General features: G+C 72.7%; 50 protein-coding genes and 2 tRNA genes (2 of these 52 running past the window's edge). 24 read left to right on the top strand and 28 right to left on the bottom strand.

Features of this window, described 5'->3' with window-relative positions:
- A protein-coding gene (locus M4486_RS09105) for a patatin-like phospholipase family protein (protein ID WP_249480838.1) crosses the window boundary here: on the top strand, window positions 1-382 show its end. 401 nt of this gene lie to the left of the window's left edge; the window shows 382 of its 783 coding nt (coding positions 402-783); its start codon lies beyond the left edge, outside the window; the stop codon is at window positions 380-382.
- A 10-nt stretch (window positions 383-392) separates the two neighbouring features.
- Here the strand turns inward: M4486_RS09105 and M4486_RS09100 are convergent, their stop codons facing one another.
- Window positions 393-899 carry a hypothetical protein gene (locus M4486_RS09100; RefSeq protein ID WP_249480837.1) on the bottom strand — a complete coding sequence of 169 codons (507 nt, stop codon included), beginning with the start codon at window positions 897-899 and terminating at the stop codon, window positions 393-395.
- A gap of 199 nt (window positions 900-1,098) precedes the next feature.
- On the opposite strand from M4486_RS09100, the gene M4486_RS09095 reads away from it, so the two are divergent.
- The 3 genes from M4486_RS09095 (at window position 1,099) to M4486_RS09085 (ending at window position 3,111) form a co-directional block, all read left to right on the top strand.
- Window positions 1,099-1,524 (top strand): cupin domain-containing protein, encoded by a 426-nt coding sequence (locus tag M4486_RS09095; protein ID WP_249480836.1) that lies wholly within the window; start codon window positions 1,099-1,101, stop codon window positions 1,522-1,524.
- Window positions 1,521-1,970, top strand: coding sequence for a hypothetical protein (locus M4486_RS09090; RefSeq protein WP_249480835.1), 450 nt, complete (start codon window positions 1,521-1,523; stop codon window positions 1,968-1,970). Before M4486_RS09095 ends, M4486_RS09090 begins: the two co-directional genes overlap by 4 nt.
- A 373-nt stretch (window positions 1,971-2,343) precedes the next feature.
- Complete coding sequence (locus M4486_RS09085) at window positions 2,344-3,111, top strand: SPFH domain-containing protein (RefSeq protein WP_249480834.1); 768 nt, start codon at window positions 2,344-2,346, stop codon at window positions 3,109-3,111.
- A gap of 119 nt (window positions 3,112-3,230) precedes the next feature.
- Here M4486_RS09085 and M4486_RS09080 read toward each other — a convergent pair whose 3' ends face one another.
- The 5 genes from M4486_RS09080 to M4486_RS09060 form a co-directional block, all read right to left on the bottom strand.
- Window positions 3,231-3,746, bottom strand: coding sequence for a ferritin (locus tag M4486_RS09080; protein ID WP_249480833.1), 516 nt, complete (start codon window positions 3,744-3,746; stop codon window positions 3,231-3,233).
- A 304-nt stretch (window positions 3,747-4,050) separates the two neighbouring features.
- Window positions 4,051-5,544, bottom strand: coding sequence for a Dyp-type peroxidase (locus tag M4486_RS09075; RefSeq protein WP_249480832.1), 1,494 nt, complete (start codon window positions 5,542-5,544; stop codon window positions 4,051-4,053).
- A gap of 46 nt (window positions 5,545-5,590) precedes the next feature.
- Window positions 5,591-6,946, bottom strand: a complete 1,356-nt coding sequence (gene efeO / locus M4486_RS09070) for an iron uptake system protein EfeO (RefSeq protein ID WP_249480831.1) — start codon at window positions 6,944-6,946, stop codon at window positions 5,591-5,593.
- An 81-nt stretch (window positions 6,947-7,027) separates the two neighbouring features.
- Entirely contained in the window at window positions 7,028-7,897 is an 870-nt protein-coding gene (gene efeU / locus M4486_RS09065; protein ID WP_249480830.1) for an iron uptake transporter permease EfeU, read from the bottom strand.
- A gap of 190 nt (window positions 7,898-8,087) precedes the next feature.
- A complete protein-coding gene (locus M4486_RS09060; protein WP_249480829.1) occupies window positions 8,088-8,858 on the bottom strand; it encodes an ABC transporter permease in 771 nt (256 codons plus the stop codon).
- A gap of 312 nt (window positions 8,859-9,170) precedes the next feature.
- On the opposite strand from M4486_RS09060, the gene M4486_RS19870 reads away from it, so the two are divergent.
- Window positions 9,171-10,277 carry a GNAT family N-acetyltransferase gene (locus M4486_RS19870; protein WP_346731778.1) on the top strand — a complete coding sequence of 369 codons (1,107 nt, stop codon included), beginning with the start codon at window positions 9,171-9,173 and terminating at the stop codon, window positions 10,275-10,277.
- 31 nt (window positions 10,278-10,308) lie between these two features.
- On the top strand, window positions 10,309-10,848 hold the full coding sequence (locus M4486_RS09045; protein WP_249480828.1) for a MarR family winged helix-turn-helix transcriptional regulator: 540 nt from the start codon (window positions 10,309-10,311) through the stop codon (window positions 10,846-10,848).
- Window positions 10,849-10,876: 28 nt separating this feature from the next.
- Here M4486_RS09045 and M4486_RS09040 read toward each other — a convergent pair whose 3' ends face one another.
- Both M4486_RS09040 and M4486_RS09035 read right to left on the bottom strand, forming a co-directional pair.
- A complete protein-coding gene (locus M4486_RS09040; RefSeq protein ID WP_249480827.1) occupies window positions 10,877-11,983 on the bottom strand; it encodes a PLP-dependent cysteine synthase family protein in 1,107 nt (368 codons plus the stop codon).
- Between the two features lie 2 nt (window positions 11,984-11,985).
- Window positions 11,986-14,433 (bottom strand): ATP-binding cassette domain-containing protein, encoded by a 2,448-nt coding sequence (locus tag M4486_RS09035; protein WP_249480826.1) that lies wholly within the window; start codon window positions 14,431-14,433, stop codon window positions 11,986-11,988.
- A 72-nt stretch (window positions 14,434-14,505) separates the two neighbouring features.
- On the opposite strand from M4486_RS09035, the gene M4486_RS09030 reads away from it, so the two are divergent.
- Entirely contained in the window at window positions 14,506-15,942 is a 1,437-nt protein-coding gene (locus M4486_RS09030) for a mycothione reductase (protein WP_249480825.1), read from the top strand.
- 105 nt (window positions 15,943-16,047) lie between these two features.
- Here the strand turns inward: M4486_RS09030 and M4486_RS09025 are convergent, their stop codons facing one another.
- Entirely contained in the window at window positions 16,048-18,411 is a 2,364-nt protein-coding gene (locus M4486_RS09025) for an LCP family protein (protein WP_249480824.1), read from the bottom strand.
- Window positions 18,412-19,109: 698 nt separating this feature from the next.
- Here M4486_RS09025 and M4486_RS09020 point away from each other — a divergent pair.
- Entirely contained in the window at window positions 19,110-20,570 is a 1,461-nt protein-coding gene (locus tag M4486_RS09020; RefSeq protein WP_249480823.1) for a GuaB1 family IMP dehydrogenase-related protein, read from the top strand.
- A gap of 54 nt (window positions 20,571-20,624) precedes the next feature.
- Complete coding sequence (gene galE, locus M4486_RS09015; RefSeq protein ID WP_249480822.1) at window positions 20,625-21,626, top strand: UDP-glucose 4-epimerase GalE; 1,002 nt, start codon at window positions 20,625-20,627, stop codon at window positions 21,624-21,626.
- Window positions 21,627-21,762: 136 nt separating this feature from the next.
- On the opposite strand, the gene ilvA is transcribed toward galE, so the two are convergent.
- From ilvA to M4486_RS09000, 3 genes are all read right to left on the bottom strand, one after another.
- Window positions 21,763-23,109: a threonine ammonia-lyase IlvA gene (ilvA, locus tag M4486_RS09010; protein ID WP_249480821.1), complete on the bottom strand. Its 1,347-nt coding sequence runs from the start codon at window positions 23,107-23,109 to the stop codon at window positions 21,763-21,765.
- 182 nt (window positions 23,110-23,291) lie between these two features.
- On the bottom strand, window positions 23,292-23,654 hold the full coding sequence (locus M4486_RS09005; RefSeq protein ID WP_249480820.1) for a PTS sugar transporter subunit IIB: 363 nt from the start codon (window positions 23,652-23,654) through the stop codon (window positions 23,292-23,294).
- 287 nt (window positions 23,655-23,941) lie between these two features.
- On the bottom strand, window positions 23,942-24,424 hold the full coding sequence (locus tag M4486_RS09000) for a CarD family transcriptional regulator (RefSeq protein WP_152352076.1): 483 nt from the start codon (window positions 24,422-24,424) through the stop codon (window positions 23,942-23,944).
- Between the two features lie 298 nt (window positions 24,425-24,722).
- Here M4486_RS09000 and M4486_RS08995 point away from each other — a divergent pair, with 298 nt between their 5' ends.
- On the top strand, window positions 24,723-25,331 hold the full coding sequence (locus tag M4486_RS08995) for a hypothetical protein (RefSeq protein WP_249480819.1): 609 nt from the start codon (window positions 24,723-24,725) through the stop codon (window positions 25,329-25,331).
- 107 nt (window positions 25,332-25,438) lie between these two features.
- On the opposite strand, the gene M4486_RS08990 is transcribed toward M4486_RS08995, so the two are convergent.
- Window positions 25,439-26,131, bottom strand: coding sequence for a response regulator transcription factor (locus M4486_RS08990; RefSeq protein WP_200503201.1), 693 nt, complete (start codon window positions 26,129-26,131; stop codon window positions 25,439-25,441).
- Window positions 26,132-26,228: 97 nt separating this feature from the next.
- Complete coding sequence (locus M4486_RS08985) at window positions 26,229-27,419, bottom strand: sensor histidine kinase (protein WP_249480818.1); 1,191 nt, start codon at window positions 27,417-27,419, stop codon at window positions 26,229-26,231.
- A 226-nt stretch (window positions 27,420-27,645) separates the two neighbouring features.
- Between M4486_RS08985 and phoU the strand changes: the two genes are divergently transcribed.
- On the top strand, window positions 27,646-28,320 hold the full coding sequence (phoU, locus tag M4486_RS08980; protein ID WP_249480817.1) for a phosphate signaling complex protein PhoU: 675 nt from the start codon (window positions 27,646-27,648) through the stop codon (window positions 28,318-28,320).
- A gap of 132 nt (window positions 28,321-28,452) precedes the next feature.
- Here the strand turns inward: phoU and M4486_RS08975 are convergent, their stop codons facing one another.
- From M4486_RS08975 to M4486_RS08940, 8 genes are all read right to left on the bottom strand, one after another.
- Window positions 28,453-28,818 (bottom strand): DUF4235 domain-containing protein, encoded by a 366-nt coding sequence (locus M4486_RS08975; protein WP_152352072.1) that lies wholly within the window; start codon window positions 28,816-28,818, stop codon window positions 28,453-28,455.
- Between the two features lie 103 nt (window positions 28,819-28,921).
- Window positions 28,922-29,962, bottom strand: a complete 1,041-nt coding sequence (locus M4486_RS08970; RefSeq protein ID WP_249480816.1) for an LCP family protein — start codon at window positions 29,960-29,962, stop codon at window positions 28,922-28,924.
- Between the two features lie 123 nt (window positions 29,963-30,085).
- Window positions 30,086-30,940, bottom strand: coding sequence for a tRNA (guanosine(46)-N7)-methyltransferase TrmB (trmB, locus tag M4486_RS08965; RefSeq protein ID WP_249480815.1), 855 nt, complete (start codon window positions 30,938-30,940; stop codon window positions 30,086-30,088).
- Window positions 30,941-30,945: 5 nt separating this feature from the next.
- Window positions 30,946-31,383: a QcrA and Rieske domain-containing protein gene (locus M4486_RS08960; protein ID WP_249480814.1), complete on the bottom strand. Its 438-nt coding sequence runs from the start codon at window positions 31,381-31,383 to the stop codon at window positions 30,946-30,948.
- A gap of 39 nt (window positions 31,384-31,422) precedes the next feature.
- A complete protein-coding gene (gene def / locus M4486_RS08955; protein ID WP_249480813.1) occupies window positions 31,423-31,989 on the bottom strand; it encodes a peptide deformylase in 567 nt (188 codons plus the stop codon).
- Window positions 31,986-33,221, bottom strand: a complete 1,236-nt coding sequence (locus M4486_RS08950) for a YihY/virulence factor BrkB family protein (protein WP_249480812.1) — start codon at window positions 33,219-33,221, stop codon at window positions 31,986-31,988. The genes def and M4486_RS08950 overlap by 4 nt, the downstream gene beginning before the upstream one ends.
- Window positions 33,222-33,327: 106 nt before the next feature.
- Window positions 33,328-35,880, bottom strand: coding sequence for a glycoside hydrolase family 65 protein (locus M4486_RS08945; RefSeq protein WP_249480811.1), 2,553 nt, complete (start codon window positions 35,878-35,880; stop codon window positions 33,328-33,330).
- The gene (locus tag M4486_RS08940; protein WP_283257971.1) at window positions 35,877-36,665 is read right to left on the bottom strand and encodes an HAD family hydrolase; all 789 of its coding nucleotides are present in this window, start codon (window positions 36,663-36,665) and stop codon (window positions 35,877-35,879) included. Before M4486_RS08940 ends, M4486_RS08945 begins: the two co-directional genes overlap by 4 nt.
- Window positions 36,666-36,860: 195 nt before the next feature.
- Between M4486_RS08940 and M4486_RS08935 the strand changes: the two genes are divergently transcribed.
- Window positions 36,861-37,520 carry an SRPBCC domain-containing protein gene (locus tag M4486_RS08935; RefSeq protein WP_249480810.1) on the top strand — a complete coding sequence of 220 codons (660 nt, stop codon included), beginning with the start codon at window positions 36,861-36,863 and terminating at the stop codon, window positions 37,518-37,520.
- A 45-nt stretch (window positions 37,521-37,565) separates the two neighbouring features.
- Here the strand turns inward: M4486_RS08935 and M4486_RS08930 are convergent, their stop codons facing one another.
- Window positions 37,566-38,309: an NAD(P)-dependent oxidoreductase gene (locus M4486_RS08930; protein WP_249480809.1), complete on the bottom strand. Its 744-nt coding sequence runs from the start codon at window positions 38,307-38,309 to the stop codon at window positions 37,566-37,568.
- Window positions 38,310-38,443: 134 nt separating this feature from the next.
- Between M4486_RS08930 and M4486_RS08925 the strand changes: the two genes are divergently transcribed.
- The 3 genes from M4486_RS08925 to M4486_RS08915 are packed head-to-tail and all read left to right on the top strand — an operon-like array spanning window position 38,444 to window position 42,224.
- Window positions 38,444-39,805 (top strand): MFS transporter, encoded by a 1,362-nt coding sequence (locus M4486_RS08925; RefSeq protein WP_249480808.1) that lies wholly within the window; start codon window positions 38,444-38,446, stop codon window positions 39,803-39,805.
- 56 nt (window positions 39,806-39,861) lie between these two features.
- On the top strand, window positions 39,862-40,584 hold the full coding sequence (locus M4486_RS08920) for an ABC transporter ATP-binding protein (RefSeq protein ID WP_249480807.1): 723 nt from the start codon (window positions 39,862-39,864) through the stop codon (window positions 40,582-40,584).
- A complete protein-coding gene (locus M4486_RS08915; protein ID WP_249480806.1) occupies window positions 40,584-42,224 on the top strand; it encodes a hypothetical protein in 1,641 nt (546 codons plus the stop codon). Before M4486_RS08920 ends, M4486_RS08915 begins: the two co-directional genes overlap by 1 nt.
- Here M4486_RS08915 and M4486_RS08910 read toward each other — a convergent pair.
- Genes M4486_RS08910 through M4486_RS08900 form a run of 3 tightly spaced genes read right to left on the bottom strand, consistent with a single transcriptional unit; the run spans window position 42,205 to window position 45,655 of the window.
- Window positions 42,205-43,419, bottom strand: a complete 1,215-nt coding sequence (locus M4486_RS08910) for an aminotransferase-like domain-containing protein (protein ID WP_249480805.1) — start codon at window positions 43,417-43,419, stop codon at window positions 42,205-42,207. The two genes, M4486_RS08915 and M4486_RS08910, sit on opposite strands and share 20 nt — an antisense overlap.
- Before the next feature lie 56 nt (window positions 43,420-43,475).
- Window positions 43,476-44,021: a methylated-DNA--[protein]-cysteine S-methyltransferase gene (locus M4486_RS08905; protein WP_249480804.1), complete on the bottom strand. Its 546-nt coding sequence runs from the start codon at window positions 44,019-44,021 to the stop codon at window positions 43,476-43,478.
- Window positions 44,018-45,655 (bottom strand): DNA-3-methyladenine glycosylase 2, encoded by a 1,638-nt coding sequence (locus tag M4486_RS08900; protein ID WP_249480803.1) that lies wholly within the window; start codon window positions 45,653-45,655, stop codon window positions 44,018-44,020. Before M4486_RS08900 ends, M4486_RS08905 begins: the two co-directional genes overlap by 4 nt.
- Before the next feature lie 175 nt (window positions 45,656-45,830).
- Here M4486_RS08900 and M4486_RS08895 point away from each other — a divergent pair, with 175 nt between their 5' ends.
- Together M4486_RS08895 and M4486_RS08890 are read left to right on the top strand one after the other, a co-directional pair.
- Complete coding sequence (locus M4486_RS08895) at window positions 45,831-47,015, top strand: Dyp-type peroxidase (RefSeq protein ID WP_249480802.1); 1,185 nt, start codon at window positions 45,831-45,833, stop codon at window positions 47,013-47,015.
- Window positions 47,012-47,815, top strand: coding sequence for a family 1 encapsulin nanocompartment shell protein (locus tag M4486_RS08890; protein ID WP_249480801.1), 804 nt, complete (start codon window positions 47,012-47,014; stop codon window positions 47,813-47,815). Before M4486_RS08895 ends, M4486_RS08890 begins: the two co-directional genes overlap by 4 nt.
- Before the next feature lie 188 nt (window positions 47,816-48,003).
- On the opposite strand, the gene M4486_RS08885 is transcribed toward M4486_RS08890, so the two are convergent.
- A tRNA-Gly gene (locus M4486_RS08885) sits at window positions 48,004-48,077 on the bottom strand.
- A gap of 240 nt (window positions 48,078-48,317) precedes the next feature.
- On the opposite strand from M4486_RS08885, the gene M4486_RS08880 reads away from it, so the two are divergent.
- Both M4486_RS08880 and tig read left to right on the top strand, forming a co-directional pair.
- Window positions 48,318-48,391: transfer RNA gene (locus M4486_RS08880), tRNA-Pro, on the top strand.
- 89 nt (window positions 48,392-48,480) lie between these two features.
- Window positions 48,481-50,196, top strand: a complete 1,716-nt coding sequence (gene tig / locus M4486_RS08875) for a trigger factor (RefSeq protein ID WP_249480800.1) — start codon at window positions 48,481-48,483, stop codon at window positions 50,194-50,196.
- 635 nt (window positions 50,197-50,831) lie between these two features.
- Here tig and M4486_RS08870 read toward each other — a convergent pair.
- Window positions 50,832-51,650: a C40 family peptidase gene (locus M4486_RS08870; RefSeq protein ID WP_249480799.1), complete on the bottom strand. Its 819-nt coding sequence runs from the start codon at window positions 51,648-51,650 to the stop codon at window positions 50,832-50,834.
- Window positions 51,651-52,144: 494 nt separating this feature from the next.
- Between M4486_RS08870 and M4486_RS08865 the strand changes: the two genes are divergently transcribed.
- The 5 genes from M4486_RS08865 to fdh all read left to right on the top strand — a co-directional run.
- Window positions 52,145-52,759, top strand: coding sequence for an ATP-dependent Clp protease proteolytic subunit (locus tag M4486_RS08865; RefSeq protein ID WP_249480798.1), 615 nt, complete (start codon window positions 52,145-52,147; stop codon window positions 52,757-52,759).
- 106 nt (window positions 52,760-52,865) lie between these two features.
- Complete coding sequence (locus tag M4486_RS08860) at window positions 52,866-53,516, top strand: ATP-dependent Clp protease proteolytic subunit (protein ID WP_152352586.1); 651 nt, start codon at window positions 52,866-52,868, stop codon at window positions 53,514-53,516.
- 193 nt (window positions 53,517-53,709) lie between these two features.
- Window positions 53,710-55,107, top strand: a complete 1,398-nt coding sequence (clpX, locus tag M4486_RS08855) for an ATP-dependent Clp protease ATP-binding subunit ClpX (protein ID WP_249480797.1) — start codon at window positions 53,710-53,712, stop codon at window positions 55,105-55,107.
- Between the two features lie 72 nt (window positions 55,108-55,179).
- Window positions 55,180-55,545, top strand: a complete 366-nt coding sequence (locus tag M4486_RS08850) for a chorismate mutase (RefSeq protein ID WP_283257978.1) — start codon at window positions 55,180-55,182, stop codon at window positions 55,543-55,545.
- A gap of 125 nt (window positions 55,546-55,670) precedes the next feature.
- Window positions 55,671-56,620: the 5' end (the start) of a formate dehydrogenase gene (gene fdh, locus M4486_RS08845; protein ID WP_249480796.1), read on the top strand. 2,470 nt of this gene lie beyond the right edge of the window; only the first 950 of its 3,420 coding nucleotides appear in the window; it begins with the start codon at window positions 55,671-55,673; the stop codon falls past the right edge of the window.

Here is a 56,620-nt window from a genome sequence, read left to right as displayed (position 1 = left end):
CGGTGTGCCTGCCCTGCTCCCTCCCGTGGAGATCGACGGCCGGTTGCTCGCGGACGGCACGCTGGTCCAGCCCCTGCCCGTGCCCGAGCAGTCCGATCCTCGGGCGCAGCGGGTGCTCGCCGTGAGCGTGCTGGGCCCGCCGTCCTCGGACCCCTGGGCCGCAGGCGTCCCGCGTCGGCGCACGGCGCGCTACGTGATGGACTCCCTGAGCATCGCCCAGCACGGCATCGAGCAGGCCGTGCTGGCGGCTCACCCCGAGGTGGCGCTGCTGCAGCTGCCGACGGGGGACGGCGCCTCGGCGCTGTCGTTCCATCGGGCGGGACGGATCGCCGCACGCGGCCATCTGATCGCCCGCGAGCAGCTTCCCGCCCTCGGGCTCTGAGGGCCCCGGCTCAGAGGCGGCGGCCGGTGTCCGGCGCCGCCACCACCGTCGGACGATGCAGGTGGAGGCGCGGGACCGTCCGGCACAGGCGCTCGCACACGGCGTCGACGGCGGGGACGCCGACCATCCCCACCCAGAGAGCGCGATCGCCCACGGCGGGGTCCTCGGGCACGAGCCACTCGTCGGCGAAGGCGCTCAATGCCGCGGCCGCGCGCTCGCCGCGCGGCAGGGCGGGACCTGGCCGGGGCTGCGACGCCTCGGGGAGGCCCAGGGAACGGGCGGCCGAGGGGTGCGCGTCGCGCGCTCCCCACAGCGACTCGGCCGAGAAGGGCACGAGGCGCGGCAGCACCGTGAGCATCATGCGACCGGGAAGATCGAGCGGAGGTCGCCGGGCGCGCGAGAGTTCGAGGACCACCGCGCCGCCGACATCGTCGTTCAGATGCTGGCACATCGTGAAGATGAGCCCCAGATCATGCTCGTCGCCGAGGATCAGGCAGCGGTCCGGCAGGTGCTCCACGTCAGTCCTTGCACTCGTGCTCCCCGGCGGCGATGACGGCCCGCCGGGCTGTTGGGCAGGGCATGCGCCCTGCGGTGACGACACCGTAGCCACGTCGCCAGCAATTTCGCAAAGATGGACTTGCGGAAATGGACACGTCTCCGCGCTGACGGGACGTCGGTCCCGGTCACGGGTGGGCCCCGCGCGGTAGCGTCGAGCCGTGAACGCCTCCGATCCCGCCCCCGCACCCTCTCCCGTCACCTCCCTCGAACTCCTCGCGGACGAGCTGCTCGACGCCGCGGCCTCGGCGCACAGCGGCCGCGCCGGCCGACCTTTCCACGGCATCGATGCGCATGCCGATGGCGGGACAGCGCACGGAACCGGACGCCCGGGCGTGCTCACGCAGATCGTCCTCGCCCTCACCGAGGGGTCGCGGCTCTCGGATCATGAGAACCCCGGGGAGGCGACCCTGCAGACCCTCAGGGGACGGGTGCGGATGCGGGCAGGGGAGCGCACGTTCGAGCTCTCGGCCGGGGAGCTGCTGGTGATCCCGCAGGAGCGCCACGATCTCGTGGCCCTCGAGGACGCCGTGGTGATCCTGACGATCGCCCGTCGCGCCGAGGCCGGGCAGGAGAAGCGGGCATGAGCGCGCTCGCCGTGGTCCTCGCCCTGACCTTCGTGTGGATCGGGCTGATCGTCGGACTCTCCTTCATCGAGGCGCCCGTGAAGTTCCAGGCGCCGGGGATCACCCTCGCCCTGGGCCTCGGGATCGGCCGGCTCGTCTTCCGGGTCCTGCACGCCGTGCAGGTCGCGATCGTCGTGGTCGTCGCGGTCTGCCTGGCGCTCGGGGCCGGTGCAGGCATCCCGGTGCCCGCCGTGGCGGGGCTCGTGCTCGCGATCCTCATGCTCATCGGCCAGCTGGCCCTGGTCCAGCCTCGTCTGACCCGCCGCTCGAACGCCGTGCTCGCGGGCGAGGACGCCCCGCGATCACGCGCCCATCATGCCTACGTCGCACTCGAGCTCCTGAAGCTCGTGGGGCTCCTGGTCGGCGGCATCGCACTGCTCGCGCACCTGGTCGCGCTGGCCGACTGAACCGAGCGATCGGCCTCCGCCCGGACGGCACCGCGACGGAAAAGCGCTCGCGCTCATCGCGGTGATGCCCGCAGACTGGCAGCGAGCATCGGGCACGGAGCGGCATCGAGGTCTTCCGCAGATGTCCCGCGTCTTGACCGGTCCGCTCTGCTCGGGCATCAGCCCTTCGGGGCTCGGGGTTCGACTCCCCACACACAAGGTCGTCGCCGGCTGCGGGTCTGCCGCGGAGCGGACCAGCGGCCCGGGTCCGATCCCGTTCTCGCCGGTGCCCCGGCCTCGGCGGGGGACGCCCCGGTGCCCCGTCCCTCCGCGTCCGCGCCCGGCGACGACCACTCATCCTCAGCCTCAGCATGCACTCCAGGAGGGACGCGACATGATCCTCAGCCGACGCCGCAGCGCCTCGGCGGCCTTCGCCTTCGCGGACGAGGGCTCCGCCACGTGGGAGCGGGCTGCGCTGCTCTCGCCCGTCGCCGTGCCCGGCAGCGCCGTGGTGCGCGCCCGCGGGGAGCGGCTCGAGAAGATCTCGCGCCGCGAGGCCGCCCGCCCCTCGGACCGGTTCCGCCAGGTCGACCTGCGCCGGCGCCAGCTCGTGCTGAGCCCGCAGTCGATCCCCGCCGCCGAGGGCATCGACGTGCACGTGACGGCCGTCGTCACCGTGCGGGTGGACGATCCCGTCGCCTTCGCCGCGGCGGCCGAGGACCCCGATGCCGAGGTCTACCTCGCGGTGCAGATCGCGCTGCGCGACGCCGTCGCCGCAGCCCCTCTGGACGACGTCCTGCAGCGCCGCGTGGACCTCGACGGCGTGCGCCGCGCCGCGCGGGAGGCCGCCGCGGGCGTGGGGATCGAGCTGGTCGCGGTGGTCCTCAAGGACGCCTCGGCCCCGCGCCAGGTCGCGCTCGCGCGCGAGGAGGAGCTGGTCGTCCAGATCACCTCCCGCACCGCGATGGAGCGTGCCCGAGCCGAGGTCAAGGCCACCCGCGCACGCCTCGCGGCCGCCCAGATGCTCGAGCGGAGCCCGGTCCTGGCCGGCGTGCGCCTGCTCGAGGCCCTTCCTGCCGGCGCGACCCTCAAGGTCGACGCCGGGGCGCTGCCGGGTCTGAGCGGCACGGTGAGCGGGACGGACACGAGCGACGGCGCCTGAGGCGCGCCCCTCGGGCGCTGGACATGACGACGGCCCGGACACCATGGTGTCCGGGCCGTCGGCCGTCCTGCTCGCGGCCGCTCAGGCGGCGAGGGGATCAGGCGTCGATCGCGGAGCGATCACTCCTCGTCGGAGACCGCCGGGGTGCGCGCGCCGAGCTCGGCGTCCAGGCGCAGGATGCCCGAGCCGTCGCCGCCCACGCGCTTCACGCGGCCGATGATCTCGGAGACGGTCGACTCCTCCTCGATCTGCTCGTCGATGAACCACTGCAGCAGCGGCACCGAGTCGAGGTCGCCCTCCTTGTCGGCCGAGCGGTAGAGCTCGCGGATCGACTCGGAGACCTTCTCCTCGTGGGCGAGGGCGGCCTCGAAGATCGCGAGCACCGAGAGGCCCGGAGCGACCTCGGGGGCGGCGATGGTGCCGATCTGGGCGTGGTTGCCGCGGTCGGAGACGTGGGCGATGAACTTGTTGGCGTGGACCAGCTCCTCCTCGGCCTGGGCCTGGAGCCAGGCGGCGATGCCGGGGAGGTCCTGCTCGTCCGCCTCGACGGCGAGCTGACGGTAGGTGGCGAATGCGGCGAGCTCCAGGGTGATCTGGGCCTGGAACTTCTTCTCGAGATCAGTGCTCATCTTCATGGAGCTGACACTAGCCGCCCGATCCGTCGTTGTCAGCCATGAGAAGGCTCGGCTTCGTCGCCGAGCAGTATGCCTTGGGCGGGCGCACCAGCGCCCCTTGCCGGAGTCGTCCGGGCGGGTATCGGTGCAGGTGGCGGAGTGATCCTGGGGTCCATCGGGTCGCGATGGCGACTCGGGGCCGCGGGCCGGGGGGTGCGCGGGCCTCCGACAGCCGGATCGGGTGTGACCAGGACGACTCGCGTGCCGCACGCGCTCCTCGGCCGTCGGCCCTCGGAGGTCCGTCGACGGACTCGAACACAGGACCTCAGCCGCCGGACGGACCGCCGTCGGACACCTCGCCGCCGCCGGACGCACCACCGTCGGACACCTCGCCGTCACCGCCGAACAGGGCCTGGCCGAACATCGTCTCGCCCTCGGCGACCCCCGGCAGGATCGCGAACAGCCCGCTCGCGACGTGCTGGAGGTACTCGGTGAGGGCGTCGTGCTTGGTCATCCGCTCCAGGACCGGGTAGAAGCCCGTGCGGGGATCGCGCACGAACGCCTCGAAGAACAGCCCCGCGTTGATGCGGCCCAGCGAGTCGCTGCCCTCGGTGTAGTTGTAGCCGCGGCGCAGCATGCGCGCCCCGCCGTTCTGCTCGGGGGAGACCATGCGGATGTGGGCGTCGGTCGGGATCAGCGGTGAGGCGGAGCCTCCGGCCGTGAGGTCCGGCGCCGTGAACTCCTGCGAGGCCGACGTCGGGTCGGGGACCGACAGCGGCGCGCCGAAGCGCTTGTCGCGGCCGATGATCTCCTCCTGCTCGAGCAGGCGCAGACGGTCCCAGACCTCGAGCTCCATGCGGATCTTGCGGATCATCAGATAGGTGCCGCCGCGCAGCCAGTCTGCGCCGTCGTCGTCCGCTCCCACCCAGAGGTGCTCGGACAGCGCCTCGGCGCCGTCCTCCGCCTTCATGTTCGAGGTGCCGTCCTTGAAGCCGAAGAGGTTGCGGGGCGTCTCCTGCTCGGTGGAGGTCGAGGAGGTGCGGCCGTAGCCGATCTGGGTCCAGCGCAGCGCGGCCGACCCGAAGGCCAGGCGGGTGAGGTTGCGGATCGCGTGCATCGCGACCTGGGCGTCGTCCGCGCAGGCCTGCACCACGAGGTCCCCGTCGGACTGGGCCTCGCGCAGGGTCTCGTTGGCGAAGCGCGGCACGCCCTGGGTGAGCACCTCGGTCGCGCGCGAGGCGAGGCCGAAGCGGTCCCTGCCGTCCTCGTCGCGGAACAGCGAGGGGCCCACGCCCACGGTGATCGTGAGCGAGCTGGGCGGATATCCCCAGGCCTCGCCGGTGTCGCGCGGGGCGGCCTGACGGTTCGCGAGCGGCTGCCCGCCCACGAGCTCGCCCGCGCACATCTGCTCGCTCGCCGTGCACCAGGTGCCCATGAGCTCGCGCAGACCGGCCAGGGTCGACGCGGTGATGTCGTAGGCGGCGGTGAACAGGTAGTCCTGCGCGGGCGTGACGATGCCCTGCTGGTGCTCGCCGCGGAAGGGGTGGGAGGTCTCCAGCGGGTCGGGCGTCGACGCGGGCGGGGGAGCCGCGGCCCTCCCGCCCGTGTAGCCCAGCAGGCCGCCCGCGACCAGTCCCGCCCCGGCCGCCCCGAACAGGCCCCGTCGGCCGACGCCTCCGCGGCTGGTCCCGTCGGCGGCAGAGGCGGCGGGACCGGCGCTCTCCGGATCGCTCGACGCAGGATCGGCCGACGCAGGAGCGGTCGGCGCGGGGTCGGCATTCTGCAGGGCGTCGGGGTCGGGGCTGTCGTGGCTGGGCATGAGCCTCTTCGAGGGGTGCGGGAGCGGCGGGGCGGGCCGGTGCGGATCAGTGCAGGATCGTACCGGCGACCTTCGAGAGCTCCTCGGCGAGCGCGTTGATGACGTCGGAGATCGCGCGCTGCTCCTTCGTAAAGTCGTTGTCGCCGGGGGCCTCGCCGGCGTCCTCCTGGACGGCGGCGATCGTCGAGTAGTCCACGTACTTCGGCGCGCCGTCGGGGGTCTTCCCGTCGACGTGCTTGTCGAGCTCCTTCTGGACGGCGTCGAACTTCTCGCCGAGCGAGGTGTCCAGTTCCGCGTCCTTGGCCTTCACGAGGTCCTGGACGTTGCCGTAGGCGACCTTCGCGCCGTCGAGGTTCGCCTGGAAGTCGTCGAGGTCGGTGTGGGAGAAGGTGTCCTCCTCGCCGACGATCTTGCTGGTCGCGACCTCCTCCATGAGGCCCTGCGCGCCCTGGACGACGTCCTCGAGGGTGACGGCGAAGGTCGCTCCGCCCAGACCCTTCTCCTTGCCGTAGACCAGGTCGTAGAGGGTCTGGATGTTGGCGGTGAGGTCGTCGGCCGCCTTCTTGCGCTCGGCGTCGGAGGCGAAGGAGAAGGGGGAGCCCTCGTCGGTGAACAGATCCGCCTCGATGCGGTGCCAGCCGGTCCAGGACTTCAGCACGGAGGGGTCGGTGACCTTCTTGCCGGCGTCGGCCGCGAGGTCCTGGACGCGCACGTCCATGGCGACGTCGAGGTCACCGGCCTCCTTGATGCCGAAGGCCTCCGCGGTGGGCTCGATGCGCTCGTAGAAGCGGCGGCCCTGGGGGAACAGCGCCTTGGCCTTCTCCGCGTCCCCGGAGGTGTAGGCGTCGGTGAACAGCTTCGCGTTGCTCACGAGCGCGCCCACCTGGTCCTTGATGTAGGCCGTGTAGTCGGTGACGGCCTTCTCCTCGAGCTTCTTCGTGTCCTCGTCGACATCGACGTCCTCGCCCTGGGTGACGGTGAACTCGGCCGCGCCCACGAGGTCGCCCACCATGTTCGGCTTGCTCGCCGTGAAGTACGTGCCCTCCTTGAGGGCCGTGGTGAGCTCGACGCTCGTGCCGGGGCCGATGTTCTCCTTCTCCGAGACGATGCGCAGCTTGTCCTGGGCGAGGATCTCGAACTCGTTGGGCACGCTGCCGGTGTTCTTCACCGAGAACGTGACCTGGCCCGAGGGGATCGTCGCGGCCGACAGCGTGCACGCGTCGTCCGTGATGGTCACCGTGATCGTGCGCGAGTCGCCGCCGTCGGCGTCCTCGGAGGCCGCGGGGTTGTCGGTGCACGCGGCGAGTCCGAGGCCCAGGGTGGCCAGCGGCGCGAGCCCCAGCAGGGTGCGGCGCGGGAGCGGACGGCGATCGGCGCGGATCGTGGGAGAGGTCGTGGTCATGGGAGCTCCTGGTCGAGGGATGCGGGATCGGGATCTGATCGGGATGGGTGGGAGCGGGGCGAACGACGGGCGGCCCGTGCCTCAGGCGTGGGCGTCGTGGAGCTCGGCGGCGGCGCGCGTGCGGCGCGGCGAGGCGGTGCGGACGAGGAACAGCGCTGCGACCGGGACGATGTAGACGAACCAGGCGACCACCTGCAGGACCGTGGGGTTCAGGTTGACCTGGAACATGGCGTTGAGCACCACGTACAGCCAGTAGACCGGTGAGCCGGTGTCGGGCAGCAGGGAGGAGAGGTTCCAGGCGCGCGCGGTGATCCCCGGCAGCACTCCGGCCTCCTGCAGGTCGCCGATGCCGTAGGCGGTGATCCCCGCGGCGACGAGGATCAGGAAGGCGCCGGTCCAGGTGAAGAACTTCCCGAGGTCCAGGTGCACCGCGCCGCGGTAGATCAGCACGCCCAGCGCGATCGCGATCGCGAAGCCGAGCACGATGCCGATGGTCGTCGAGTACACCGAGCTCTCGAGGGAGGACTTCACGGTCGCCCAGAGGATCAGCGCGGTCTCCACGCCCTCGCGGCCCACGGCCAGGGCGGCGATCACGACCACGCCCCAGCCGCCGCCGCGGCGCAGCGCGCGCTCCATCTCGCTCTCGAGGTTGCGCTTCATCGATCGCGCGTTCTTGGACATCCAGAAGATCATCCCGGTGGTCAGCGCGACCGCGACCAGGCTGAGGGACCCGCCCAGGATCTCCTGCGCCTGGAAGGTGAGGGTCTTGGGGCCCCAGGTGAGCACGGCGCCGACGGCCAGGGGGATCAGCGCCGCGATCACGACGCCGGCCCAGAGCTTCGGGAGCACGTCCCGTCGCCCCGACTTCACGAGATAGGCGACGAGGATGCCGACGACCAGCGAGGCCTCGAGGCCCTCGCGCAGCGAGATCAGCAGGTTCGGCAGGAGCATGTGGCCTCCGGGCCCGTCGGCCGCGGTCTCCCGCAGGTGGCCGAGGGGCCGAGCGGGGCGGGCGCGGGAGACGACCACTGGGATAGAACGGACATCTGTTCCCTCAAGGTAAGCCTTGCCTTCATGCGCGTCCACTGCGGCGGATGGGGCGTGGGTCACGCCTCGTCGGGCGATGGGGCGCGTCTCGCGCCTATGCGGCTTCGCGGCGCCGCGGGGAGTCCGCGCTGCACAGGCGCGGCGCGAGGCCGAAGGCGACCACGGTGCTCGTGATCGCCGCGGTCGCCATGATCCCCGCGAGCACGACGATCTGGAATCGCCCGGCCTCGAGCGGTGAGATGCCGCCGAAGATCGCGCCGACGAAGGAGCCCGGCATGGTGACGAGTCCCGTGGTGCGGGTCTGGTCGGTGGAGGGGATCAGGGCCTCGTGGACCGCGTGGCGCGCGATCGGGGCCGTGGCCTGCCGAGGTGTCGCTCCGAGCCCCAGCCAGCCCTCGATCTCCTCCCAGCGGTCGTCGGCCGCCTGCAGGAGGCGCCTGCCGGCGAGGGTCGCCGTCGACATCGCGCTGCCGATGATGATCCCGCCGATCGCGAGGGCGTAGCGGGCGGAGAGCTCGATCGCACCGGTCGCGAACACGACCACGATGGTCGCGAGGATGCCGGCACCCATCCCGGCGAGCACGAGAGGCAGGTGCGCGCGCAGGTCCCCGAGCCGGTGCGTGCTGGTGAGCACGGCCGCGACGAACATGACCACGAGGCCGAGCGCCACGAGCCGGGCGTCGGTGATCACGCCGGTGAGGATCACGCTCAGCGCGGCCAGCTGCAGCATGCCGCGCAGCACCGCGAGCGCGGAGGCCCAGCCGTGCGGGACCCCCGCCGCGCGCAGCACGAGCGTGATGAGGGCGATGAGCACCAGCACCGCGAGCACGGTCCTCGCGATCTCCTCGCCGGTCACCGACTGCACGAGCCACACTCCTGGGGTCGATCCGTAGGGGCCGGAGGGATCCGTCGCCGCATCGTGCCGGACGGATCGTCCGACGGGCGGAGGCGAGGCGCAGGGTCCCGGGCCCGCGGCCGGGGACAGCGTATCCGGCGGCGAGGACGCGTCCCGGTCCGTCCGACGGGGCTCGCGGTGGGGTCTTCCTGCCCGCCGTCCGCCCTCCGACGCTCCGACCGGGAGAGCACTGCTCGGCGCAGGCGCCGATCTCCCTCCACGAGTGCGGGCACAATGGGAGCGCCGGTGCAGAGTGCCACGGGCGGGCGGGGGAGACGGGCCATGACGGAGCGGACGGGCGGGAACACCCCGCGAGAGCGGGAGGCGCGGCGCCAGGACCCCTCCCGCGTCCCGGCGACCCAGGTGAGGCTGCGGCCGCTGCGCCTGGACGACGCCGCCGACCTCGCGCGGCTCGAGCACCGCAACCGCAGGCATCTGCTCAGCGGCGCTCCGCGGCGCGGCGACGACTGGGCGACCCCGCCCGGGCAGCGCGCCGCGATCGCCCGCATGCTCGCGCAGTACGACGCCGGCACCTGCGCACCTTTCGTGATCCTCCTCGACGACGATCCGGACGCCCCGGGCCGGCTCGTCGGCCGCATCACCCTCCAGCAGATCGTGCGCGGCCCCGCCCAGTGCGCGAGCGTCGGCTACTGGATCGACGAGGCCGAGTCAGGCAGGGGAGTGGTCACCCACGCCCTGCGCCAGCTCGTCGCTGTCGCCTTCGAGGGGCTCGGCCTGCACCGGCTCGAGGCGAGCACGGCGGTCGGCAACGAGGCCTCGGCCGCGGTGCTGCGCGCGAGCGGCTTCCAGGAGATCGGCTTCGCGCCGAGCATGCTGCGCCTCGGGATAGCGGGCGAGGGCTGGGCCGACTGCCGCCTGTTCCAGCTCGTCGACTCCCGGACGGGCCACGGTACGGGTGGGTCGGCCGGTGCGACAAACATGTCGGACGACGGGACGAGCAGCACGGACGCCGACGGGCCGCGGATCCGCGCCGAGGTGCCCGGGCTCGCCGAGGCCCTCGCGCTGTACCGGGCAGTCGGCTGGAGCGCCTACACCGAGGACCCGCAGACCCTGGGCCGCGCGCTCGCCGGCAGCACGCGCGTGGTCACCGCGCGAGAGCGGGGGCGCCTGATGGGCCTCGCGCGCGTGATCAGCGACGGGGCGAGCATCGCTTATCTGCAGGACATCCTCGTGGATCCAGGCCACCGGCGCGCGGGCATCGGCAGGGAGCTCGTGCGGGAGGCCTTCGCACCCTTCGCCGCGGTGCGCCAGCACGTGCTGCTCACCGAAGCCGACCCTGGCCAGCGGGCCTTCTACGAGGCGCTGGGCCTCACCGAGGCGCACGACGTCCGGCCGCCGCTGCACGCCTTCCTGCGCCTGCGGCCCTGAGCGGTTCCATGCCGCGGGCTAGGATCCCCGTGTGAGCCCGGCCGCAGCAGACCCCGAGGACGCCGGCGCATCGCATCCCGCGTCGGCCGATGGTGCCGCGGCGAGCGGCGCCGGTGCCGAGCTGCGCCTGGACGGCGAGGAGGCGATGCTGTTCGATCTCGCCGACGCGATCGTGGGGCTCGCCCGGCGCATCCAGGCCGCCGACGTCCAGACCGCGGGGGTCGCCTCGCTGACCGGCACCGAGATCGCGGTGCTGCGCTGGGTGCACCGCCACCCCGGCACGACCTCCGGCGAGACCGCCCGCGCCACCGGCCTGCACCGCAGCAACATGAGCGCGGCGCTGCGGGGCCTGGTGAGCAAGGGCCTCGTGCTGCGCGAGGGGGACCCCGGGGACTCGCGGCTCGTGCACCTGCGCCTCACCGAGCTCGCCGAGCAGGACAGCCGGCGCATCCGACTGCACTGGGCCGAGGCCCTGCGCGAGAGCCTCCCGACCCTCGGTGCGGAGGACCGCGCGGCGCTCGAGCGCTGCGTCGACCTGCTCACCTCCTGGGAGGGGATCGGGCCGCGCTGATCAGCGCGCGCCGCCCGGACCGCGCCGCTCAGCCCTCGCCGAGCGGCAGGGCACGGGAGAGCTCCTGCACCCAGGGAGCGAGGTCCCATCCCTGGTCCGCGACCCAGTCGTCGTCGAAATAGGTGCGCGCGTAGCGCTCCCCGCCGTCGCACAGCAGCGTCACCACGCTGCCGCTCTCGCCGCGCTCGCGCATCCCGGCGATGATCCGGGAGGCGGCCACGAGGTTGGTGCCGGTCGAAGGGCCGATGCGCCGGCCCAGCCGCTCGGCGGCGAAGCGGGTCGCGGCGACCGAGGCGGCGTCGGGCACGCGGATCATGCGGTCGACCACCCCGGGCACGAAGCTCGGCTCCATCCGCGGGCGGCCGATGCCCTCGATGCGCGAGCCGCCGCCCTGCGCGCTCGCCGGATCCCCGCTCTCCCATCCCGTGAAGAACGCCGAGTCCTCCACGTCGGCGACAGCGAGGGAGGTGGGCAGGCGGTGGTAGCGCACGTACCGGCCCAGGGTCGCGCTCGTGCCGCCGGTGCCCGCGCCCACCACGAGCCAGCGCGGCACCGGGTGCGGCTCCTCGGCGAGCTGCTCGAAGATCGAGCGGGCGATCGAGTTGTGCCCGCGCCAGTCCGTCGCGCGCTCGGCGAAGGTGAACTGGTCCATGAACAGGCCTCCGCACGAGGCGGCGAGGGCGCGGGCGGCGCCGTCCATCTCGCCCGGCCGCTCGACCATGTGGCAGCGCCCGCCCTCCGCCTCGATGAGGGCGATCTTGCGGGCGCTCGTCGCCCTCGGGATCACCGCGACGAAGGGCACGCCGAGCATCCGCGCCACGTGCGCCTCGCTCACGGCGGTCGACCCGGAGGAGGCCTCGATGACCGTCATGCCCGGACGCAGCCACCCGTTGACCAGCGCATACATGAACAGGGAACGGGCCAGGCGGTGCTTGAGGCTGCCCGTGGGATGTGTGCTCTCGTCCTTGAGATAGAGGTCGATGCCCCAGTCGGCGGGAAGGTCGGGCTTGAGCAGGTGGGTGTCGGCGCTGCGGCGGTCGTCGGCCTCCAGGCGCCGCACCCGTTCGGCGACCCAGTCGCGCAGGTCCGGGTCGGAGCGGTCGACGTCCTCGAGCGCACCCAGCAGGTCGTCCATGGTCACATCGTCCCCTTCGCGGTCGTCGCGTCCGTCCCTGCTGCGTCTGCCCCGCCTGGCGCCGACGATTCCTTCCCGCCCGCATCGGCCCCGGACACGTACGCCGCGAGGGCCTCCCCGGTGAGGGTCGAGGCGTCGGTGACCAGCCGGGCGGGCGTGCCCTCGAAGACGATGCGTCCGCCGTCCTGGCCGGCGCCGGGACCCAGATCGATGATCCAGTCGGCGCGGGCCATCACCGCCTGGTGGTGCTCGATGACGATCACGGACTTCCCGGAGTCCACGAGGCGGTCGAGCAGCTCGAGCATCTGGGCGACGTCCGCCATGTGCAGGCCCGTCGTCGGCTCGTCGAGGATCAGGATCCCGCCCGTCTCGCCCATGCGGGTGGCGAGCTTGAGGCGCTGACGCTCGCCGCCGGAGAGGGTCGTGAGGTTCTGCCCGATCGTGAGGTACCCGAGCCCCACCTCCTGCAGATGGCGCAGGATCTTCGCGGCCGCGGGAACCTTCGCCTCCGCGCCCGTGAACAGCTCGAGCGCCTCGTCGACGCTCATCTCGAGGACGTCGGCGATGGACTTCCCGCCCAGGCGGTACTCGAGCACCGAGGCCTGGAAGCGCCGGCCCTCGCACTCCTCGCACACCGACTCGACGGTCTCGAAGAAGCCGAGCTCGGTGAAGACCACGCCGGCGCCCGAGCACACCGGGCAGGCGCCCTCGGAGTTCGCGGAGAACAGGGCGGGCTTCACGCCGTTCTGCTTCGCGAAGGCCTTGCGGATCGGCTCGAGCAGGCCGGTGTAGGTCGCGGGGTTCGAGCGCCGCGAGCCGCGGATCGCCTGCTGATCCACCACGATCGCCTCGGTGCCGCGGGGGAGGGAGTCGTGGATGAGGGAGCTCTTGCCCGAGCCCGCGACGCCCGTCACCACGGTGAGCACTCCGAGCGGGATATCGACGTCCACGTCGCGCAGGTTGTGGGTGCTCGCCCCGCGGATCTCGAGCGTGCCCGAGGCCTCGCGCACGTCCTCCTTCAGCGGCGTGCGGGCGGACAGGTGCCTGCCGGTGAGGGTGTCGGAGGCGCGCAGCCCGTCGACGTCGCCCTCATAGGTGATGGTGCCGCCGTCGCGGCCCGCGCCCGGACCCAGGTCGACCACGTGGTCGGCGATCGCGATGGTCTCGGGCTTGTGCTCGACGACCAGCACGGTGTTGCCCTTGTCCCGCAGGGTGCGCAGCAGGTCGTTCATGCGGGAGATGTCATGGGGGTGCAGCCCGATCGTGGGCTCGTCGAAGACGTAGGTGATGTCGGTGAGGGAGGAGCCGATGTGCTGGACGAGCTTCGTGCGCTGCGCCTCGCCGCCGGAGAGGGTGCCGGAGGGCCGGTCGAGGGAGAGGTATCCCAGGCCGATGCCGACGAAGGCGTCCAGCAGCGCCTGGAGGGACTCCAGCAGCGGCTCGATGCCCCGGGGGGCCAGGCCGGCGACCCAGTCGCGCAGCTCGGTGACGGGCAGGGCGCTCACGTCGCCGATCGAGCGGCCGCCGATGAGCGAGGTGCGGGCGTGCTCCGCGAGCCGGGTGCCCTCGCAGTCGGGGCAGGTGATGAAGGTGACCGCGCGATCCACGAAGGCGCGGATGTGCGGCTGCATCTGCTCGCGGTCCTTGGAGAGCATGGACTTGCGGATCTTCGGGATCAGGCCCTCGTAGGTGAGGTTGACGCCCTCGATCTTCACCTTCACCGGGTCCTTGAACAGGAAGTCCTCGCGCTGGCGCTTCGTGAAGTCCTGGATGGGCACGTCGTCGGGGAAGAAGCCGGAGCCGCGGATCACGCGCACGGTCCAGCCGTCGCCCGTGTACCCGGGGATCGTGAAGGGATCCTCCGACAGCGACTTGGAGGCGTCGAACAGCTCGGTGAGGTCGAGGTCGCTGATCGACCCCATCCCCTCGCAGCGCGGGCACATCCCTCCCACGCGGGAGAACGTGGTCTTCTCCGCGAGGGTCCTCCCGCCCTTCTGCACCGTCATCGCGCCGGCTGCGCTCACGCTGGGCACGTTGAAGGAGTAAGCGCCGGGGCCGCCCGCATGCGGCTGGGCGCGCTTGGAGAAGAGGGTGCGCAGGTGCGCCGCGGCGTCGGTGATGGTGCCGACGGTCGAACGCGGCCCGCCGCCGAGCCGCTCCTGGCCCACGGTGATGGCCGAGGTCAGCCCGTCCAGCACGTCGACGTCGGGCCGGGAGGTCTGGGGCATGAAGCCCTGCACGAAGGCGCTGTAGGTCTCGTCGATCATGCGCCGGGACTCGGCGGCGAGGGTGCCGAAGACGAGCGAGCTCTTGCCCGATCCGGAGACCCCCGTGAACACCGTGAGCCGGCGCTTGGGCAGGGTCACCTCGACGTCGCGCAGGTTGTTCTCCCGCGCGCCGACGATGCGGATCCGGTCGTGGGTGTCGGCGGGGTGCGGGGATGCGCTCATCAGGTCTCCTTCTGCGGGACGCGGCGGGATCGAGTATGCCGTGCCGCAGGCGCTCCCGCGTAGTCTGCGTCGGTGACCCATTACGACATCGCACTCATCGGCTCCGGCTCCGGCAACTCCTTCCCGGGACCCGAGTTCGCCGGACGCTCCATCGCCTACATCGACAAGGGCGTCGGCCCCGACCAGGTCTTCGGCGGCACCTGCCTCAACGTCGGCTGCATCCCCACCAAGATGTTCGTGCACACCGCCGACCTCGCCGCGACCCCCGCGGAGTCCGGCCGCTTCGGCGTCTCCGAGACCCTGGACGGCGTGGACTGGCCCGCGATCCGCGACCGCATCTTCGGCCGCATCGACCCCATCGTCGAGGGCGGCGAGGCCTACCGCCGCGACCACGAGGACAACGCGAACCTCACCCTGCTGCGCGGCACCGCCCGCTTCACCGGGCCCAAGGCCCTGCACGTGGACCTGCGCGACGGCGGCAGCGAGGAGATCACTGCGGACACGATCGTGCTGGGCGCCGGCTCGCGCCCCACGATCCCCCCGATCGACGGACTGGCGGACGCGCGCCCGCAGACCTCCGACACCATCATGCGGATCGACGCGCTGCCCGCCTCGCTCGTGATCCTCGGCTCGGGCGTGATCGCTCTCGAGATGGCGCACATCTTCTCCGGCCTCGGGGTGCGCGTCAGCCTCGTCGCGCGCTCGGGCCGCCTGCTGCGCGCGGCCGACGACGACGTCTCCGCCCGCATCACCGAGCTCGCCCGCGAGCAGTGGGACGTGCACACGGACGTCACCACCACCGCGGTCCGCCGTGAGGGCGACGGCAGCGTGGTCCTGCAGGGGACGGCGACGGGGGCCGGCGGCGAGGAGGACGTCGAGATCCGGGCCGACGAGATCCTCGTGGCCGTCGGGCGCCGGCCGAACTCCGACCTGCTCGACGTCACCGCGGGCGGTATCGCCACGGCCGACGACGGCTGCGTGCGCGTGGACCCGTACCAGCGCGCCCTCGGCGAGGACGGGAAGGTGCTCGAGGGCGTCTGGGCCTTCGGCGACCTCTCCGACCCCGTGCAGCTCAAGCACGTGGCGAACCATCAGCTGCGCGTGGTGCGCCACAACGTCCTGCACCCTCAGGACCTCGAGCGCTCGGACACGATGCCGGTCCCCGCCGGGGTGTTCACGCATCCGCAGATCGCGATGGTGGGCCTCACCGAGCGAGAGGCCCGCGCGCAGGGGATCGACGTGCGCGTCGCCGTGCAGGACTACTCCTCGATCGCCTACGGCTGGGCGCTCGAGGACACGACCGGCTTCGCGAAGATCCTCGCCGAGGCGGGCACCGGCAGGATCCTCGGCGCGCACATCATCGGCCCCGAGTCGACGATCCTCATCCAGCTGATCATCCAGGCGATGAGCACCGGGCAGACGGTCTCCGAGCTCGCCCGCACCCAGTACTGGATCCACCCCGCGATGCCCGAGCTCATCGAGAACGCGCTGCTGCAGCTGACCGACTGAGGGCGGGACCTCACCGCTCGACCCGGCCGACGCAGCACATGACGACGGCGCCGCCCCCGGACGGGGACGGCGCCGTCGTCATGCGATGGACGCTGCGGGAGCGGCTCAGTCGCCGGCCTGGGCGTCCGGGTCCTGGGTGCCGGGCATGCAGGCCGCCAGCGGGTCGGCGTCCGCCTGCTTCTCGGCCTCCTTCGAGGCGTCGCCGGAGGAGGCCTCCGAGGACTCGGCCTCGGTGGTCGGCGCCTCCGTCGTCGTCTCGGGCGCCGTGGACTTCTTCGAGTCCTCGTCCTTCGAGGAGCCCTTGTCCCCGCCGGAGACGGACGTCGTCTCCGACGCCATCGAGTCCTCGATCGACTCCTTCACCCACTTGTGCAGGTAGTCCCAATCGGGGTGGCCGCCCTCGAAGTAGCTGTCGTGGCGCCGGTCCGGCAGGTCCACGCCGGGCACGATCGGGTACGAGGAGAACCCGGAGTCCTTGACCCTCCAGCCGAGGTCCACGAAGGCATCGAGGTCGTCGCTGGGGACGTCGGTCTCGATGTTCGAGCCGGCGACGCCCACGAGCTTCGTGAAGTTCAGGGCGAGCTTGGTGGGGTTCGCCTGCTCGGACACGGCGCGGACCATGCGCTGCTGGCGGCAGACGCGGTTGAAGTCCGTCGAGCCCTCGCGGGACCTCGCGTACCAGAGCGCCTTGTCCCCGTCGAGCTTCTGCTGGCCCGGGTCGATGTACCCGGTGATCGGGTACTTGCCACCGGTGGCCTGGTTGGTGCCGCCGCCGATCGGGATCTTCCGCTCGACGTTCAGGTCCACGCCGCCGATGGCATCGACGAGGTCGGAGAAGCCCTGGAGGTTGACCATCGCGTAGTAGTCGATGTCCAGGCCCAGCGTCTCCTGCACGGCCCACTCGGTCGCGGTGAGGCCGGGGTCGTCGTCGTTCGGGAACAGGTCCTTGTTGTCGTTGGCCCAGGTCCAGACCGCGTTGATGAGGTTCTGGCCCTTGCCGAACGCGTCGAAGCCCTCGGGGAACTTCTTCTGCGCCACGGTCCCCTCGGGGAAGCGCACGTACTGCAGGTTGCGGGGGATCGAGAAGAGCGCCGTGCGACCGGTCTTGGTGTCGATCGAGGCGACCATGATCGTGTCCGGGCGGGTGCCGGTGCGATCGGCCCCGGCGTCCTGGCCGAGCAGCATGATGTTCACGCGCTCGGTGTCCTTCCAGGGATCGCTCGAGCTGAGCTTGCCCGAGCCCCCTCCCGAGCGGAACACGCTCTGGTTGCCCAGCAGACCCTGCGCGGCGTACACGTACTGCTCGGCGCGGGCGAAGGGGATCGCGACGCCGATGACCATGACGAGGGCGACGATCAGGGAGACCGCGCGGCGGCGGCCGTGCAGGCGCTCTCGGGTGTTGTGCGCGAGATTCGAGAGGACCACCTGGAGGATCCACACCAGGGCCACGACGCCGATCGCGATCATCAGGCCGATGAGCACCTTGCGGCTGCTCAGCAGCTTGAGCAGGGTGAGCAGAGGATCGCCGGTCGCGGCCCAGACGCCCGCGACGACCGCCGCGAGCACGACGATCCCCAGCAGCACCCAGCCCAGCCTGCGCAGCGGGGTCGCGAGCAGTCCGGTGCCGGGGATGAACGAGGTCAGCACCGTCCAGCCGGCCGCGCGGGGGAGCGAGCCGTTGCGGCGATCGCTGGCGCGCGGGCCCTGCCCGTCGCCCGAACCGCTGTCGCGGCCGTCGTCGGGCAGATCGGGGCCGTCCGACGGCGGAGTGCCCGAGCCGGAGCCTCCGCCGGAACCGGCACCTCCGCCGGCACCGGTGCTCCCGTGCGCGGAGTCGCTCGAGGGCACGCGGGAACCGGCGTCGCCGCGGGTGCGCGCCGCGGCCACGCCCGTCGCGGCGGCGGCCGCGCCGACGGCGGCACCGGAGGCGGCGCGGGAACCGCCGCGCGCGTCGTCGTGTTCGTCCTGGCCCGCCGCGCTCGGGGACTCCGCGGAGGAGGCGCTGACGGGGCTCTGCGGAGCCGGGCTCTGTCGGGCCGGGCTCTGCCGGGCAGCCGGGCTCGCGGCGGAGGCGACGGGACTCGACGCGGAGCCGACGGGGCTCGATGCGGAGCCGGCGTCGTCCGCCTGCTCGGCGCGGTCCGCGGGGACCGGCGCGGCCGACTCCTCCTCGGCGTCACGCGGTCCGAGCGCGGTGACCGACGAGCTCGCTCCCAGTCGCACCGAGGTGCGCGGCGGCTCCATGGGCTCGAGGACGGTGGTGGGAGGCTCCTCGGAGCCCCCGCGCGAACGATCTCGGGACTGCGCCGACTCCGCGGACTCAGCGGACTCAGCGGGGTGCTCGCGGCGCGAGACCACATGGCTGTCCGCCGCCGACCACGCGTCCATGTCCTCGTCCGACTCGCGCCGGGCGCGGCGCGCGCGAGGACGCGTGGAGGCGTCGACCGGCGCGGAGGAGGCGGCCGCCATCTCGGTGCGCTCGTCCCGCGGGGGACCGGCGCGGCGACCGCGGGGGCGGGGCGCGGATTCGTCGGCCGAGGCGGCGCTCACCGGGGTGGGCGCGGCCCCGGGCGACGGGACAGGGGCAGAGGGGGAGGATGCACGCGACGGGGAGGGCGCAGGGGCAGGGCCGGTGTTCGCCGAGGCTGCGGACGCTGCGGATCCGGCGGATCCCGCAGAGGCAGCAGATCCCGCGGATCCCGCCGAGGCGGCCGATCCGGCGGAGGAGGGGCCGATCCAGCGGCGTGCTGTGCTCGCGTCGAAGCCGCCGGAGCGCTCACGATCCCGGCCCGCGCCCGAGGTCTGGGCGGGGCCGCTGTCGGTCTGCTCGTCAGCGCGCCGACCCACATGAGGGCGACGCGAACGGCGACCAGGTGTCTGGTCCGTCATGGCGCACATCCTACGGATGTCCCCTCCGGGCTTGTTCCTCCGCCCGTGCCGGGCGTGTGAAGAAAGGGCGCAGGTGCTGCGTCGGGGCCCAGGGACCCCCGCGAGCCCGCCGAGAAACGGGAGAAATCGGATCATATCCCCCTCGTGGGGGCACCGGAGCGGCGTGTCCGAGGGGATCCGTGCGTGCCCGTCGGGAGGGTCCGCGGGCGTGCGCCTCGGCGTGGCAGGTCTCACCTCGCAGGCCCTCCCGCCGTGCGCACGGTCCGTATCCTGGCGTCATGCGCCTCATCCACACCCCGCAGACCGACCTCACCTACGACGACTGCTTCTTCCTGCCCTCCCTCTCGTCGATCGGGTCGAGGTTCGAGGTGGATCTGGGGTCGGACGACGGCACGGGCACGACCATCCCGCTGGTCGCCGCGAACATGACCGCCGTCTCGGGACGCCGCATGGCCGAGACGATGGCGCGTCGCGGCGGGCTCGCCGTGCTCCCGCAGGATCTGCCCGCCGAGCGCGTCGAGGACATCGTGCGCAGCGTGAAGCGCCGCGATCCTCTCGTCGACCACGCGCTCACCCTCGAGGCGCACGGGACCATCGGCCAGGCGCGCGCCCTCATGCCCAAGCGCGCCCACGGCATCGTCGTGGTCGTGGGGGCCGACGGCCTCCCGCTCGGCGTCGTCTCCGCCGAGGAGCTCTCCGGCCGCGACGCCTTCACCGCCGTGGGCGACGTGGTCAGCACCGACGTGCTGCGCCTGAGCGCCCAGGAGGCCGCCGGCGAGCCCGCGCCCCTGCATGCGCGCATCGCCGCGACCCACCACGAGGCCGCCCTCGTGCTCGAGGACGACGGCTCCCTGCGCGGCGTGCTCACCGCGCGCGGTGTGCTGCGCTCGACCATCTACACGCCCGCCCTCGATGCCGAGGGGCGCCTGCGGATCGCCGTCGCGATCGGCATCAACGCCGACGTCGCCGCCCGCGCCCGCGCGCTCGTCGACGCCGGAGCCGACGTGCTCGTCCTGGACACGGCGCACGGCCACCAGGACCGCATGCTCGAGGCGCTGCGCGCCGCCCGCGAGGCCGTCGGCCCGCGCGGGTCGACGAGCGTGCGCATCGTCGCCGGCAACGTCGTCACCGCCGAGGCCACGCGGGACCTGATCGAGGCCGGCGCCGACATCGTCAAGGTGGGCGTCGGTCCGGGCGCCATGTGCACGACCCGGATGATGACGGGCGTCGGCCGCCCACAGTTCTCCGCGGTCCTCGAGTGCGCGAGCGCCGCCCGCGAGCTCGGCGCGCGGATCTGGGCCGACGGCGGGGTGCGCCACCCGCGCGACGTCGCCCTCGCGCTCGCCGCGGGCGCGTCCAACGTGATGGTCGGTTCGTGGTTCGCCGGCACCTTCGAATCGCCCGGCGATCTCCACGTCGACGAGCGGGGCCGCGCGTACAAGGAGAGCTTCGGCATGGCCTCCAAGCGCGCCGTCAGCTCGCGCACGGCGGCCGAGGACGCCTTCGCACGCGCCCGGAAGTCCCTGTTCGAGGAGGGCATCTCCTCCTCCCGCATGTACCTGGCCGACGGTGCGGGCAGCGTCGAGGACCTGCTCGACGAGATCACCGCGGGCGTGCGCTCCTCGTGCACCTACGCGGGCGCGGGCGACCTCGAGGCGTTCCGCGAGCGGGCCGTCGTCGGCCTGCAGAGCGCGAGCGGCTACGCCGAGGGCAAGCCGCTCGCCCAGTCCTGGAGCTGACCTCGGCGCGCGCCGCCGTCGTCCGTGCGCAGGACCACCGGTTACGCTCGGGGCATGACGACTCTCGTGATCGGTGGTGCCGGGTACATCGGGTCGCACGTGGTGCGACTCCTGCTGGAGAAGGGCGAGCAGGTGGTCGTGGTCGACGACCTCTCCACGGGCTTCCGCTCGCGCACGGAGGGCGCCGACCTCGTCGAGCTCGACGTGACGAGCAAGGATGCCGTGGACCGCCTCGCCTTCCACCTCACCAGCTCCGGCGCGGACTCCGTGATCCACTTCGCCGCCCACAAGCAGGTCGGCGAGTCCGTCGCGAACCCGGAGATGTACTGGCACGACAACGTGGGCGGGCTCGCCAACGTGCTCGCCGCCTGCGCGAAGGCCAAGGTGCGCGACGTCGTGTTCTCCTCCTCCGCGGCCGTCTACGGCATGCCCGACGTGTACTCCGTGACCGAGGATCTCGAGCCGCGGCCCATCAACCCCTACGGCGCCACGAAGTACGTGGGGGAGTGGATGCTGGCCGACGCCGAGCGCGCCCACGACATGCGCACCGTCGCACTGCGCTACTTCAACGTCGCGGGTGCCGGCTGGCCCGAGCTCGCCGACACCCTGGTGATGAACCTGGTGCCGATCATCCTGGACGCTCTGGACCGCGGGGACGTGCCGACGGTGTTCGGCGACGACTACGACACCCCCGACGGCACCTGCATCCGCGACTACGTGCACGTCCTGGACCTCGCCGAGGCGCACGTCGCCGCGCTCGACTACCTCCGCGGCGACGACCGTCCGCACCACGTGTTCAACGTCGGCACCGGCACGGGCTCGAGCGTCCTCGAGGTGATCGACGCGATCGCGAAGGTCAAGGGCATCGAGATCGAGCCGCGCCTCGGCGAGCGCCGCCCCGGCGATCCGGCGCGCCTCATCTGCTCGACCGACCGCATCCGCGAGACGCTCAGCTGGAAGAGCGAGAAGTCGCTCGAGGACATCGTGCGCTCGGCCGTCGAGGCCCGCGACGCCGCGAACGGCGCGGACGCCGCCGGGTCCTCCTCGGAGGGCTGAGCCCGGGAGAGCTGAGCTCGGCAGGACCGGGCCGGCGCTCACGCAGACGAACGAGGCCGCATTCCCGCTCGGGGGATGCGGCCTCCGTCGTGCGCGGCCGGTCGCGCCTCAGGTGCCGCCCCTCAGGCGCCGCGCCTCAGGTGAGGTAGCGGTAGATCGGGTCGTCGGGGTCGATGCGCTCGATCTGCATGTTCGAGGCGGCCATCCGCGAGAGCAGGGGCTCGAAGTTCTCCTTCGCGCCGAGCTCGATCCCGACGAGCGCGGGCCCCTCCTCCCGGTTGTTGCGCTTGATGTAGTCGAACAGGACGATGTCGTCGTCCTGCCCGAGCACCTGGTCCAGGAAGCGCCGCAGCGCTCCCGGCTCCTGCGCGAAGGTGACCAGGAAGTAGTGCTTGAGGCCCTCGTGGACGAGGGAGCGCTCGACGACCTCGTTGTAGCGCGAGACGTCGTTGTTCCCTCCGGAGACGACGACCAGGATGCCGTCGCCCGAGTCGCCCTGCGCGCTCGGGGCGTCGTGCGCCTCGGTGCCGATCGCCTCGGCCTCGTCGGCGCCGTCGGGCCGCACGAGACCCGTCGCCACGGCCGCCGCGGCCAGCGCGCCCGCGGGCTCGGCGATGATCCCATCGGTCTGGTAGAGCGCGAGCATCTCGGTGCACACGGCGCCCTCGTCCACCGCGACGAGGTCCGGCCCGATGGCCTGGGCCGCGCGCAGGGTCTCCGCGCCCACGCGGCGCACGGCCGCGCCGTCCACGAAGCGGTCCAGATCGTGCAGGGTCACGGGACCGCCATGGCGCAGGGCCGCCGCCATCGAGACCGCGCCCGCGGGCTCGACCGCGACCACGCGCACCGAGGGCTCGCGCTCCCGCAGCCAGGTGCCGCACCCGCCCAGCAGCCCGCCGCCGCCCACGGGCAGCACGACGGTGGAGATGTCCTGGCCGTGGTTCTCGCGGATGTCGATGAGCGCCTCGAGGGCGACGGTGCCCTGGCCCGCCATGATCTGGGGGTGGTCGAAGGGCGGGACCATGGTGGCGCCCGTGCGCCGGGCGTCGTCGGCCGCGGCCTCGGCGGCGTCGTCGAAGGTGTCGCCGATGAGGATCAGCTCGACCCGGTCGCCTCCGAGCGTCGTGATGCGATCGCGCTTCTGGCGGGGCGTGGTGCCGGGGACGTAGATGCGGCCGTCGATGCCGAGGGCCTGGCACGCGTAGGCGACGCCCTGGGCGTGGTTGCCGGCGCTCGCGGCGACCACGCCCGCGGTGCGGGACGGACCGTCCAGGGAGTCCATGAACAGGTAGGCGCCGCGCAGCTTGTAGGAGCGCACCACCTGGAGGTCCTCCCGCTTGAGCCAGACCGGTACGCCCGCGATCGCGCTCAGCCGCTCGCTCAGGTGCACGGGGGTGCGGCGCACGATGCCGTCCAGGCGCGCGGCGGCGGACTCGACGTCCTCGGCGGCGAGGACGGGCTGGGGCGTGTCAGTGGCGGACATGGGGTCTCCGGAAGGGGTCGACGACGGACGGGCGGGAGGGGCCGGAGTCGTCGTGCTGCCGCCCGCACGGGGCGCGCGGGGTGCGGCGCGCCGGCGGATCGGGCTCGGGACGACGAGGATCCTTGCCCCTGCACGGACAGTACGCAGATCTGCGCGAGGGTGCACTCCCGGTCGTCAGGCGGTCACGGGGTGCGGCGCTGGGGAGCCCCGGGGCGACCGGGCACAGGGCGCCCCGGCGGGCGATGGCGGGCCGGGCGCACGGGGGAGGGGCGCGCGAGCAGGCGCTCGACGTCGTCGAAGACCACCTGGGGGTCCGTCTCCAGCAGCAGTGGCATCCCGGAGACCACGGGGATGCGCAGGCTCTGCGGGATCTCGACGGTCGCGATGATGAGGTCGGCGTGGAAGTCCTGGGAGAGCATGTCCATCACCGTGGTGGGCAGGACGTGCGCCTGGATGCCCCGGTGCGCGAGGTGCTCGCGGACCTGGCGGGCCAGATGTGCGGAGGCGGTGACGCCGGAACCGCTGACGACTGCGATGGTGCGCACGGACGCTCCCTTCCTTCGAACCCGGGCCCGCGGTCCGGGCGGCGCCGGACCCCGCGCCGTGTGGCGCAGGTCACCATCCTGGCACGCGCGAGGCCCGACGACCAGAGGGTCCGAGGGGTGGACCCGCCCGTCGTCCCGGATCCCTCGTCCTGGCACGGGCTCGGGACGGGGCCGGGCCCGGACCTCGCGGACGCAGGACGCGCCGCGGCCCCGGACGGGATCCGTCCGGGGCCGCGGCGATGACCTCCCGCCCCGCAGGGCGCGACGGTCGGTCGATCAACGATCGATCAGGAGGCGAGGACCTCGTCGAGGATTGATTCGGCCTTGGTCTCGTCGGTCTTCTCCGCGAGCGCGAGCTCGGAGACCAGGATCTGCCGCGCCTTGGCGAGCATCCGCTTCTCCCCGGCCGAGAGGCCGCGGTCCTGATCGCGACGCCAGAGGTCGCGCACGACCTCGGCGACCTTCTTGACATCCCCCGAGGCGAGCTTCTCGACGTTCGCCTTGTAGCGGCGGGACCAGTTGGTGGGCTCCTCCGTGTACGGCTGGCGCAGCACGTCGAAGACCTCCTCGAGTCCCTCCTTGTCCACCACGTCGCGGACGCCGACCAGGTCGACGTTGTCGGCCGGCACCTCGATGGTGAGATCCCCCTGGGCCACCTTCAGCTTGAGATAGGTGCGCTCCTCGCCCTTGATGGTGCGGCTCTTGACCTCCTCGATCAGCGCTGCTCCGTGGTGCGGGTAGACGACGGTCTCGCCGACGGCAAAGTTCATGTGTATGGCCCCTTTCCTGCCTATGAGTCTATCACGGGAGCGTCTGATACAATTCGCCGCCGCTCGACGGAAGCGCAGGTCGGAGCGGGTGCGAGTCGCAGGCCGACACGTCGGCCGAGCCCGCGGACCGGGGTGCCTCCCGCATGCCCGGGATCACGCGCCCGCGGGGCTCGTCGTGCCCGGTGACAGGCCCGAGGTGCGCTACCCTGGACCGGTACGGCGTCGCCCTCCGGCGCGGCGTCCCCGATCCCTTTTCCCGTCCGGTCGCCCCTCCGGACGGACATGAACAGGAGTCCCCGTGAAGTCCCTGCGTCGCACCCGCCTCGCCCTCACCGTCGCCGCCGTGGCGCTGTCCGTCGGCGCGACCGGCTGCAGCTACATGAACCCGGTGCAGACGCACGACTTCTACCAGGCGGCCGACGGCACCAACGTCAGCCTCCAGGACTCCTCGAAGAACTTCACCTTCGGCGTGCGCAACGCGATCGTCATCGTGGACGACTCCCAGCGCGGCGAGCTCCTCGCCTCGGTCGTCAACTACACCGACGAGGACGCGACCGTGACGCTCGAGGGCACCTACGAGGGCGCGGTCGTCTTCTCGCAGCGCGTGAAGGTCGCCGCGAACACCACGGTCCAGATCGAGCCCAAGAGCCTCCAGAAGGATCAGGACCCCGAGGAGTCCTCGCCCGCAGAGGTGGGCGTGGACGACTTCCCCGTCGCCGCGGGCAAGACCATGGAGCTGACGATGAGCGTCGACGGCCAGAAGCGCACCGAGACGATGCCGGTCACCGACACGAGCCTCGCGTACTACAAGAGCTCCGGCAGCTCGGCGTCCGACGGCGGCGCCTCGGACGGCGGCTCGTCCGACGGAGGCTCCTCGGACGGCGGCTCGGGCTCCGGCGAGGGCTGACCCGGCCCGCGCGCCGCGCCACCCAGCAGACAGACGGATCGGGGCGCCCACCTCCTGGTGGGCGCCCCGATCCATGTGCGGGGGAGGCTCGCTGAGCGCTCCGGGGCTCAGCGCTCGAGGGCCTCGAACTTGTAGCCCAGGCCCCTTACCGTCACCAGGTGCACGGGGTTCTTCGGGTCGGGCTCGATCTTCGCGCGCAGGCGCTTGACGTGGACATCGAGGGTCTTCGTGTCGCCCACGTAGTTCGCGCCCCACACCCGGTCGATGAGCTGTCCGCGGGTGAGCACGCGGTCCACGTTGCGCAGCAGCAGCTCGAGCAGCTCGAACTCCTTGAGGGGCAGCGAGACGTCCTCGCCGCGCACCGTCACCACATGGCGCTCGACATCCATCTCGATGCCGCCCGCGCGCAGGGTCACGTCCTCCTCGTCCTCGCCGGTGTCCTGACCGCGGCGCAGCACGGCCTTGATGCGGGCCAGCAGCTCGCGCGAGGAGTAGGGCTTGGTGACGTAGTCGTCGGCCCCGAGCTCGAGCCCGAGGACCTTGTCGAACTCGTCGTCCTTGGCCGTGAGCATGATGACCGGGACGCTCGAGGTGCGGCGGATCTCGCGGCACACCTCGGTGCCGCCGATGCCGGGGAGCATGAGGTCCAGCAGGACGAGGTCCGCGCCGTGGGTCGAGAAGATCCGCAGCGCCTCGTTGCCGGTGCCGGCGACGGCGACCTCGTACCCCTCCTTGCGCAGGGAGTAGGCGAGGGGGTCGGAGAACGACTCCTCGTCCTCGACGATCAGGATCCGCGTCATCGGCGTCCTCTCTCTCGTGCGGCGGCGCCGCGCTGGATGGATGATACAGAGGCTGACGCGTCGGCGGGGCCGACGACGTCCGGAGCGGCGTGGAGGATCAGGTCTCCTCCGCCGCAGGTCTGCCGCCCTGGCCCACCGTGACCGCGTCGGTGCGTCCCATCTCGGGGATGCGCAGCACGAACGTGGATCCCTGGCCCTCCATCGACCAGGCGGTGACCTCGCCCCCGTGGTCGGTGGCGATGTGTTTGACGATCGCGAGGCCCAGGCCCGTGCCGCCCGTGGAGCGGGAGCGGGCGCGGTCCACGCGGAAGAAGCGCTCGAAGACCCTCTCGAGGTCCTCCTTGGAGATGCCGATGCCCTGGTCCTTCACGGCGATCTCGACCATGCCGCTGTCGCGGCGCACCGAGACGCCCACACGGGTCCCCTCGGGCGAGTAGGCGATCGCGTTGGAGATCAGGTTCGACAGCGCCGTGGTGAGCATCGTCGTGGAGCCGTAGACCTGCAGGCCGGAGGACGCGCCGCCGCTGAGCTCGATGTCGGAGCCGAGGGCGAGGTTGCGGTTGGCGCTGAGCGCCTCCTCGACCACGTCGTCCACGTCCACGGCGCTCGCGTCGGGCAGCGCGGAGGCGCCCTGGACGCGCGAGAGCTCGATGATCTCCTGCACGAGGTGGGAGAGGCGCTGGGACTCGGTCTGCATGCGCTGGGCGAAGCGGCGCACGGCCTCGGGGTCGTCGGCGGCGTCCTCCATCGTCTCCGCCAGCAGCGTGATCGCGCCGACGGGCGTCTTCAGCTCGTGGGAGACGTTGGCGACGAAGTCGCGGCGGGTCTCCTCGACGCGCACCGCGCGGGTGCGGTCCTCGGCGAGCAGCAGCACGCCGTGGGAGCCGAGGGTCCCCAGCCGCACGTCGATCACGGACTCGGAGTCCTCCGGGCCCTGCCGACGGATCGTGAGGCGCTCGTCGCGGTAGCCGCCGTTGCGGGCCACGTCCGCCGCGAGCTCGACGAGCTCCTGGTTCGCCAGGCGCGGGTAGTCGCCGCTGCTCGCGCGCACGATCCCGTACGAGTAGGCCAGCGGCGAGACCCGCAGCACGTCGCCGCCCGCATCGAGCACCACGTATGCCGTGGAGAGGATCGCGAGGACCTCGGAGGCGGACTGGGGGACGACCGCCGCCCCCGTGGGCGAGGGGGTCTGCGAGGGCCGGTCCTGGCGCACGAGCGACAGCGTCGCCGCACAGCCGATCACGAGGCCGATGGCCCCGGCGAGGACGAGGAGGACGGACGCAGGCACGCCCCCATCGTAGAGGCAGGTGAACGGCGCCGAATCACCGCGGCAGGAGTCGGGGCGGGCGGGTCGGCAGGAGTTCACGAAGCCGTGCCCTCGCGTTCACATAGGGTTGCGACCATCGGACGTCAGCACGCACGCGTCCCGGCGGCACGACCGCCGGGACGGCCGCGACGGCCGGACGGCCACGACGGGGATACGGCCACCACGGCCATGAGGAGAAGAGGGGCACATGCGCGAGGCCTACAGGAGCGACCTGCGACACCTGGTCGAGGATCTGGTCGACATGCTCGACCTGGTCCGGTCGGGGCTCGCGGACGCCTCGACGGCGCTGCTCGAGGGGGATCTCGCCCTGGCGGAGAGGGTGATCGCCGCCGATTCGCACATCGACGACGATCAGATGCAGATCGACGAGAAGATGATCGAGCTGCTCGCACGGCAGGGACCCGTCGCGAGCGACCTGCGCCTGCTGGTCGCCGGACTCCGGATGAGCTCGACCATCGAGCGGATGGGCGACCTCTCCGCGCACATCGCGATCGTCGCCCGCCGCAGCCACCCGCAGCTGGGCGTGCCCGAGCGCCATCGCGAGGAGTTCCAGCGCCTGGGCGAGCTCGCCCTCGGTGCCGTGACCTCGAGCGCGAAGGTCATCAGCGACAACGATCTGGCGCTGGCCGCGCAGGTCGAGAAGGACGACGACGAGCTCGACTCCCTGCAGTCCGAGATCTACCGCTCGATCGCCCGCAACGACGACTACTCGAGCGCCGAGGTCATGAACCTGACCCTGCTCGCCCGCTACTACGAGCGCATCGGGGACCACGCCGTCTCGCTCGTGCGCCGTGTGGGCTTCCTGGTCACCGGCGACACCCTCGACTCGCGGGGCGCGCTGGGGGATCCCGACGAGGAGTGAGAGCGCGCGCCGGCGAGGCGCACAGCATGCAGAACGGGGCCCCGACCGATCCGGTCGGGGCCCCGTTCTGCATGTCGCGGCGGCTCGGGCCGCGGTGGCAGGCGCCGCGGGGGAGATCAGCCGCGCACCCGATCAGCCGCGGTTCGCGCGCGGGCGGCGCTCGGTGATCTTGCGCGCCCCCACCTCGGTGCCGTTGCGGGCGGCCTGACGGATCGCCTGCAGGACGACCCCCGTCAGCAGGGTCCACACGATGATCTGCCAAGCGGGACGCTCGTTCTCGGGGTCCGTGATCGCCTTGACCTCCTGCTTGGAGGCGCCGGACTTCTTGGCCTCCTTGCGGGCGGCCTTCGTCTCCTTGGCGGAGCGCTTGATGTTCTTGTTCGTGGGGGCGTCGTCGTCGACGACGGCGTTCCACACCGCGGTGATCACCTTCTGGCCGACGATGCCGGCGGCGATCGAGGCACCGGTCATCGCGATCTTCACCAATGGGTTGGGCACGTGAGCCTCCTGCTCGGTGTGGGGTCGATGTCGGGGACGGTCCGATGGTACCTGCGCGACCTCGGTGCTCGCCCCGGCGCCCGCCCGGGAACCCGGCTCGCTCCTAGTACTCGCCCTCGTGGTCGGCGAAGTACTCGTCCATGGTGTCGTCCTTCAGGGCGGTGCGCAGGGCCTTGGTGTCCTCGTCCTCGGTGGCCACGACGCTCGCGCCGCCCGAGGTGGTGTACGGATCGCCGTGCGGGACGCCCAGGTAGTGGATGTCGTCGCCGCGGATGCCGCGCATGGAGAGCCCCAGGCTCACCAGGGCGCTGCCGCTGAGGTCGTCGTCCGTGGTGAGGTACGGCGAGATCACGTCGACGGTCTCGGAGATCTTCGAGGGGCTCGACAGCGTGTCCCGGCTCAGCAGCTCGGAGACGATGCCCTGCAGCAGCGCCTGCTGGTTGCGGTTGCGCTGGAAGTCGCCGTCGGAGAACGCCTTGCGCTGTCGCACGAAGGTCAGGGCGGTCTCGCCGTCCATGTGCATCGAGCCCTGGGTGAAGGTGGTGCCGTCGGCCGTGAAGTCCTGGCTGACCTGCACGTCGACGCCGCCGAGCGCGTCGACCAGCCCCTGGATGCCCTCGAAGTCGATGAGGGCCGCATGGTCGATGCGGGTGCCCGTGAAGTCCTCGACGGTGCTCACCGCGAGCGGCACCCCGCCGAAGGCGAGCGCCGCGTTGACGCGGTCCTTGCCGTGGCCGGGGATGTCCACGTACAGGTCGCGCGGGAACGACATCACGTAGGCGCCGCTGTGGTCCTCGGGGATGTGCACGAGCATCATCACGTCCGAGCGCTGCCCCGAGACATGCTCGGCGGCGGCGTCCTCCGCATTGCGCTTGTCGGAGCCCAGCAGCAGGATGTTCTCCCCGCCGGCGTCCTCGGGCCGGTCGCCGTCGGAGGCGCCGCGGTCGATGCTCACCGTGGTGCGCTTCTCGTAGGAGCCGTTGAGCGAGGCGAGGTAGCGGCCCGCGATGATGCCGACCACGGCGATCAGCACCACCAGGATCAGCAGGATGATCAGCAGCGCGCGTCGCCTGCGGCGGCGGGGCGGGCGCGCGTCTCCGTCCTGCTCCCAGTCGCCGGGCAGGTCGATGTCGGGCTCGCTCATGGGGAGGTCCTCCGGGGTCGGGCCGACGGGCGGCGGGGGAGCGGGATCGGGCCCGCGCTGCGTGCGCGGGACGAGGGTGCGAGGAGGAGCCGACGGGGTCGGTCCTGCGTCCGCGGGGCGGGATCAGGCACCCGACGCGGGCGCTTCCGGGTCAGGGTAGCCCGGCTCCGGGCGCGATCCGCGGACCTCGTACGCGAGATCCCAGACCAGGCGGCCCGCATCGAGCGCCTTGCGCTCGAAGCTCGTGAGCACGCGGCCCTCGAACCGCGGCGCCCAGCCCCGCTCCGGAGTCTCCTCGGGCACGGTGTCGCTGGGCTCGCCGGCGGGCCGCGGGCCGCCCGGGTGCAGGGATCCCAGGCGCGGGTCCGCGTCGAGGACCGTGCGCATGTGCACGGCGTACTCGGCCCAGTCCGTCGCCAGGCGCAGCACGCCGTCCTCGGCCATCAGAGGGAGCACGGCGTCCAGCAGGGGCGGGTTGACCAGGCGCCGCTTGTGGTGGCGGGACTTGTGCCAGGGATCGGGGAAGAAGATCCAGAGCTCCCGGATCGAACCGGCGGGCAGCAGCGTGGGCAGGGAGTGCAGCGCGTCCAGCGGGACGAGGCGCACGTTGCCCGGCGAGCCCGCGCGCTCGATGCGGTCCAGGGACTGCGCGATGCCGGGCAGGTAGACCTCGAACGCCAGGTGGTCGCGCTCCGGATGCGCGGCGGCCGCCGCGGCGATGTTCTCGCCCTGGCCGCTGCCGATCTCGACGACGAGCGGGACGGTCCCGGCCCGGTCGCGGCCGAAGACCTCGCGGGGGTCGAGGCGCGCACCGGGAGCGGGGATCGTGTCGCGCTCGCCGCGGGGCACGTCCAGGACGAAGTCGTCGGCGAGGCGGTCCCAGGCCTCCTGTCGGCTGCGGGAGAGCCGCGTCCCGCGGCGCACGAAGGAGACGACGTCGCGGCGCGGACGGTCGGACGGGGCGGTCTCGGGCACCATCGCGCTCAGCGGACGCGCTTGAGGTCGTCGCCGTCGACCTCCACGGTGACCTCCGGCAGCGGATCGGCGGCGGGTCCGCGCAGCACGTCGCCGGAGGAGGCGTCGAAGCGCGACCCGTGGCAGGGGCAGTCGAGCTCGGCGCCGTCGTGGCCGACGGCCAGTGCGCAGCCCTGGTGGGTGCAGTAGCCGGACAGCGCCGTGACGTCGCTGCCCGAGCCGCGCACGATCGCGACGTAGGGCTCCTGGCCCCCGAAGTTCACGAGCGTGGTCGCGTTCTCGGGGATCTCGGAGAGCGCGACCGCATCGTCGGAGGCCTGCACCGGGTCCGCATTGCCGAAGCCCTCGTCATCCGGTCCGCACGCGGCGAGGCCGGCCGTGGCGGAGGAGCCGAGGGCGAGCGCGCCCAGGGCGCGGCGACGGGAGAGGCAGGGGCGGCGATCCATGTCCGCCAGGATACTCAGCGGGCCGGTGCGGGGCGGGGATCAGACCTCGTCGGCCGCGAGCTGTCGCGGATCCCACGTCAGCAGGCCGCGGGCGCGCCAGCCGCGCGCGGTGACGGCGTCGAGCGCCTCACGGCGGGCAGTGGGGGAGAGGCGATCGAGGTAGAGCGTGCCGTCGAGGTGATCGGTCTCGTGCTGGAGGCAGCGCGCGAGGACGCCGCCCTCGTCGCTCACCTCGACCGGCTCCCCCTCCAGATCGATGCCGGTGACGCGGGCGCCCGTGAAGCGGGCCGTCGGCCAGCCCAGTCCGGGGACGGACAGGCAGCCCTCGATCGACTCCTCGTCCAGCACCAGCTTCCCGAAGCGCTCGAGACGCGGGTTGACGACCACGCCGCGGCGCTCGACGCCCGCGGCGTCCTCGCACGCGTAGACGAAGATCCGCCAGCGCGCCCCGACCTGGGTCGCGGCGAGGCCCGCGCCGTCGGCCGCGTCGTTGGTCTCGAACATGTCGGCGACCAGGGTGCGGATGTCCTCGGTGACCTCGCGGACCCGTCGGGTGGGTCGTTCGAGGGCGCGATGGCCGAGGATCGTGATGGGGCGGACGGTCACGGACGGTCTCCTGAAGGGTCTGCGGGGGAATCGGTGGGGGACGGGGGCTGGGATGCGTCCGCGGGCGCGGTCTCGGTGGCGGACCCTGAGGCGGCCCCTGAGGCGGAGGGCGCGCTCGGGCGCGTCGGGGTGTGCTCGGCGGGCGTCGGGGCGAGCGCCGCCGGGCGCGCGATCACGGGGACGGGCTGCTCGGGCCCCGTGTGCACGGCGCTGCGGCGGGGAGGGTTGATCGCGAAGGGGCTGCGGGCGTCCACGATCGCGACGCTGCGGGGCGCACGCAGCGGCTCCCCGCTGTTCGCGGACTCGCTGACCCGCCGGCCCACCTCCTCGTTGTGGTCCGCGACCCCGGCGAGGAACTCGAGGGAGTGGGAGGCGTGGGTCTCCAGCGCCAGGTGGTGCCAGGCCGGCAGCCCGGAGGCGATCTGGCGGGCGCGCAGCAGCTCGGCGTCCAGGGCCGCGCCGGCGACGATCACGATGTTCGCCAGCCACAGCAGCAGCAGGATCCCGATCGCGCCGTTCAGCGCGGGCAGCAGGTCGGAGATCCGGGTGAGCTCCCCGGTGAGCCGCCCCAGCAGCTGGGCGGCGCCGAACAGGAGCAGCACCGAGAGGGTCGAGCCGACCGTCATCACCCGGTACCGCGGGAGCTTCACGTTGGGGAACAGGTAGTAGGCCAGCGAGACCGCGACGATGAGGATCGCCAGCAGGATCGGCCACTTCACGACGTTCCAGACGTCGAAGGCGATGCGGGGGATGCCCACGAGCTCGCCGACGCGCTGGGTGGCCTCGCTGCCCACGGTGACCACGCCCGCGATCATCAGCACCATCACCACGGCCAGCACGGTCTCCCCGAACACGATCGTGCGGAACCACAGGAACGGGCGTCCCTCGCGGGTGTCGTAGACGTGGTGCAGGGCGCGATGGAAGGCGGCCATCCCGTTGGAGGCCGAGAGCAGCGCGCCCAGCGTGCCCAGGATCAGTCCCAGCACGCCGCCGCGCGTCGTCGACAGCGCCAGCAGAGCGCGCTCGTAGGGGTCCGGATCGACGCTCGGGAACACCTCGGTGACCAGATCGCCGAGGGTGTCGACCGTGCGCTCCTGGATGCCCAGCATGGAGACCATGGAGATCATGGCGATCGCCGCCGGCAGCACCGAGAGCAGCATGTAGAAGGTCATGGTCCCGGCGACGTCCCACACCTGGATGTCGATCAGGCGGATCCGCACGCGGTCCAGCACGTGCCAGATGCTCAGCCGCGGCCGGTCGATCGTGACCTCCCGACGCGCCCTGCCCCTCACCGCCGCGGGCCGACGGGGTGCGCGCCCCGGGCCCGCGCGGGAGAGCTCATGCCCGCGCCTCCTGCTCCTCGTGCCGGCCGTCCGGATCCTCGGTGACCACGGGGAACTCCCACGGGGAGTCCGGGTCCGCCGGGACCGAGGAGGTGAGGATGGAGCCGTCGGCCCGCCGGTCCCCGAGGCCCACGGGCTCGCTGAGATCGGTGTCGTCGAGCCGCGGGCCCTGGTCCTCGAGGTCGACGCCCGCGCCCACGGCCGTGATCCGCACGCTCTGCCCGCGCACGGAGACCTCGATCTCGGGGCCGTCCTCGAGCGTGAACTCGATGCGCTTCTGGGTCACCCGCGTGCTGACGCGCGATCCGCGCACGGTGAGCGGGAAGACGAGCTCGGGCCAGGAGACGGGCAGACGCGGGTCGAAGCTGATGGCGCCGTCGTCCTGGCGCATGCCCCCGAAGCCGTGCACGAGCGCGTTCCAGACGCCGCCCGCGGAGGCGATGTGGACGCCGTCCGCCGTGTTCCCGTGCAGATTCGCGAGATCCGCGAACAGTCCCGCGTGGAAGTAGTCGAGGGCCGCGCGGTGGTGGCCCACCTCCGAGGCGACGATCGACTGCACGACCGAGGACAGGCTCGAGTCGCCGGTGGTGATCGGGTCGTAGTACTCGAAGTCGGCGCGCTTCTCCTCGAGCGTGAACTCGCTGCCGCGCAGGAACAGCGCGAGCACCACGTCGGCCTGCTTGAGCACCTGGAAGCGGTAGATCACCAGCGGATGGAAGTGCAGCAGCAGCGGCAGCGCCTCCGGCGGGGTGGCAGGGAGGTCCCAGACCTCCTTGTCGAGGAAGGAGTCGTCCTGCGGATGGATGCCGAAGGCCTCGTCGCGGCCGACGTGCATGCCCTCGGCGCACGCCTCCCACTGCGCGGGCTCGGCGTCGTCGAGATCGATCTTCGCGGCCAGGTGCTCGTACTCGACCGGGTTGCGCTCGCGCAGGGAGCGCACCGCCTCGGCCGCACGGCGCAGGTTGAAGCGCGCCATCACGTTGGTGAACATGTTGTTGTTCACCACGGTCGTGTACTCGTCCGGGCCGGTCACCCCGTGGATGTGGAACTCGTGGCGGTCGTCGCCGTGGCTGCGCCAGAAGCCGAGGTCCGCCCACATGCGGGCGGTCTCGGCGAGCACCTCGATGCCCTCGCGGTCGTAGAACTCGAGGTCGCCGGTGACGTCCGCGTACTGGGCGAGGGAATGGGCGACGTCCGCGTCGATGTGGTACTGCGCGGTGCCCGCCGCGTAGTACGCGGAGGCCTCGTCGCCGTTGATCGTGCGCCAGGGGAAGAGGGCGCCGCGCTGGTTGAGCTCGCGCGCCCGCTCGCGAGCCTTGTCCAGCAGGTCCACGCGGAAGCGCAGCGCGTTGCGCGCCCAGCGCGGCGAGGTGAACGTCAGGAACGGCACGACGTACACATCGGTGTCCCAGAAGTAGTGGCCCTCGTAGCCGGAGCCGGTGACGCCCTTCGCGCCCACGCCCAGGCCGTCGGCCCGGGCCGTGGCCTGGGCGAGCTGGAACAGGCACCAGCGCACGGCCTGCTGCTCGACGGGGTGGCCGGGGATGCGCACGTCGGTGCGGCCCCAGAAGTCCTCGAGGAACGAGCGCTGCTCGGCCTCGAAGTGCGCGAGGCCGTCCTGGCGGACCCGGTCCAGGGTGCGTCGGCAGCGGTCGAACAGCTCGCGCACCGGCAGGAACGCCGAGGAGTGGTAGGAGACGGCCTTGGTGATGCGCAGGGTGGAGCCCGGCACCATCTGGGTGCGGAAGACGTGCTTGCCCTGGTCGGGCTCGGTGGAGACCAGCTGCTCGACCTCGAGGTCCGAGTACACGCTGTGGTCCGCGCCGATCGCGAGCGACATGTCGGAGTCCGCGGTGCGGTAGCCCAGCAGCATCCGGCGCTCGCTGTGCCAGTCCTGGTGGGGGATCAGCACGCGGTGGTCGAAGGTCGTGGTCCGTCGCGGGTCGTCCTTCTGCGCGGTGCGGCCGTGGACGCCGAAGTCGTCGCTGCCGTCCTGGCGGTTGATGACCTGCGAGGAGACGGCGACCGGCGCGCTGCCGTCGAGCATCTCGAGCTCCATCGTCATCTGCGCGAGATGGCGGTGGGTGAAGGAGATCATGCGGCTCGTGCGCACGCGGATGCGCTTGCCCGCGGGCGTGCGCCAGATCAGGTCGCGGCGCAGGACGCCCTCGCGGAAGTCGATCGCGCGCTCGTAGGTCTCGAGCTCCGCGGTGTCCACGAGCAGCGGCTCGTCGTCCACGTACAGCTTCATGACGGTCGAGTCCGGCACGTTGACGATGGTCTGGCCGGTGCGGGCGAAGCCGAAGGCGGACTCGGCGTGGTTGATCTGCCAGGTCTCGTGGAAGCCGTTGATGAAGGTGCCGTGGGCGTGGACCGGCCGACCCTCCTCGGGGGTGCCGCGCATGCCCAGGTAGCCGTTGGCGACGGTGAAGAGGGTCTCGAGCTGGCCGAGGTCGCCGCCGGGACGCGACTCCACGAGCCGCCACTCGTCCACGGGCAGGTGCTGGCGGTCCACGGGGTCGCCGGTGATCACGTCGCGGGGGTTCATGCGCGCTCCTCGCTGGGGATGAGTCGGTCCAGGTCCTCGACCACGAGGTCGGCCCCGGCGGAGGCGAGGGCCTCGCGGCCGGCGCCGCGGTCCACGCCGACGACCGCTCCGAAGCCGCCCGCGGAGCCCGCCCGCACGCCCGAGACGGCGTCCTCGTAGACGACCGCGCTCCCCGGCTCGACGCCCAGGAAGCGGGCGGCGTGGACGAAGGTGTCCGGGGCGGGCTTGCCCGGCAACCCCTCCTGCTCGGCGACGTTCCCGTCGACCACGATCTCGAAGCGCTCGCGCAGGCCGGCGCCTGTGAGCACCTCCTCGGCGTTGCGCGAGCTCGAGACCACCGCGAGGCGCGCGGCGGCGGGCAGCGCATCGAGATAGGCGACGGTGCCGGGGTAGGGGGCGACGCCGTCGCGGCGGATCAGCTCGAGCACGCGGGCGTTCTTGCGATTGCCCAGCCCCCGGATCGTCTCCTCGCCCTCGGCCTGGTCGGAGGGGTCGTCGGCCTCGCCCTCGGGCAGGGTGATCCCCCGCGAGGCGAGCATCTCGCGCACCCCGTCGTAGCGGGGGCGGCCGTCGACGTGCGCGAAGTAGTCGGCGTCGGTGTACGGCTCGGCGACGCCGCGCGAGGCGAGGAACTCGGAGAACATCTCGTCCCATGCGGCCATGTGGATCTCGGCCGTGGGCGTGATGACGCCGTCGAGATCGAAGAGATGGACGGGGAGGCTCTGCGGGGAGCGGCCGGGGGAGGAGGCGGGCGGCGGGCTCTGGGGCGTAGGGCTCGGATGCACGCGCTCCATGCTAGATCCACGCGCGCCGTCGACCGCGGACGGGCCGCCGCATGTCGAGGATGTGACGTGCGCGCGGCGGGTCGTGCACACCGGGCGCCGGACCCTGGCGGGTCGCCTCGCGTCCGGCGTACGATCTGGTCGCCTGCGTCACGGCAGCGCCACACCCCTCGAGCCTCTCCCCTGCAAGGAGCACGGATGACCGCTTCTGCGGCAGACCCTCTCGTCGACGCGGTCCGAAGGACCCTCGACATCGTCCCCGGAGAGGACGCGTTCGGCGTCACCTCCACCCTCTCGACGAATCTCGCACCGGCGCCCGTGCGGCTCTGGCCCCTGCTCACCGATCCCGCGCAGCTCGTGCAGTGGTACGGCCCGGTCACCGGGGACCTCCGCGAGGGCGGCAGCTTCCGGGCGCCCGCCGCGAGCGGCCGCGTGCTCGAGGTCGAGGCGCCCCATGCCCTCCACCTCACCTGGGAGTACGAGGGGCGCCAGGACGATCTGCTGCTGCGGCTGGACCCCGTGGACGACGGCTCGACCTCCCTCGAGCTCGTGCACACCACCGCCATGGACCCGGGCGTCTTCGCGCAGTTCGGGCCCGGCGCGCTCGCCGTCGGCTGGGACCTCGCCCTCCTCGGCCTCGCGGCCTTCAGTCGCGGTTGGGAGGACATGTGCGGCCGCCCCGTCCCGCTGCCCACCCCGCAGTGGCTCGCGAGCGACGAGGGCCGCGGGTTCTTGCGCGCCTGGTCGATCCGCTGGGCCGCCGCCTCGACCGCGGCGGGCACCGATCCCGACCAGGCCCGGCGGGGAGAGATCGCGACCACCGCCGCCTACGGCGGGGCGAGCCCCGCCGCCGTCTGAGCGGACGCGGCCGGCTCCGGGGCGTCCGGGTCAGGAGCGGCCGGCTCAGGAGTCGACGGCGACCGCCCGCACCCGGGCGCGCGGATCACCCGCGACGAGCGCCTGGTCCACGAGCGCCCGGGCGAGGTCCTCGCGCGGGATCGCACGGGTGCGCGGGTCCTGCGGATCGGCCGCCGCGCCGTCGGCCCGCACCAGGCGGGGCGAGCGCGTGCCGAGAAGATCGGTGAGCCGACCGGCGCGCAGCAGCGTCCAGTCCAGGCCGCTGCCCGCCACGAGCATCTCGCAGCGGCGCAGATCGCGGGCGCGCGCCGCTTGGTCCGCGGCCCCGCGCAGCTCGCGCCCGAGCTCCCCGAGCACGCGGCGCAGCGAGCGGTCCACGCGCGGGGCCGCGGGATCGCCGTGCAGGGCGAGCGAGGACGAGGCGACGAGCCGGGGGACGTGGCGTCGGCGCATCCCGCGGATCACGCTCATGACCAGGTCGACATCGTCCGCGCCGGGGCCCGCGTCCGCGGAGCGGCCTGCCGCGGCGGTGTCGGGATCGAGGGCGAGGACGACGGCGTCGGCGCCCTCGAGCGCGTCGAGCAGGCCGACCGGGTCGCCCGGGTCGATGCGCACGAGCATCTGGGCGGGGGAGATGCGCGCGAGCCGCGAGGGATCCTCGGCGGCGCTCACCACCTCGAGGGAGCGCAGCAGCGCGTCGCGGGCGACGGCCTCGCCGAGCAGCCCGTCGGCCCCGAACACCGCGATCCGAGGGTGGACGGGGGTGGGGTCGGGGCGCGCGCTGCTCATGGGACCACGGTATCCCGGAGGTGACCCGCGGGTATCCCGCCACCGGGCGCCCCGGGCCCTCCCCGTCCGCCCCGTCCTCCCGCGCGGATGGACGGTCTTTGCCCTGGCGAACGATCCGATGGGAGAGTAAGGGCGTGACATCGCGCCCCTCCTCCGCCCCCGAGAGGCTCGGAGGGGAGGACGCCCGCAGCGTGATCCGCTCCCTCGTCGGCCCGGTGTACGCACCCACCCTCATCGAGGCCTCGGGCAGCAACGCGCTGCTTCCCGTGATCCCTCTGCTCGCGCTCGCGCTGGGGTTCTCCGTGCCGATGACGGCCGCGATCACGCTGGTCTTCGGCATCGCCGCGGTCCTGGGCCCCATCCCCTCGGGTCGGCTCATGGACCGCGTGGGCGCGCAGCGGGCGCTCGTGGGCACGGGCGTGGTGCTCGTCATCACCAACCTCGTGGCGCTCGTGGTCATCGGCCGCGGACTCGCCGAGGGGCCGACCCTCGTCCACCGCGTCATGCTCGTCGTGCTGCTCGTGGTGATGGCCACGAGCTCCCAGGTGTGGGCGCTCGGGCGCCAGTCCTATCTCGGAGGGGCGCTGCCCGCGGCCGTCCGCGCGCGGGGGATGACCCTGTTCGGCGGCATGATGCGCATCGGCCAGGTCGTCGGCCCGCTGCTCGGCGCGGGCGTGACGGCGCTGGGCCACGAGAGCTGGGTCTTCGCCCTGTTCGCCGTGCTCAGCGGGGCGGCGACGATCATGGTCGCGGTGTTCATGGTGCCGGGCGAGGGCCGACGGGCGCCGCGAGCGAACGCGACAGCGGGCGGGGCCGCCGGCCGCTCCCGGGGCGCTCCGGCCCGGGCGGATGCGCCCCGACGCAGCGCCGCCCGCTCGCGCCTGACCCGCGGGGTGCTCGCCCGCATGCTCGTGGTCGGCCTGGGCATCACCCCGCTGATGATGGCGCGCGTGAACCGGCCGACGATCGTCCCGCTGCTCGGCGCCGTCCTCGGGGTCGACGCCACCACGATCTCCATCATCTTCGGCGTCTCCGCCGTCCTCGACATCGCGCTCGTGGTGCCGGCCGGCGTGCTCATGGACCGCTTCGGCCGCGCCGCCGTGGCCGTGCCGTGCTCGCTCATCATGGGCGCCGGCTTCGTGCTCATGGGGGTGCTCGCCCTGCGCGCGGGCACGACCGGCGGCTCCGTCGCCGTGCTCGCCCTGCTGATCCCGAGCCTGCTCATCTCGCTGGGCAACGGACTGGGGTCGGGCATCGTGATGACGCTCGGCATCGACGTCTCCCCGGTGCACGGACGCACCACGTACCTGGCCTGGTGGAACACCATGATCGGCGTGGGCCGGCTGACCGCCCCGCTGCTGGTCACCGTGATCACCCTGCTGGCACCGGTGGCCGCCGCAGCGATCGCGAGCGGAGTGCTCTGCCTCGGCGGCGGGGCCTGGCTCGCCCGGGTGCTGCCGCGGCACACGCCCGCCCCCGAGCCGCGACGGGGCTGAGACCGGACGACGATCGTCGGATGCGCGGGACGGCCCCCATGAGGTTCCATCGATGCATGCCGCGCACCCCGAGCACCTCGCCGTCCCCGCTCGTGCTCTTCGAGGACGTGGCCGTTCTCCAGGACGACGTGCTCATGCTCGACGACGCCACCGGGTCCGTCGACGCCCGCGGCGTGCTCGCCCTGCGCGGCCCCAACGGCGCGGGCAAGACCACGCTGCTGCGTGTACTCGCCGGCCTGCTCGCACCGACCACGGGAAGGGTGCGCATCGCGGGCCGGGCGCCCGACGACCGCGACAGGGAGTTCCGCCGCGCGCTCGCCGCCCTCATCGGCCCTCCCATGACCGCGCGCGACCTCACCATCGCCGAGCACCTGCGCTTCGTCGCCGCCACCTGGGGCAGCGGACCGCGCGCCGCGGGCGAGGCCTCCGACGCCCTGCTCGAGGAGCTCGGCATCGCCGCGCTCGCCCGCCGGTACCCGCACGAGCTCTCGAGCGGGCAGTCCCAGCTGGTCGCGATCGCCCTCACCCTCGCTCGTCCCTCCCGGGTGCTCGCCCTCGACGAGCCCGAGCAGCGCCTGGATCCCGACCGCCTGGAGCGCGTGATCGACGCCCTCGCACGGCGCGCGGAGGGCGGCGCCGCCATCGTCGTCGCGACCCACAGCCCCCGCCTCGCGGAGGCCCTCGCCACGAAGACCGTGGAGCTCGCGGGCGACGCGGAGGACGACGGCCCGGACGCCGGTGGGAGCGCGCACGACGGCGACGCGGACGGGGCGCGCTGATGGCCGACCCGGCCGCGCGGGATCCCGCCGTGCAGAACGCCGCCGCGCAGGATCTCGCCGTGCAGGACCGCGCCGCGAAGGACGCCGTCGCACGGGTCTGGGCGGCCCGGGCGAACGCCCGCGGCGCCCTCGACCTCGCCTATCTCCTGTACCTGGTCGTCATCACGATCCTCGTGATCGCCGTGCCGCTGCTGCGCGAGCTCGGCCTCCTGCTCGCCCGGCCCGACGTGCTCCCCGTGATCTCCGCCCCCGCGGCGGGCGGCCTCGTGACCGCCGGGCTGCTCCTCGCGGCAGGACTGCTCGTCCTGCTCGGGGCGAGCCGCGGGCCGGCGGTGCTGCCGCCGTTCTTCGTGGTCACCCTCGCCTCCTCGCACCGTCCGCGGCGCACCGCCCTGGTGCGGCCCTTCGCCCGCACGGGCGCGGCGCTCGCGATCGGACTGCTCGCGCTCGCCGGCGTGATCGGCTGGGTCCTCGTGCTCGGAGGGGCGACGAGCCCCGCCGGGGCCGTCGCCCTGGGGATCGCGGGCCTCGGCACGACGGCGCTCCTCGAGGGCGCGTGGCTCGCCGGTCAGGTCCTGCCCGGGGGAGGGCGCCGCGTCCTCGCGCTCGTGCTCGGCCTCGCGGGCGCCGGCGCGGTGCTCGGGACGGTGCGCGGCGGCGGACCGGTCCGGCACCTGCTCGCGCTCGCGTATCCCGTCGGAGGCGCGGACGCGGGCGTCCCGTGGGTCGCGGCGCTGGCCGTCCTCGTCCTCGGGCTGCTCGCGGCGATCCTGTGCGTTCCCGCGCTCGACCGCGTGCGCGGCACGGTGCTCCTCGAGCAGGCCGCGCGCTGGGAGTCGGCGCTCACGAGCGCGCGCAGCGGTGACCTCGCGGCGGCCGCCGGCACCTATCGGGTGCGGCCCTCGGCGGGCCGCCGCCTGCCGGCCGTGCGGGCGGGCGCGCGGAGCGCGGGACTCATCGGCCTCTACCTGCGGCGTGATCTGGTCGCGCTCGTGAGCACCCCTGAGCGGCTCGTCCTCGGCGTGCTCGGCGTCCTCGCCGCGAGCATCCTCCTGGTGGCCGCCCGGGTGCTGATGGGGCCGCTCGGATTCGCGGCGCTCGTGCTCGGGGCGCTCCTGCTGTGGAGCGCGAGCGGCGTGTTCGTCGACGGCCTGCGCCACGGCGTCGAGTCCCTCGGTGCGCCGCGCCTGCTCGCGCAGGGCGTGGGCGCCCAGGTCCTCCTGCACTCCCTCGCGCCGCTGCTCGTCATCGGCCTGCTCAGCGTGCTCGGCTCCGGCCTCGGGGCCCTCGTGCTGCCGGACCCGGGGCCGGGAGCGGGCACCGTCGGCGCGCTCGCCGTCGTGCTCGCCCCGGCGCTCGTGCCGCTGATGATCATCGGACGGGCGCGCGACGCCGCGAAGGGGCCGATGCCCCTCGCGCTCGCCACGCCGATCCCGACGCCGCAGGGCGACGCCTCGATCCTCCCGCTCGTCGCCTGGCAGGCCGACGCGGTCCTGTTCGCGCTGCTCGCCGCGGGCCTGCTGTTCCTCGCCCTCGGGGCGTCCTGGGCCTGGGGGATCGGACTGTGGGCGGTCGCCGGGGCGCTGCTCGCGAGCGATGCGCGACGACGCGTCCAGGAGCTCAGCCGCGGCGGGCGATGACCTCTCCCAGGCGGCCCACGCCGTCCGCGATCACCTCGGGGGAGTGGGTGACGAAGCTCAGGCGCATCGTCGAGCGGTCCGCGTCCTCGGCGAAGAACGACCAGCCGGGCAGGTACGCGACGCCCGCGGAGACCGCGTCGGCCAGCAGGTCCTGCGCATCCCAGCCCTCGCCGAGAGCGGCCCACAGGAACATGCCGCCCTGCGGGCGCGTGACGTGCGCGCCCTCGGGGAGCCGGCCCGTGAGGGCCTGCGCCATCGCGTCCCGTCGCTCGCGGTAGACCTCGATGACCTTCGCGACGTGCGCGTCGAGGTCCTTGGTCTCGAGGTAGCGGGCCACCGTGAGCTGGTCGACCACGGAGGACTGCATGGAGATCGCGGCCTTCGCGACGGCCAGGGTGTCCAGGATCGGGCCCTCGGCCCGGATCCAGCCGATCCGCACCCCCGGGCTCATGAGCTTGGACATCGACTTCATGAGCAGGGTGCGCGAGGACATGCCGGGCTCGGACGCGATCGGCGCGAAGCGCTCGCCGTCGAAGGACAGCTCGCCGTAGGGGTCGTCCTCGATGAGCGGGACGTCGTGGCGACGCAGCACGTCCGCGACCTGTGCGCGGCGCTCGGCGGACATCGAGCGCCCGGTGGGGTTCTGGAAGGTGGGGATCAGGTAGACCAGTCGCGGGTGGTGCGCGCGGATCGCGGCGTCCAGCGCATCGGGCAGCACGCCGCCGTCGTCCGTCTCCACACCGACCATGCGCGCCCCGTGGACCGCGAAGGCCTGCACCGCGGCGAGGTAGGTGGGGGACTCGACGAGCACCACGTCGCCCGGCTCGATGAGCGCCTCCGCGGCGACGAACAGCCCCTCCTGCGAACCCGAGGTGACGCGGATCTGGGAGGCGTCGGTGGGCAGCTCGCGCGAGAGCCGGCGCGCGGCCTGCTCGCGCAGCTCCGCCTCGCCCTCGCTCACCCCGTACTGCAGGGCGCGGGTCCCACGCTCGCGCAGCACCCAGTCGTAGCACTCGGCGATGTCCTCGAGGGCGAACAGGGACGGGTCGGGGATGCCCCCGGCGAAGGAGACGACGTCCGGCCGGGCGGCGAGGGAGAAGATGTCCTTGAGCGGCGAGCTGGCCATCCCGGCGTAGCGGGCGGCGACGGGGAAGGCGAAGTCGGAGGTGCTGGCCGAGCTCATCTGCGTGGACATGGGGACATGCTCGCACGCGGGCGACGGCCCGCCGCGCAGGGCGCGATGTGAGGCTCTCAGGCGCCGAGCACGCCCTCGATGCGCAGCAGCGCCTCCTTCGTGCCGATGCCTCCCGCGTAGCCGGTGAGGGAGCCGTCGGCCGCGACCACCCGGTGGCAGGGCACGAGGATCGAGATCGGGTTCGCGCCGACGGCCGCGCCGACCGCCTGCGCGGCGCGCGGCGAGCCGATCTGCCGGGCGAGCGACCCGTACGTGGTGGTGTCGCCGAAGGGGATCCGGCGCAGCTGCTCCCACACGCTGCACTGGAAGGCCGTGCCCTCGAGGCGCAGGGGCACGTCGAACACGGTGCGGGTGCCCGCGAGGAAGTCGAGGAGCTGCTGCGAGGCCTCCTCGAGAAGCGGATCCTTCCCGGTCACGTGGGAGCCGAGGCGCTCGGCGCGCGGGAAGTGCGCCTGGGCCTCGCGCCAGACGCCGGTGACGGCGTCGCCGTCGGCCGTGCGACGGGCCGCGATCAGATAGCGGCCGACGGGGGTCTCGACGGCGAGATGGCGCGCGGGGTGCGAGGCGGAGGTTACGGCGGATCGGGTGGTCGTGCGGTTCATGAGGTGCGTGTCCTTCGGGTGCGGCGGGCGGGTGGCAGGGAGGCGGCGTGATGCCACAGGTGCAGGCTCGCGTACGAGCGCCAGGGGGCGGCGGGTGCGAGGGACGCGGGGAGGTCGTCGAGGTCGTCGGCGAGGCCGAGGTCGCGGGCGGCGGCGAGCAGGGCGACGTCCCGTGGGGGAGCCAGGTCGCTGCCGCGGGTGCCGCGCAGCAGCGCGTACCCGGCGGTCCACGGGCCGACGCCGGACAGCGCGAGCACGGCGTCGTGGAGCTGCGCGGGATCCAGGGCGTCGGCGTCGGGGGTCTCGGTGAGCGCGCCGACCAGGGCGCGGCGGCGGGCACCGGGTCCGCGGTACCAGTCCTCGGCACGGGCGGCGGCCTCCGCGGGCGTCGGGCCCAAGCGGTGCACGCCGCCCACGTGCAGCGAGGGCGGCAACGTCTCGCCGGCGAGGTCCGTGGCGCGCGCGATCTGGTCACGGGCCTGGGCGGCGGTGATCTGCTGCCCGACGATCGCCCACATCAGCGCGTCGGCGAGCGAGGGCAGTCCGGGCAGGCGCACCCCGGGCCTGGCCGCGACGAGCGGGCCGAGGGCCGGCAGGGAGCGCGGGAGCGCCTCGTCGATGCCGAGGGGATCCGCGTCCAGGTCCAGCAGTCGCCGCGCGAGGCCGACCGCCGCGCCGTAGTCGCGCACGTCGGCCAGGTGCATGGTGGCGGGCAGACGCGTCGTGCCCGCGCTCGCGAGGTCGGGCCCGGTGCCCGTGACGGAGGGCCCGGCGCCCGCGACGGAGGGATCGGCGCCCGCGGGGGACGAGCCCGTGCCCGGCAGCGACGGCAGCGCGACCTCGAGCACGGCGGGGCCGTGGGGGAGGCGCACGGCGGATCGCCAGACGGGGGCCGCACTCTCCCCGACCTCATCGATGACGACCTCGTCGACGCCGGGCACGGCGCGCGCGGCGAACCAGCGGGCGAGCCCGTCCCCGTCGAAGGGGAGGCGCACCGCCAGGCGCGCCCGCAGATGGGCGGCGCCGTCGGCCGCGGGTCCCGTCGGCCCGTCGGCCCGTGCCCTGTCCCGCCCCCTGCGCTCCCGGACGGTCGAGGGCGCGTGGCCGAACACGGTCGTGAACGTGTCGTGGAGCTGGCGCTCGCTGCCGAACCCGGCGGCGAACGCGACCCGCGAGAGCGGGAGATCCGTCTCCAGGACGAGGTCGTGGGCGCGCCGGGCACGACGCATGCGCGCATGGGCGAGGGCGCCCGCCCCGGTGCGGGCGCTGAGCGCCCGGTGCAGTGTGCGCTCGGAGACCGCGAGGCGCGCGGCGAGCTGCGGCACCGAGCCGTCGTCGAGCGCGCCGCCGTCGATGAGGCGCAGCGCGCGGCGCGCGAGATCGCCGGCGGGGTCCTCGTCCGGCGATCCGGGCGGGGCCGACGGGCCGCAGCGCTTGCAGGCGCGGAAACCGGCCTCGACCGCCGCCGCGGCCGACGGGGCGAAGTCGACGTTCGCGCGCGCCGGGGTGCGCGCCGGGCACGAGGGGCGGCAGAAGATCCCCGTCGAGCGGACGCACGTGAAGAACGTGCCGTCGAAGCGGGCATCCTGCGCCCGGATCGCGGCGAAGCGCTCGTCGTCCGTCATCTCGTCCATGCCCCCAGTGAACCCCCTGCGCACCAGCGGCGCCAGCGGGAATCGGACACGGCGGCGGGGGACGTCGGTCTGCTCGCGCCGACCCTGCATGCGGCCCTCGGGCGAGGGTCTAGCCTGTGAGACGGACGGGGCGCGCATGCCTCGGCCCGCGGTCGACGAGCAGGGGAGACAGCACGTGGACGATCTGAGCGCACCGATCCCGCAGAGGATCCTGCGACCGCTCACCGAGTCGGCGATCTTCCTCGTCCTGACCATCGACGAGGGCGGCGAGGACGGCGTGCGCGAGGTCCTCGACGGCTTCACCGGGACCCTGCGCACCGTGCGCTCGCGGATCATCGAGGCCGACCTCGGCTGCGTGGCGGGCATCGGCGCCCGCGCCTGGTCCCGCCTGTTCTCCGGCCCCGCGCCGAAAGGGCTGCGCACCTTCCCCGCCCTGTCCGGGAAGGTCCACGACGCCCCGTCAACCCCCGGCGACCTGCTCTTCCACATCCGCGCTCACCGCATGGACATGTGCTTCGAGCTCGCCGGCCAGCTCATGCGGCAGCTGCGGCCGTTCACGACCGTGCAGGACGAGGTCCACGGGTTCCGCTACTTCGACTCCCGCGACGTCATCGGCTTCGTCGACGGCACCGAGAACCCCGAGGGCCGCGAGGCGCAGCAGTTCGTGCTCCTCGACGAGGACGCGGACCCCGACTTCGTCGGCGGCAGCTACGTGACCGTCCAGAAGTACGTGCACGACATGGACGGCTGGGAGCAGCTCGCCGTCGAGCACCAGGCCGACGCCATCGGCCGCCACAAGTGGGACAACGTCGAGATGGACGACGAGACCAAGCCCGCCGACTCCCACACCGCCCTCACCGTCATCGAGGACGCGGACGGCACGCAGCTGAAGATCGTGCGCGACAACATGCCCTTCGGCAGCGCCGCGGCCGACGAGTTCGGCACCTACTTCATCGGCTATTCGCGCGACCTCGACGTCACCGAGCAGATGCTGCGCAACATGTTCCTGGGAGACCCCGAGGGCACGAACCACGACCGGCTCCTGGACTTCTCGACCGCCCTCACCGGCACCCACTTCTTCGTCCCCGCCCTCGACTTCCTCGACGACATCCCGCCCGCGCCGGAGGACGGGGCCGACGGGGGCGAGGGCGCCGACGGGGACGACGAGCCCCGGGCGGATGCCGGCGCGGACCCCTCCGGTCCGTCCAGGTCCTCGGACCCCGCGACCCCTGCCTCTCCGGATCCTGCCGAGGGCTCGCTGGGCATCGGGGCTCTCGAGCCGACCGCCCCGCACGACCTCGCCCCGCACGCCACCGCCCCGCACGACCCCGGCCCCGCCGGGACGAAGGAGACGCCATGAACAACCTGCATCGCGAGCTCGCGCCGATCTCCGCGGCGGCGTGGGAGGACATCGAGGACGAGGCGAAGCGCTCGTTCCGCCGCAACATCGCCGGCCGCCGCCTGGTCGACGTGAGCGGACCCCACGGTCTCGACCTGGCCTCGGTCACCACCGGTCACCGCCACCGGGTGGACCTGGGTCTCGAGGGCGTGCGCGCGAGCCTGCGCGAGTCCCAGCCGATCACCGAGCTCAAGGTCCCCTTCACGATCAGCCGCGAGGCGATCGACGACGTCGACCGCGGCGCGCAGGACCCCGACTGGGATCCCGTCGTCGACGCCGCCCGCACCATCGCGCTCGCCGAGGACCACGCGATCTTCAACGGCCTCGACGCCGCGCACATCACCGGCATCACCCCCGGGGCGACGTCGCTCGCGCATCATCTGCCCGAGGACGTGCGCGACTACCCCGACGCGGTCTCCCGGGCGATGACCGCGCTGCGACTGGAGTCGATCGACGGCCCCTACGCGCTCGCCCTCAGCGCCGACGCCTACCGCGAGGTCAACGAGACCACCAACCACGGCTACCCGATCATCGAGCACCTCCGGCGCGTGCTGGACGGCCCGATCGTGTGGGCCCCCGCGATCGAGGGCGGCGTGCTGCTCTCGCGCCGCGGCGGAGACTTCGAGCTGACCATCGGCCAGGACGTGTCGATCGGCTACTCCGCGCACGACGCGGACACCGTGACGCTCTACTTCCAGGAGTCGATCACGTTCCTCTCGTACACGCCGGAGGCCGCGGTCCCGCTGCTCGCGGCGGAGTGACCGCCAGCGGTGTTCGGGACGATTCCGTGCCGAGGACCCGGTGGTTCCGGCACGGGATCCTCCCCGACGGGCCTCGCGGGCGTCGACGGCCGCAGCGAGCCGATGATCGTCGGGGCGATGCCATGCGAAGAGCCCCGGACCGAACGGTCCGGGGCTCTTCGACGTCCCGCCGCGGAGGGCGGTGGAGCTGGAGCGGGCGACGGGAATCGAACCCGCGTCATCAGTTTGGAAGACTGAGGCTTTACCATTAAGCTACGCCCGCGTGACCAGCGCGGATGCTGTTCCTCAGCACCCTTTTCGGGTGCTCTCGAACATCGGGACCCCGGGAGCCGAGCGGCTCGTCGGAGGTTCGCTGCATCGAGTGCGGCCGCTCCTATTAGACCAGAGGTCAGGGCTGCGGCGCACCTCGCCCCGGGCTGCGGAGGCATGTCTCCCATCACAGGTGCCGGACGCGGCCGGGAGCGTGCAGGAGCGACCAGGTAGGATCTGGTGGGTTGCCCTCCGGGGTGTAGCTCAGCTTGGTAGAGCACCCGCTTTGGGGGCGGGATGCCGCAGGTTCAAATCCTGTCACCCCGACCCGTGGCCGGGTCGCCACCGTGCCGAGTCACCGGGGCGGCGCCACCGGACAAGTCCAGATCACCGATAGACCTCAGGGAGACCTGCACGTGAAGACCGAAGTCGAGAAGCTCAGCCCGACCCGGGTGAAGCTCACCGTCGCTGTGCCGTTCGACGAGCTGAAGCCGGCCGTCGAGGCGGCAACGAAGAAGATCGCCGAGCAGGTGCAGATCCCGGGCTTCCGCAAGGGCAAGGTCCCCACGCGCCTGGTGGAGCAGCGCTTCGGTCGCCCGGCGATCATGCAGGAGGCCGTCAACGACGCCCTGCCGGAGTTCTACCAGAAGGCCGCGACCGAGTCGGAGATCCGCCCGCTGGGCCGTCCCGAGGTCGAGGTCACCGAGATCCCGGGCCTGGACGGCACCGACGCCGGTGACCTCAACTTCACCGTCGAGCAGGACGTGCGCCCCGACTTCACCCTCCCCGAGCTCTCCGACGTGGTCGTCGAGATCGAGGAGCCCACGGTCGACGACGACGCCGTGCAGGTGCGCCTGGACGCTCTGCGCGAGCGCTTCGGCACCCTCGTGGGCGTCGACCGTCCTGCGCAGGACGGCGACTTCGTCTCCCTCGACATGACCGCGAAGGTCGGTGACGAGGAGGTCGAGTCCGTCGAGGGCGTGTCGTACCACATCGGCGAGGGCAACATGCTCGACGGCCTGGACGAGGCGCTCATCGGCCTCTCGGGCGGCGAGACCACGACCTTTACCTCGAAGCTCGCCGGCGGCGACCGCGCCGGCGAGGACGCCGACATCACCGTCACCGCCCAGAGCGTGAAGGTGCGCGAGCTGCCCGAGGCCGACGACGAGTTCGCCGAGATGGCCTCCGAGTTCGACACCATCGACGAGCTCAAGGCCGACCTCAAGGAGCAGGCCGCGAAGGACGCCGAGGGCAACCGTGTGGCCCTGGCCCGCAACGCCTTCCTCGACAAGCTCGTCGCGGACCTCGACCTGCCCGTCCCGGATCAGCTCGTCGAGGACGAGATCGCCCAGCACCTCGAGAACGAGGGCAAGGAGCCCGGCGACCCGCACGCCGAGGAGATCCGCGAGGACACGATCTCCGGCATCCGCGCGCAGTTCGTGCTCGACGCGCTCAACGAGACCCGCGAGGTCCAGGTGGAGCAGGAGGACCTCATGTCCTACCTGAGCCAGCTCGGCGCTCAATACGGCATCGACCCCAACCAGCTCATCTCGATGCTGGCCCAGTCCGGCCAGCTCGAGCAGGTCTTCGCCGAGGCCCAGCGCTCCAAGGCCCTCGACGTGGCCCTCGCCGACATCACGGTGAAGAACACCGCCGGCGACGTGCTCGATCTGGGGCTGGCCAAGGCCGACTCCGCCGATGCCGATGCCGATGCCGATGGTGACGCCGAGGCCGAGGACGCCGAGAAGGCTCCCGCGAAGAAGGCGCCGGCCAAGAAGGCCCCCGCGAAGAAGGCTCCCGCCAAGAAGGCCCCGGCCGCGAAGTCCACCGCCTCGAAGTCCACCGCTGCGGCGGAGGACGCCGAGGGCGAGGAGAAGGCCCCGGCGAAGAAGGCTCCGGCCAAGAAGAGCACCGCCGCGAAGTCGACCACCTCGACCGCCGCCAAGAAGACGACCGCCGCGAAGTCCACGACCTCGAAGACGGCCGCCTCCAAGACGACCGCGTCGAAGTCGACCTCGACCAAGACCACCGCGTCGAAGTCCACGGCCGCCAAGAAGCCCGCCGCCTCCAAGGCGACGTCGGCCAAGTCCACGGCGGCCAAGAAGTCCGAGGAGTCCGCCGAGGACAAGTGATCCTCGCAGGACCCCACCCGGGTCGCGTCCGCTGAGACGCCCCGGGACACAGGGAACGGGCCGCCCGCCGGAGAGATCCGGCGGGCGCCCCGTTCCTGTGTGCCCGTGGAGTTGTGTCGTGGTGTGCCCGGGTGCGCCGGGGTCGGTAGGTCGGTGCTCCGGAAGGGGAGGGCGGCCGGAGCGGTCAAGAGGACGGCCGCGCGCACGGTCGCATTCCCCCGGGAACTCCCGTCCCGCATCGGTTCCGGCTCCAGTCCCTGCCGCCCGGCGTGCGAGCTCGCGCTGTGGGGCGGAGGGTGACGGGTCGTACTGACGGGTGGTGCCCGGCGCCGATGCCGGCCCCGTGAGTGCGGGACGATGTGCTCCAGCGGTGTATATCGGACGTCTCTGCCACCGGTGGCAGAGACGTCCGATATACACCGCTCCGTGACATCCGCACCCTGCATCTCTCGCACGCGACGCACCCCTGTGCCCGCCTGCCCCGCTCCTTCTGCACGCAGTTCCTCTGCGGCCCAGCCGCCTCCCTCCCTCCCGTCCACCGCGGGCGCACACACGCAGAACGGGGCGGCACCTGTGCGGTGCCGCCCCGTTCCGGGCTGCCGTGGTGATCGTCGGGCCGCGGAGGGCCCGCTCGATCAGCGGTAGGAGATGAAGGTCGGGCTGCCCCAGATGGTGCGCTCGACGACCTGCTGGCGGGAGCCGGACGCGTCGATGACCTTGTTGTTGCCGGCGTAGATGCCGACGTGACCGGGCCAGTGGACGATGTCGCCGGGCTGGGCCTGCGACTGGGAGATGCGGGTGCCGCCGGCCGCCTGGCCGCTCGAGGTGCGCGGCAGGGACTTGCCGGCCTGCGAGTAGGCGTAGGTGGTCAGGCCCGAGCAGTCGAGGCCGCTGGACGGGTTCGAGGAGCCCCAGCTGTAGTGGACGCCGATCTGCGAGCGCGCGGCCGAGACGATCGAGGAGCCGGAGGTGCTCGACGAGGAGCTGGAAGCGTTCGCGGAGGAGCCGCCGTTCAGCGCACCGCGGGTCTCGGGGCCGACGCGGCCGTCGACGCGCAGGCCGTTGGTCGACTGGAAGTCGCGCACGGCGGCGTTGGTCTTGGTGCCGAACACGCCGTCCACGGCGAGGTGGGCGCCGTGATCGTTGAGGGAGGCCTGGAGGGCGGAGACCCGCTCGCCGCGGACGCCCGAGAACAGGGTCGCGCCGGCGCTGAGCGAGGTGCTCTTGGCGGAGGCCGTGGTGGTCACGGTGGCCTTGGCGGTGCTCGCGCTCGCGGTGTTCTGGGCCGGGGCGGCGGGGGCGGTCTGCGCGGTCGCGCCCTGCATGGTGAAGGCCGATCCGACGAGGACCGTGCCGAGGACGGCGGCGCCGCTCGCGGTGCGGACCGCGGCCGAGGAGGCGCTGATCGGGGTGACGGCGCGGCCGGCGGCGCGGTGCGTGTTCTTCTGGGCCATGTGAGGCGGGGTCCTTCCGGGTCTCATCCAGGGGGTCGGATGACGGCGTGCAGGGTCCTCATCCGGTGCTGGATGAACGGTGCGGGGTGCTCGGCGCTGCGGGCGGGGAAGGCCTCTGCTTCGTCCGGCACTTTGAGACTAGATGCGCGGAATAGTGGGGGCCAGCGGTTTGGTGCACCCCGACCGGCTCCTTTGCCACTCCTTGGGAAAGCGCAGAACCTTCATGGCCAGGCAGGGGGCCTCCTTTACCGCGCAGGGGCGCAGCGCGTGACCCGCCCCGCGGGCGGCACCTTCGTCGGTGGGCCGGCCGCGTCCCTCGTCGTCCGGCCCGGCGGGCCCGCGCGGGCGGGCCCGCCGGGACGCTCGCGGTCCGCCGACGGGCCCCCTCGGGACGGGGCCCGGGTGTGCGCCTGCGGCGAACAGCATGCCGGGGGAGCGGGCGCTCGACATAGAGTCGACCCCATCGAGAAGTCGGCCCCTCTAAGGAGTAATCCATGACCTCGCAGCCCCGCAACGCCTCGGGCGACACCCCCATGGGACTGGACGACAACGTCTATCAGCGCCTGCTGCGCGAGCGCATCGTCTGGCTCGGGGAGGACGTGCGCGACGACAACTCCAACGCCATCTGCGCCAAGCTCCTGCTGCTCGCGGCGGAGGACCCCGAGAAGGACATCTACCTCTACATCAACAGCCCCGGCGGCTCCATCACCGCCGGCATGGCCATCTACGACACCATGCAGTACATCCAGCCCGACGTCGTCACCATCGCCATGGGCATGGCGGCGTCGATGGGCCAGTTCCTGCTGTCCTCGGGCACGGCCGGCAAGCGCTACGCGACCCCGAACACCCGCGTGCTCATGCACCAGCCGCTCGGCGGCCTCGGCGGCACCGCGAGCGAGATCAAGATCCAGGCGGACCTGATCCTGTCCATGAAGAAGCAGATGGCGGAGCTGACGGCCGAGCAGACCGGCAAGAGCGTCGAGCAGATCATCGCCGACGGCGACCGCGACCACTGGTTCACCGCTCCCGAGGCCCTCGAGTACGGCTTCATCGACGGGATCGTCACCCGTGCGGACGACGTCAGCGGCGGGGGCGGGACCGACGACTGAGCCGCTCGTCGGCCCGCATCCGTCGAACCCGAACCGTCTTCACGAACCACCCAAGGAGCACCACGTGACCTTCGATCCCCGCTTCGCCCCCCAGGCAGGCGCCGGCATGCCCATCGCGCAGGCCGGGCCGATGCCGTCCTCCCGCTATGTCCTGCCGCAGTACGAGGAGCGCACGGCGTACGGCTTCAAGCGCCAGGACCCCTACACCAAGCTGTTCGAGGACCGCATCATCTTCCTGGGCGTCCAGGTCGACGACGCCTCGGCCGACGATGTCATGGCCCAGCTGCTCGTGCTCGAGTCGCAGGACCCGGACCGCGACATCACGCTGTACATCAACAGCCCTGGCGGCTCGTTCACCGCGCTCACCGCGATCTACGACACCATGCAGTACATCAAGCCCGACATCACCACGGTGTGCCTCGGGCAGGCGGCCTCCGCGGCGGCGGTGCTGCTGGCGGCGGGCGCTCCCGGCAAGCGCCTCGCGCTGCCCAACGCCCGCATCCTCATCCACCAGCCCGCGATGGGCGGACAGGGCGGCGGCCAGGCCTCGGACATCGAGATCCAGGCGAACGAGATCCTGCGCATGCGCGAGTGGCTCGAGACCACGCTCGCCCACCACACGGGCCGCGCGCCCGAGGACGTGAACCGCGACATCGAGCGCGACAAGATCCTCACCGCGCAGGGCGCCCTCGAGTACGGCCTGGTCGACCAGGTCCTCGCCTCGCGGAAGGACGCCCCCGGCCAGCTCTCGCGCTGAGCCGGCAGCGCCCTGCAGCACCCCACAGGGCATGGCGCGCGGCCCCGGAGTTCCTGACCCCGGGGCCGCGCGTCTCCCACGACGCGGGAGCGCGCTGGGCTACCGTTGATGCACGCGGACGCCGTCCGCGGGCGGCAGCGGCCGCAGCGGCACGAGCCGCACACGGCCCGACCGGAAAGGGAAGAGGACGGACATGGCGCGCATGAGCGACGGAGCCGACGTGTTCAAGTGCTCCTTCTGCGGCAAGTCGCAGAAGCAGGTGGAGCGCCTGATCTCGGGCCCGCAGGTGTACATCTGCGAGGAGTGCATCGAGCTGTGCAACGAGATCATCGCCGAGGAGGTCCAGGCCTCCAAGCCCGCCGCCGAGGAGCCCGCACCCCTGCCCAGCCCGCGGGAGATCTTCGACTTCCTGCAGCAGTACGTCGTCGGCCAGGACCCCGCCAAGAAGGCCCTCTCGGTCGCCGTCTACAACCATTACAAGCGCGTGCGCGCCCAGGAGGCCGCCGCCGAGGCGACCCAGGGCCCGTCCGTCGCCGGCACGGCGAAGGACGCGGCACCCGCCAAGGGGACGAAGGGGCCCGCTCGTGCCGGCGCCCCGGGCGCCGACGACGCCGAGGAGAACACCGAGGAGGAGGTCGAGGTCGCCAAGTCCAATGTGCTGATCGTCGGCCCCACCGGATGCGGCAAGACCTACCTCGCCCAGACCCTCGCGCGCCTGCTCGACGTGCCCTTCGCGATGGCCGACGCCACGGCGCTCACCGAGGCCGGCTACGTGGGCGAGGACGTCGAGAACATCCTGCTCAAGCTGCTCCAGGCCGCCGACTACGACGTCGCCAAGGCCGAGCGGGGCATCATCTACATCGACGAGGTCGACAAGATCGGCCGCAAGGCCGAGAACCCGTCGATCACGCGGGACGTCTCCGGCGAGGGCGTGCAGCAGGCGCTGCTGAAGATCCTCGAGGGGACGGTCGCCGCGGTGCCGCCGCAGGGCGGCCGCAAGCACCCCCATCAGGAGTTCATCCAGATCGACACGACGAACGTCCTGTTCATCGTGGCGGGCGCCTTCGCCGGCATGGAGGACATCATCGGCTCGCGCATCGGCAAGCGCGGCATCGGCTTCGGCGCGGAGCTGCACGTTCCCATGGAGCAGACGGAGATCTACTCCAAGCTGCTGCCCGAGGACCTGCTGAAGTTCGGGCTGATCCCCGAGTTCATCGGCCGCCTGCCCGTGCTCACGAGCGTGGCGAACCTGGATCGCGAGGCGCTCATCCAGATCCTCACCGAGCCCAAGAACGCCCTGGTCAAGCAGTACCAGAAGATGTTCGAGCTCGACGGCGTCGAGCTCGACTTCGAGCGCAGCGCCCTCGAGGCCATCGCCGAGCGCGCGATCGACCGCGGCACCGGCGCGCGCGGCCTGCGCGCGATCCTCGAGGAGACCCTGCAGGCGGTCATGTTCGAGGTGCCCTCGCGGCGCGACATCGCCCGCGTGGTCATCACCGAGGGCGTGGTGACGGACGGCCGCGCCCCGCTCATGGTCACCACCGCCGAGGTCGAGCGCGAGTCCGAGGACCGCCATGAGCAGAGCGCCTGAGCGGCGCACGAGGGAGACGCGATCATGACGCGCCACGAGGACACCACCCCGCCCGACGTGCGTGCGAGCGAGATCCGGGCCGACGGCACCGGGGACGCAGACGCGGAGGGCGCCGCCCGCGCGGCGGGCTCGCCCGAGGCCGTCGAGCGCGCCCGGGCCCTGCTCGCCGAGGAGCGCTCGAGCATCGACAACATCGATGCGGCGCTCGTGAACCTGCTCGCCGAGCGCTTCCGCCACACCCAGCGCGTGGGCCGGCTGAAGGCCGAGCACGGCCTGCCGCCCGCCGACCCCCGTCGTGAGGAGCAGCAGGTCGCCCGCCTGCGCGCGCTCGCCCAGGAATCCGGGCTGGACCCCGTGTTCGCCGAGTCCTTCCTGAAGTTCATCGTCACCGAGGTGATCCGCCACCACGAGCAGATCCGGGGCGAGGACGCACCCTGATCCGGTGGCTGATCGGCCCGTGCCCCCGCCGTCGGCCGAAGGCCCCCGCCACCCGGCCTGACACGACGTCAGAATCTCGGCCGATGCGGCCGCGAAGAGGCGTTTCGCCGGAGTAGCATCGGGGCATGCCCCGCTTCAGCTTCCTCGAGTGGCCGGTCGTGCGCCAGCTGCGCGACGGCGATGTGCTCGGCCGCGGAACCTCCGTGACCTCGCAGCGCACCCGCAGCATCACGCCCCGCACGGCCGAGGCCGACCACGTCGCGCACAGCGTGTGCCCGTACTGCGCGGTCGGCTGCGGTCAGCTCGTCTACTCGAAGGACGGGAAGGTCACGCAGATCGAGGGCGACCCCGCCTCGCCGATCTCGCGCGGCCGCCTGTGCCCGAAGGGCTCGGCGAGCGAGCAGCTCGTGAACTCCCCGCGCCGCATCACGAAGGTGCGCTACCGCCGGCCCTACGGGACCGAGTGGGAGGACCTCGACCGCGACACCGCGATCGACATGATCGCCGACCGCTTCCTCGAGGCGCGCCGCAACCACTGGGAGGACGTCGACGACAAGGGCCACGCCCTGCGCCGCACGATGGGCATCGCGAGCCTCGGCGGCGCGACCATCGACAACGAGGAGAACTACCTCGCCAAGAAGCTGTTCACCGCGGCGGGCGCGATCCAGATGGAGAACCAGGCGCGCATATGACACTCCGCCACGGTTCCCAGTCTGGGAGCCTCGTTCGGACGCGGAGGCGCCACCCAGTCCCTCCAGGACATGGCCAACGCGGATTGCATCATCATCCAGGGCTCGAACATGGCCGAGGCCCATCCCGTGGGCTTCCAGTGGGTGATGGAGGCGAAGTCCCGCGGAGCCACGATCATCCACGTGGACCCGCGCTTCACGCGCACCTCGGCCAACGCGCACAAGCACATCCCCACGCGCGCCGGGAGTGACGTCGTGCTGCTGGGCGCGCTCATCAACCATGTGCTGAGCAACGACCTGTACTTCAAGGACTACGTGCTGGCGTACACGAACGCCTCCACGATCATCTCCGAGGAGTACCTGGACACCGAGGACCTCGAGGGGCT

It is taken from the genome of Brachybacterium kimchii (assembly GCF_023373525.1).
Lineage (GTDB): Bacteria > Actinomycetota > Actinomycetes > Actinomycetales > Dermabacteraceae > Brachybacterium > Brachybacterium kimchii.
Note: the sequence above shows the minus strand (reverse complement) of the source record. Positions and strands in the feature narration are given on the sequence as shown.

What these genes read in the sequence shown, in the direction of transcription:
- M4486_RS08960 (WP_249480814.1), bottom strand. Translation starts at nt 31,383, where the DNA reads ATGGATCGCCGCCCCTGCCTCTCCCGTCGCCGCGCCCTGGGCGCGCTC.
- clpX (WP_249480797.1), top strand. Translation starts at nt 53,710, where the DNA reads ATGGCGCGCATGAGCGACGGAGCCGACGTGTTCAAGTGCTCCTTCTGC.
- M4486_RS09000 (WP_152352076.1), bottom strand. Translation starts at nt 24,424, where the DNA reads ATGAACTTTGCCGTCGGCGAGACCGTCGTCTACCCGCACCACGGAGCA.
- M4486_RS19870 (WP_346731778.1), top strand. Translation starts at nt 9,171, where the DNA reads ATGACGGAGCGGACGGGCGGGAACACCCCGCGAGAGCGGGAGGCGCGG.
- M4486_RS08930 (WP_249480809.1), bottom strand. Translation starts at nt 38,309, where the DNA reads ATGAGCAGCGCGCGCCCCGACCCCACCCCCGTCCACCCTCGGATCGCG.
- M4486_RS08905 (WP_249480804.1), bottom strand. Translation starts at nt 44,021, where the DNA reads ATGAACCGCACGACCACCCGATCCGCCGTAACCTCCGCCTCGCACCCC.
- trmB (WP_249480815.1), bottom strand. Translation starts at nt 30,940, where the DNA reads ATGGTGCCCGAGACCGCCCCGTCCGACCGTCCGCGCCGCGACGTCGTC.
- efeO (WP_249480831.1), bottom strand. Translation starts at nt 6,946, where the DNA reads ATGACCACGACCTCTCCCACGATCCGCGCCGATCGCCGTCCGCTCCCG.
- galE (WP_249480822.1), top strand. Translation starts at nt 20,625, where the DNA reads ATGACGACTCTCGTGATCGGTGGTGCCGGGTACATCGGGTCGCACGTG.
- M4486_RS08970 (WP_249480816.1), bottom strand. Translation starts at nt 29,962, where the DNA reads ATGAGCGAGCCCGACATCGACCTGCCCGGCGACTGGGAGCAGGACGGA.
- efeU (WP_249480830.1), bottom strand. Translation starts at nt 7,897, where the DNA reads ATGCTCCTGCCGAACCTGCTGATCTCGCTGCGCGAGGGCCTCGAGGCC.
- M4486_RS09040 (WP_249480827.1), bottom strand. Translation starts at nt 11,983, where the DNA reads ATGGACGACCTGCTGGGTGCGCTCGAGGACGTCGACCGCTCCGACCCG.
- M4486_RS08890 (WP_249480801.1), top strand. Translation starts at nt 47,012, where the DNA reads ATGAACAACCTGCATCGCGAGCTCGCGCCGATCTCCGCGGCGGCGTGG.
- M4486_RS08935 (WP_249480810.1), top strand. Translation starts at nt 36,861, where the DNA reads ATGACCGCTTCTGCGGCAGACCCTCTCGTCGACGCGGTCCGAAGGACC.
- phoU (WP_249480817.1), top strand. Translation starts at nt 27,646, where the DNA reads ATGCGCGAGGCCTACAGGAGCGACCTGCGACACCTGGTCGAGGATCTG.
- M4486_RS08915 (WP_249480806.1), top strand. Translation starts at nt 40,584, where the DNA reads ATGGCCGACCCGGCCGCGCGGGATCCCGCCGTGCAGAACGCCGCCGCG.
- M4486_RS08945 (WP_249480811.1), bottom strand. Translation starts at nt 35,880, where the DNA reads ATGAACCCCCGCGACGTGATCACCGGCGACCCCGTGGACCGCCAGCAC.
- ilvA (WP_249480821.1), bottom strand. Translation starts at nt 23,109, where the DNA reads ATGTCCGCCACTGACACGCCCCAGCCCGTCCTCGCCGCCGAGGACGTC.
- M4486_RS08900 (WP_249480803.1), bottom strand. Translation starts at nt 45,655, where the DNA reads ATGGACGAGATGACGGACGACGAGCGCTTCGCCGCGATCCGGGCGCAG.
- M4486_RS09085 (WP_249480834.1), top strand. Translation starts at nt 2,344, where the DNA reads ATGATCCTCAGCCGACGCCGCAGCGCCTCGGCGGCCTTCGCCTTCGCG.
- M4486_RS09025 (WP_249480824.1), bottom strand. Translation starts at nt 18,411, where the DNA reads ATGGCGGCCGCCTCCTCCGCGCCGGTCGACGCCTCCACGCGTCCTCGC.
- M4486_RS08860 (WP_152352586.1), top strand. Translation starts at nt 52,866, where the DNA reads ATGCCCATCGCGCAGGCCGGGCCGATGCCGTCCTCCCGCTATGTCCTG.
- M4486_RS08910 (WP_249480805.1), bottom strand. Translation starts at nt 43,419, where the DNA reads ATGTCCACGCAGATGAGCTCGGCCAGCACCTCCGACTTCGCCTTCCCC.
- M4486_RS08865 (WP_249480798.1), top strand. Translation starts at nt 52,145, where the DNA reads ATGACCTCGCAGCCCCGCAACGCCTCGGGCGACACCCCCATGGGACTG.
- M4486_RS09080 (WP_249480833.1), bottom strand. Translation starts at nt 3,746, where the DNA reads ATGAAGATGAGCACTGATCTCGAGAAGAAGTTCCAGGCCCAGATCACC.
- M4486_RS09020 (WP_249480823.1), top strand. Translation starts at nt 19,110, where the DNA reads ATGCGCCTCATCCACACCCCGCAGACCGACCTCACCTACGACGACTGC.
- M4486_RS08920 (WP_249480807.1), top strand. Translation starts at nt 39,862, where the DNA reads ATGCCGCGCACCCCGAGCACCTCGCCGTCCCCGCTCGTGCTCTTCGAG.
- M4486_RS09075 (WP_249480832.1), bottom strand. Translation starts at nt 5,544, where the DNA reads ATGCCCAGCCACGACAGCCCCGACCCCGACGCCCTGCAGAATGCCGAC.
- M4486_RS08870 (WP_249480799.1), bottom strand. Translation starts at nt 51,650, where the DNA reads ATGGCCCAGAAGAACACGCACCGCGCCGCCGGCCGCGCCGTCACCCCG.
- M4486_RS09035 (WP_249480826.1), bottom strand. Translation starts at nt 14,433, where the DNA reads ATGAGCGCATCCCCGCACCCCGCCGACACCCACGACCGGATCCGCATC.
- M4486_RS08990 (WP_200503201.1), bottom strand. Translation starts at nt 26,131, where the DNA reads ATGACGCGGATCCTGATCGTCGAGGACGAGGAGTCGTTCTCCGACCCC.
- M4486_RS09090 (WP_249480835.1), top strand. Translation starts at nt 1,521, where the DNA reads ATGAGCGCGCTCGCCGTGGTCCTCGCCCTGACCTTCGTGTGGATCGGG.